The 54,914-nt window shown below is 69.4% G+C and carries 50 protein-coding genes and 10 pseudogenes (1 of these 60 running past the window's edge); 38 read left to right on the top strand and 22 right to left on the bottom strand.

Annotated features, from left to right (window positions below; all coding sequences use genetic code 11):
* Positions 1-561, top strand: the 3' portion of a protein-coding gene (locus tag ACWGKT_RS13100; RefSeq protein WP_453273633.1) for a TerD family protein. 24 nt of this gene lie to the left of the window's left edge; the window shows 561 of its 585 coding nt (coding positions 25-585); its start codon lies beyond the left edge, outside the window; the stop codon is at positions 559-561.
* Between the two features lie 206 nt (positions 562-767).
* Here ACWGKT_RS13100 and ACWGKT_RS13095 read toward each other — a convergent pair whose 3' ends face one another.
* Positions 768-1,028, bottom strand: a complete 261-nt coding sequence (locus ACWGKT_RS13095; protein WP_453273632.1) for a hypothetical protein — start codon at positions 1,026-1,028, stop codon at positions 768-770.
* 311 nt (positions 1,029-1,339) lie between these two features.
* On the opposite strand from ACWGKT_RS13095, the gene ACWGKT_RS13090 reads away from it, so the two are divergent.
* Positions 1,340-1,663: a hypothetical protein gene (locus tag ACWGKT_RS13090; RefSeq protein WP_453273631.1), complete on the top strand. Its 324-nt coding sequence runs from the start codon at positions 1,340-1,342 to the stop codon at positions 1,661-1,663.
* Between the two features lie 25 nt (positions 1,664-1,688).
* Here ACWGKT_RS13090 and ACWGKT_RS13085 read toward each other — a convergent pair whose 3' ends face one another.
* Complete coding sequence (locus tag ACWGKT_RS13085) at positions 1,689-3,200, bottom strand: glycoside hydrolase family 3 protein (protein ID WP_453273630.1); 1,512 nt, start codon at positions 3,198-3,200, stop codon at positions 1,689-1,691.
* Between the two features lie 281 nt (positions 3,201-3,481).
* On the opposite strand from ACWGKT_RS13085, the gene ACWGKT_RS13080 reads away from it, so the two are divergent.
* From ACWGKT_RS13080 to ACWGKT_RS13060, 5 genes are read left to right on the top strand one after another with little or no spacing between them, the layout of a single operon-like run.
* Positions 3,482-4,555: a phytanoyl-CoA dioxygenase family protein gene (locus ACWGKT_RS13080; RefSeq protein ID WP_453273629.1), complete on the top strand. Its 1,074-nt coding sequence runs from the start codon at positions 3,482-3,484 to the stop codon at positions 4,553-4,555.
* A complete protein-coding gene (locus tag ACWGKT_RS13075; RefSeq protein ID WP_453273628.1) occupies positions 4,537-5,856 on the top strand; it encodes a DUF6271 family protein in 1,320 nt (439 codons plus the stop codon). Before ACWGKT_RS13080 ends, ACWGKT_RS13075 begins: the two co-directional genes overlap by 19 nt.
* Before the next feature lie 8 nt (positions 5,857-5,864).
* Positions 5,865-7,043, top strand: coding sequence for a type III PLP-dependent enzyme (locus ACWGKT_RS13070; RefSeq protein WP_453273627.1), 1,179 nt, complete (start codon positions 5,865-5,867; stop codon positions 7,041-7,043).
* Positions 7,040-7,585 (top strand): GNAT family N-acetyltransferase, encoded by a 546-nt coding sequence (locus tag ACWGKT_RS13065; RefSeq protein WP_453273626.1) that lies wholly within the window; start codon positions 7,040-7,042, stop codon positions 7,583-7,585. Before ACWGKT_RS13070 ends, ACWGKT_RS13065 begins: the two co-directional genes overlap by 4 nt.
* A gap of 4 nt (positions 7,586-7,589) precedes the next feature.
* A complete protein-coding gene (locus ACWGKT_RS13060; protein WP_453273625.1) occupies positions 7,590-8,762 on the top strand; it encodes an MFS transporter in 1,173 nt (390 codons plus the stop codon).
* Here the strand turns inward: ACWGKT_RS13060 and ACWGKT_RS13055 are convergent.
* From ACWGKT_RS13055 to ACWGKT_RS13045, 3 genes and pseudogenes are all read right to left on the bottom strand, one after another.
* Complete coding sequence (locus tag ACWGKT_RS13055) at positions 8,759-9,274, bottom strand: N-acetyltransferase family protein (RefSeq protein WP_453273624.1); 516 nt, start codon at positions 9,272-9,274, stop codon at positions 8,759-8,761. The two genes, ACWGKT_RS13060 and ACWGKT_RS13055, sit on opposite strands and share 4 nt — an antisense overlap.
* 365 nt (positions 9,275-9,639) lie before the next feature.
* Positions 9,640-10,245, bottom strand: a complete 606-nt coding sequence (pcaG, locus tag ACWGKT_RS13050) for a protocatechuate 3,4-dioxygenase subunit alpha (protein WP_453273623.1) — start codon at positions 10,243-10,245, stop codon at positions 9,640-9,642.
* Between the two features lie 6 nt (positions 10,246-10,251).
* Positions 10,252-10,726, bottom strand: a pseudogene (locus tag ACWGKT_RS13045) (dioxygenase family protein); the annotation flags it as partial.
* Between the two features lie 127 nt (positions 10,727-10,853).
* On the opposite strand from ACWGKT_RS13045, the pseudogene ACWGKT_RS13040 reads away from it, so the two are divergent.
* Positions 10,854-11,069: pseudogene (locus ACWGKT_RS13040) on the top strand (helix-turn-helix domain-containing protein); the annotation flags it as partial.
* A gap of 253 nt (positions 11,070-11,322) precedes the next feature.
* Here the strand turns inward: ACWGKT_RS13040 and ACWGKT_RS13035 are convergent.
* On the bottom strand, positions 11,323-11,529 hold the full coding sequence (locus ACWGKT_RS13035; protein ID WP_402638377.1) for a hypothetical protein: 207 nt from the start codon (positions 11,527-11,529) through the stop codon (positions 11,323-11,325).
* A 240-nt stretch (positions 11,530-11,769) separates the two neighbouring features.
* Between ACWGKT_RS13035 and ACWGKT_RS13030 the strand changes: the two are divergent.
* Positions 11,770-12,333 (top strand): annotated as a pseudogene (locus ACWGKT_RS13030) (winged helix-turn-helix domain-containing protein); the annotation flags it as partial.
* A gap of 127 nt (positions 12,334-12,460) precedes the next feature.
* Here ACWGKT_RS13030 and ACWGKT_RS13025 read toward each other — a convergent pair.
* On the bottom strand, positions 12,461-13,315 hold the full coding sequence (locus ACWGKT_RS13025) for an ASCH domain-containing protein (protein WP_453273622.1): 855 nt from the start codon (positions 13,313-13,315) through the stop codon (positions 12,461-12,463).
* Between the two features lie 590 nt (positions 13,316-13,905).
* The gene (locus ACWGKT_RS13020; protein WP_453273621.1) at positions 13,906-14,235 is read right to left on the bottom strand and encodes a DUF5713 family protein; all 330 of its coding nucleotides are present in this window, start codon (positions 14,233-14,235) and stop codon (positions 13,906-13,908) included.
* A 606-nt stretch (positions 14,236-14,841) separates the two neighbouring features.
* Here ACWGKT_RS13020 and ACWGKT_RS13015 point away from each other — a divergent pair.
* The 3 genes from ACWGKT_RS13015 to ACWGKT_RS13005 all read left to right on the top strand — a co-directional run bounded on the left by ACWGKT_RS13015 (position 14,842) and on the right by ACWGKT_RS13005 (position 16,679).
* Positions 14,842-15,348 carry a hypothetical protein gene (locus tag ACWGKT_RS13015; protein ID WP_453273620.1) on the top strand — a complete coding sequence of 169 codons (507 nt, stop codon included), beginning with the start codon at positions 14,842-14,844 and terminating at the stop codon, positions 15,346-15,348.
* A gap of 243 nt (positions 15,349-15,591) precedes the next feature.
* Positions 15,592-16,368, top strand: a complete 777-nt coding sequence (locus ACWGKT_RS13010) for a heavy metal-responsive transcriptional regulator (protein ID WP_453273619.1) — start codon at positions 15,592-15,594, stop codon at positions 16,366-16,368.
* Positions 16,365-16,679, top strand: coding sequence for a hypothetical protein (locus ACWGKT_RS13005; protein WP_453273618.1), 315 nt, complete (start codon positions 16,365-16,367; stop codon positions 16,677-16,679). Before ACWGKT_RS13010 ends, ACWGKT_RS13005 begins: the two co-directional genes overlap by 4 nt.
* A gap of 139 nt (positions 16,680-16,818) precedes the next feature.
* On the opposite strand, the gene ACWGKT_RS13000 is transcribed toward ACWGKT_RS13005, so the two are convergent.
* Positions 16,819-17,466 carry a hypothetical protein gene (locus ACWGKT_RS13000; protein WP_453273617.1) on the bottom strand — a complete coding sequence of 216 codons (648 nt, stop codon included), beginning with the start codon at positions 17,464-17,466 and terminating at the stop codon, positions 16,819-16,821.
* Positions 17,467-17,604: 138 nt separating this feature from the next.
* Here ACWGKT_RS13000 and ACWGKT_RS12995 point away from each other — a divergent pair, with 138 nt between their 5' ends.
* The 3 genes and pseudogenes from ACWGKT_RS12995 to ACWGKT_RS12985 all read left to right on the top strand — a co-directional run.
* Positions 17,605-18,561 (top strand): GlxA family transcriptional regulator, encoded by a 957-nt coding sequence (locus tag ACWGKT_RS12995; protein WP_453273616.1) that lies wholly within the window; start codon positions 17,605-17,607, stop codon positions 18,559-18,561.
* A gap of 107 nt (positions 18,562-18,668) precedes the next feature.
* Positions 18,669-19,667, top strand: a complete 999-nt coding sequence (gene gap / locus ACWGKT_RS12990) for a type I glyceraldehyde-3-phosphate dehydrogenase (RefSeq protein WP_453273615.1) — start codon at positions 18,669-18,671, stop codon at positions 19,665-19,667.
* Between the two features lie 12 nt (positions 19,668-19,679).
* Positions 19,680-19,829 (top strand): annotated as a pseudogene (locus ACWGKT_RS12985) (DUF6308 family protein); the annotation flags it as partial.
* A 48-nt stretch (positions 19,830-19,877) separates the two neighbouring features.
* On the opposite strand, the gene ACWGKT_RS12980 reads toward ACWGKT_RS12985, so the two are convergent.
* Positions 19,878-20,846 carry an alpha/beta hydrolase gene (locus ACWGKT_RS12980; RefSeq protein WP_453273614.1) on the bottom strand — a complete coding sequence of 323 codons (969 nt, stop codon included), beginning with the start codon at positions 20,844-20,846 and terminating at the stop codon, positions 19,878-19,880.
* 253 nt (positions 20,847-21,099) lie between these two features.
* Between ACWGKT_RS12980 and ACWGKT_RS12975 the strand changes: the two are divergent.
* The 5 genes and pseudogenes from ACWGKT_RS12975 to ACWGKT_RS12955 form a co-directional block, all read left to right on the top strand.
* A pseudogene (locus tag ACWGKT_RS12975) lies at positions 21,100-21,433 on the top strand (hypothetical protein); the annotation flags it as partial.
* A gap of 323 nt (positions 21,434-21,756) precedes the next feature.
* Positions 21,757-21,894 carry a hypothetical protein gene (locus ACWGKT_RS12970; protein WP_453273613.1) on the top strand — a complete coding sequence of 46 codons (138 nt, stop codon included), beginning with the start codon at positions 21,757-21,759 and terminating at the stop codon, positions 21,892-21,894.
* 64 nt (positions 21,895-21,958) lie between these two features.
* A pseudogene (locus ACWGKT_RS12965) lies at positions 21,959-22,009 on the top strand (hypothetical protein); the annotation flags it as partial.
* 416 nt (positions 22,010-22,425) lie between these two features.
* A pseudogene (locus ACWGKT_RS12960) lies at positions 22,426-23,457 on the top strand (amidohydrolase family protein); the annotation flags it as partial.
* A 263-nt stretch (positions 23,458-23,720) separates the two neighbouring features.
* A complete protein-coding gene (locus ACWGKT_RS12955) occupies positions 23,721-24,101 on the top strand; it encodes a WhiB family transcriptional regulator (protein ID WP_453273612.1) in 381 nt (126 codons plus the stop codon).
* A gap of 256 nt (positions 24,102-24,357) precedes the next feature.
* Here ACWGKT_RS12955 and ACWGKT_RS12950 read toward each other — a convergent pair.
* The 4 genes and pseudogenes from ACWGKT_RS12950 to ACWGKT_RS12935 form a co-directional block, all read right to left on the bottom strand.
* A pseudogene (locus tag ACWGKT_RS12950) lies at positions 24,358-25,317 on the bottom strand (MFS transporter); the annotation flags it as partial.
* 5 nt (positions 25,318-25,322) lie between these two features.
* Positions 25,323-26,213, bottom strand: a complete 891-nt coding sequence (locus tag ACWGKT_RS12945; protein ID WP_453273611.1) for an alkaline phosphatase family protein — start codon at positions 26,211-26,213, stop codon at positions 25,323-25,325.
* A gap of 318 nt (positions 26,214-26,531) precedes the next feature.
* Positions 26,532-27,200 (bottom strand): TetR/AcrR family transcriptional regulator, encoded by a 669-nt coding sequence (locus ACWGKT_RS12940; protein WP_453273610.1) that lies wholly within the window; start codon positions 27,198-27,200, stop codon positions 26,532-26,534.
* On the bottom strand, positions 27,197-28,492 hold the full coding sequence (locus tag ACWGKT_RS12935; protein WP_453273609.1) for a PucR family transcriptional regulator: 1,296 nt from the start codon (positions 28,490-28,492) through the stop codon (positions 27,197-27,199). Before ACWGKT_RS12935 ends, ACWGKT_RS12940 begins: the two co-directional genes overlap by 4 nt.
* A gap of 186 nt (positions 28,493-28,678) precedes the next feature.
* On the opposite strand from ACWGKT_RS12935, the gene ACWGKT_RS12930 reads away from it, so the two are divergent.
* The 6 genes from ACWGKT_RS12930 to ACWGKT_RS12905 all read left to right on the top strand — a co-directional run bounded on the left by ACWGKT_RS12930 (position 28,679) and on the right by ACWGKT_RS12905 (position 34,343).
* On the top strand, positions 28,679-29,437 hold the full coding sequence (locus ACWGKT_RS12930) for an ABC transporter ATP-binding protein (RefSeq protein ID WP_453273608.1): 759 nt from the start codon (positions 28,679-28,681) through the stop codon (positions 29,435-29,437).
* Positions 29,434-30,240 (top strand): ABC transporter ATP-binding protein, encoded by an 807-nt coding sequence (locus ACWGKT_RS12925; protein WP_453273607.1) that lies wholly within the window; start codon positions 29,434-29,436, stop codon positions 30,238-30,240. The genes ACWGKT_RS12930 and ACWGKT_RS12925 overlap by 4 nt, the downstream gene beginning before the upstream one ends.
* Complete coding sequence (locus ACWGKT_RS12920) at positions 30,237-31,127, top strand: branched-chain amino acid ABC transporter permease (RefSeq protein WP_453273606.1); 891 nt, start codon at positions 30,237-30,239, stop codon at positions 31,125-31,127. The genes ACWGKT_RS12925 and ACWGKT_RS12920 overlap by 4 nt, the downstream gene beginning before the upstream one ends.
* On the top strand, positions 31,124-32,245 hold the full coding sequence (locus ACWGKT_RS12915) for a branched-chain amino acid ABC transporter permease (protein WP_453273605.1): 1,122 nt from the start codon (positions 31,124-31,126) through the stop codon (positions 32,243-32,245). Before ACWGKT_RS12920 ends, ACWGKT_RS12915 begins: the two co-directional genes overlap by 4 nt.
* 5 nt (positions 32,246-32,250) lie before the next feature.
* On the top strand, positions 32,251-33,528 hold the full coding sequence (locus ACWGKT_RS12910) for an ABC transporter substrate-binding protein (RefSeq protein WP_453273604.1): 1,278 nt from the start codon (positions 32,251-32,253) through the stop codon (positions 33,526-33,528).
* Positions 33,529-33,683: 155 nt separating this feature from the next.
* Positions 33,684-34,343, top strand: coding sequence for a TetR/AcrR family transcriptional regulator (locus ACWGKT_RS12905; protein WP_356152099.1), 660 nt, complete (start codon positions 33,684-33,686; stop codon positions 34,341-34,343).
* 71 nt (positions 34,344-34,414) lie between these two features.
* Here ACWGKT_RS12905 and ACWGKT_RS12900 read toward each other — a convergent pair whose 3' ends face one another.
* From ACWGKT_RS12900 to ACWGKT_RS12890, 3 genes are all read right to left on the bottom strand, one after another.
* Positions 34,415-35,218 (bottom strand): SDR family NAD(P)-dependent oxidoreductase, encoded by an 804-nt coding sequence (locus ACWGKT_RS12900; protein WP_453273603.1) that lies wholly within the window; start codon positions 35,216-35,218, stop codon positions 34,415-34,417.
* Positions 35,211-35,816 (bottom strand): carboxymuconolactone decarboxylase family protein, encoded by a 606-nt coding sequence (locus tag ACWGKT_RS12895; RefSeq protein ID WP_453273602.1) that lies wholly within the window; start codon positions 35,814-35,816, stop codon positions 35,211-35,213. Before ACWGKT_RS12895 ends, ACWGKT_RS12900 begins: the two co-directional genes overlap by 8 nt.
* Positions 35,817-36,172: 356 nt before the next feature.
* On the bottom strand, positions 36,173-36,427 hold the full coding sequence (locus tag ACWGKT_RS12890; RefSeq protein WP_453273601.1) for a DUF6332 family protein: 255 nt from the start codon (positions 36,425-36,427) through the stop codon (positions 36,173-36,175).
* 791 nt (positions 36,428-37,218) lie between these two features.
* Between ACWGKT_RS12890 and ACWGKT_RS12885 the strand changes: the two genes are divergently transcribed.
* Both ACWGKT_RS12885 and ACWGKT_RS12880 read left to right on the top strand, forming a co-directional pair.
* Positions 37,219-38,733: a MauE/DoxX family redox-associated membrane protein gene (locus ACWGKT_RS12885; RefSeq protein ID WP_453273600.1), complete on the top strand. Its 1,515-nt coding sequence runs from the start codon at positions 37,219-37,221 to the stop codon at positions 38,731-38,733.
* A 540-nt stretch (positions 38,734-39,273) separates the two neighbouring features.
* Positions 39,274-39,729 carry a hypothetical protein gene (locus ACWGKT_RS12880; protein WP_453273599.1) on the top strand — a complete coding sequence of 152 codons (456 nt, stop codon included), beginning with the start codon at positions 39,274-39,276 and terminating at the stop codon, positions 39,727-39,729.
* A gap of 1,177 nt (positions 39,730-40,906) precedes the next feature.
* Here the strand turns inward: ACWGKT_RS12880 and ACWGKT_RS12875 are convergent.
* Positions 40,907-42,148, bottom strand: coding sequence for a sensor histidine kinase (locus ACWGKT_RS12875; protein WP_453273598.1), 1,242 nt, complete (start codon positions 42,146-42,148; stop codon positions 40,907-40,909).
* A 153-nt stretch (positions 42,149-42,301) separates the two neighbouring features.
* Between ACWGKT_RS12875 and ACWGKT_RS12870 the strand changes: the two genes are divergently transcribed.
* The 6 genes and pseudogenes from ACWGKT_RS12870 to ACWGKT_RS12845 all read left to right on the top strand — a co-directional run bounded on the left by ACWGKT_RS12870 (position 42,302) and on the right by ACWGKT_RS12845 (position 47,776).
* Positions 42,302-42,721 carry a hypothetical protein gene (locus ACWGKT_RS12870; protein WP_453273597.1) on the top strand — a complete coding sequence of 140 codons (420 nt, stop codon included), beginning with the start codon at positions 42,302-42,304 and terminating at the stop codon, positions 42,719-42,721.
* Positions 42,722-42,726: 5 nt separating this feature from the next.
* A complete protein-coding gene (locus ACWGKT_RS12865; protein ID WP_453273596.1) occupies positions 42,727-42,936 on the top strand; it encodes a hypothetical protein in 210 nt (69 codons plus the stop codon).
* A gap of 5 nt (positions 42,937-42,941) precedes the next feature.
* Positions 42,942-43,676 (top strand): ABC transporter ATP-binding protein, encoded by a 735-nt coding sequence (locus ACWGKT_RS12860; RefSeq protein WP_453273595.1) that lies wholly within the window; start codon positions 42,942-42,944, stop codon positions 43,674-43,676.
* Positions 43,663-44,325 (top strand): ABC transporter ATP-binding protein, encoded by a 663-nt coding sequence (locus tag ACWGKT_RS12855; protein ID WP_453273728.1) that lies wholly within the window; start codon positions 43,663-43,665, stop codon positions 44,323-44,325. Before ACWGKT_RS12860 ends, ACWGKT_RS12855 begins: the two co-directional genes overlap by 14 nt.
* A complete protein-coding gene (locus tag ACWGKT_RS12850; protein WP_453273594.1) occupies positions 44,322-46,973 on the top strand; it encodes an FtsX-like permease family protein in 2,652 nt (883 codons plus the stop codon). The genes ACWGKT_RS12855 and ACWGKT_RS12850 overlap by 4 nt, the downstream gene beginning before the upstream one ends.
* Positions 46,974-47,029: 56 nt before the next feature.
* Positions 47,030-47,776 (top strand): annotated as a pseudogene (locus tag ACWGKT_RS12845) (response regulator transcription factor).
* A 315-nt stretch (positions 47,777-48,091) separates the two neighbouring features.
* On the opposite strand, the gene ACWGKT_RS12840 reads toward ACWGKT_RS12845, so the two are convergent.
* Positions 48,092-48,766: a lysylphosphatidylglycerol synthase domain-containing protein gene (locus ACWGKT_RS12840; protein WP_453273593.1), complete on the bottom strand. Its 675-nt coding sequence runs from the start codon at positions 48,764-48,766 to the stop codon at positions 48,092-48,094.
* Positions 48,767-48,771: 5 nt separating this feature from the next.
* The gene (locus tag ACWGKT_RS12835; RefSeq protein ID WP_453273592.1) at positions 48,772-50,259 is read right to left on the bottom strand and encodes a hypothetical protein; all 1,488 of its coding nucleotides are present in this window, start codon (positions 50,257-50,259) and stop codon (positions 48,772-48,774) included.
* 102 nt (positions 50,260-50,361) lie between these two features.
* On the opposite strand from ACWGKT_RS12835, the pseudogene ACWGKT_RS12830 reads away from it, so the two are divergent.
* Positions 50,362-50,553, top strand: a pseudogene (locus ACWGKT_RS12830) (ATP-binding protein); the annotation flags it as partial.
* A 5-nt stretch (positions 50,554-50,558) separates the two neighbouring features.
* Here the strand turns inward: ACWGKT_RS12830 and ACWGKT_RS12825 are convergent.
* Both ACWGKT_RS12825 and ACWGKT_RS12820 read right to left on the bottom strand, forming a co-directional pair.
* Entirely contained in the window at positions 50,559-51,416 is an 858-nt protein-coding gene (locus tag ACWGKT_RS12825; RefSeq protein WP_453273591.1) for a COG4705 family protein, read from the bottom strand.
* Positions 51,417-51,570: 154 nt separating this feature from the next.
* Positions 51,571-52,407 carry a COG4705 family protein gene (locus ACWGKT_RS12820; protein WP_453273590.1) on the bottom strand — a complete coding sequence of 279 codons (837 nt, stop codon included), beginning with the start codon at positions 52,405-52,407 and terminating at the stop codon, positions 51,571-51,573.
* 294 nt (positions 52,408-52,701) lie between these two features.
* Here ACWGKT_RS12820 and ACWGKT_RS12815 point away from each other — a divergent pair, with 294 nt between their 5' ends.
* Genes ACWGKT_RS12815 through ACWGKT_RS12805 form a run of 3 tightly spaced genes read left to right on the top strand, consistent with a single transcriptional unit; the run spans position 52,702 to position 54,515 of the window.
* Positions 52,702-52,938: a hypothetical protein gene (locus ACWGKT_RS12815; protein ID WP_453273589.1), complete on the top strand. Its 237-nt coding sequence runs from the start codon at positions 52,702-52,704 to the stop codon at positions 52,936-52,938.
* A 48-nt stretch (positions 52,939-52,986) separates the two neighbouring features.
* Positions 52,987-53,343, top strand: coding sequence for a hypothetical protein (locus ACWGKT_RS12810; protein ID WP_453273588.1), 357 nt, complete (start codon positions 52,987-52,989; stop codon positions 53,341-53,343).
* Complete coding sequence (locus ACWGKT_RS12805) at positions 53,343-54,515, top strand: YVTN family beta-propeller repeat protein (RefSeq protein ID WP_453273587.1); 1,173 nt, start codon at positions 53,343-53,345, stop codon at positions 54,513-54,515. The genes ACWGKT_RS12810 and ACWGKT_RS12805 overlap by 1 nt, the downstream gene beginning before the upstream one ends.
* The last annotated feature ends 399 nt before the right edge of the window (positions 54,516-54,914 follow it).

The following is a 54,914-nucleotide window of genomic DNA, read 5'->3' as shown; positions in this document are numbered from 1 at the left end:
GGCCCGGCGGATCTGGACGGAGTGACCCATCTGTCGATCGGCGTGTCCTGGGATCCGACGGGCGGCGCCAGCGGCGGAGTCATGGGCGTGCTCCGGCGCAAGGCCGGAACCGACCTGGACCTGATCGCCATCGCCATGCAGGGTTCGGACCCGGTGCGCCTGGCCGGCCTGGACTCTCTGGACCCCATGGGCAACGGCTCATTGGTGCACAGTGGCGACAACCAGACCGGCCGAGGGGACGGGGACGACGAGACGGTGACGGTGGCGTTCGCGCGCATCCCGCCCCACGTCACCTCGATCGTGTTCGTCGCTGCCGCCTTCAAGAAGGGCAGTTCCTTCCAGAAGGCGCGCAACATCAGCTTCAAGGTCTACGACGCGACCGGCGGAAGCTCTCAGCAGGTCGCCGACATCTGGCCCAGCCTGCTCACCCAGGACAACGGCTGCGCCGTGGCCAAGGCCATGCGAGTCGGCGAATCCTGGAAGCTCGAAGTGATCAACGTGACGGGGAAGATCAAGCAGGGCGACGAGCACGCCCTGATGCGTTTCGCGATCAGCAAGTAGTGCGTGCGCGTCTGTATGGGCAGATCTCGTCGGCGGTCCAGTCGGTGCCGTACGTGCGCCAGTAGCCGGCGTTCGGCGGCAGCCGCGTCGATGCCCGGCCACGCGACAGCGGCCGCCTGCGTGGTATGGGCATCTCCACGGTGTGTTTAGGGCCTCAGTGACCTGTGACGGCGAGCGTTGCTGGTTTGCCCTGGCGGAGGCTGTGGTCAGTGACCGCCGCTCGGGGGCTGGCAGTCGGTGCCGTCGGGGTAGCCGCCGAAGGCATCCGCCTTGGTGGATTCACTGCTCATCGTGCCCTCCACGCACCAGGGGGAGACGCCGATGTCGATGAGGAAGCCGACCCCGGCGGACCCGTCCTGGTACGCCTGCACCTTCCCGGCGGAGTAGCCGAGGCGGGTGAGTGCGTTGCGGACGCTGTCCGAGGTGAAGTCGCCGCGCCGGCGCAGCGGTTCGAGTGCCTTCTTCACGCGTCCGACGGCGGTGAGTCCGTCGCAGCGGTTCTGTCCGTGGAGCGGGATAGGAACTTGGAAGCCGTGGTTTTCGGCGTAGTGGTCGGTCGGCGGCACGGTTGAGGTGGGGGTGGTGGCAGCAGGGGGCGCCGTCGGCTTGGGGCTCTCGCCGGGACAGGTGAAGTCCGCCGGTGTACTCGGCGTCGATATGCCGGTCGGCGTTGGATGCGAGCGCCGGTACGCGTCGGCGGTATTCCCTGCCCGCTGCGTTCCACACCCCGCCGTCAGCAGGACCATCACCGCCAACGGCAGCATCCTGAGATGGGCTCTTGTCTTCCTTCGCGTCGTCATCCCCCGATCTTTCCCCGCCGCTCGCTGGGCGTCATGAGTACTTCTACTCATGGGCCACAACACCCCAGTCGGCCTTCGGTGTCACACGCTTCGGTCCCGCCGCGTACGGCATCCGCCTCGACGCATGGAACCACGCCAAGCCCGGCGTGGACCTGCCGCTGACCCTGAACGTGCGCCGCGCGAAGGGTGCCGCGCCCAGCACCCTGACGTCGACGCGAGCCTGGTACTCCCTCGACGGCGGACTGCACTGGATCCAGCTGGGCGTCCACCGACGCGGTCCCTCCACCGCCAGGGTGGCCTAGCCACCCGCCTCGCAACCTCCCAGAACTAAAGGGCACCCGCCAGCACCTCCGCGGCGGCCACCCCGCACGCGGCGGTAGCGCCGTGGGTGAAGATCTGGGCCGCTCCGGGGACCGGGGCGCTCGGCAGGCCCATCTCCACGACGATCGCGTCGGGGCGAGCCGCGAGGAGGGCGGCGAGAGCGCGTGCCATCCACGCGTGCCGAGAGGCGTCGCGGACGACCACGACCAGAGGCCGCCTCGCGGCGGGCGCCAGTGCGTAGATTTCCAGGGCGGTGGCCGTTGACCGCAGGTCCTCAAGCCGCACTCGGACGGAGGTCGTTCCGGGCAGCCGTTCGCCCAGCGGAGTGGCCACGCCCCAGGGGGTCTCCTTGCCGATGGCCAGGTTGGTGGTGGGCACGAGTTCCACGACGTGTGGTGCGTTGACCAGGGGCAGGACGTGCTGTACGGCTCCGTGCAGGCGGATGGCCCGGCGGGCGGCCGCGAAGCCGATGCCGCCGGTGTCCCAGTCGGCGGCATGGGTCGGGCGCAGGCTCGTCGACCAGGCCGCGAACTCCCGGATCCGGCGGCCCGCTTCGTCGAGCCGTTCCTCGGGAAGGGTCCCCGATACGACGGCGTCCGCGAGGGCGTCCACGAGCAGCCGGGCGGTGGCCGCCTCCGCGTTCTCGCCACCGACGCAGACGGCGTCGGCGCCGGCGGCGACGGCTCTGACCGTGGCCCCACCGATACCGTAGCGGTCGGCCACGGCGCCCATCTCGATGGCGTCGGTGACGATGATGCCGTCGAACCCGAGCTCCTGACGCAGCAGTTCGTCCAGGATGCGTCGGCTCAGGGTGGCGGGCAGGCCGGGGTCGTAGGCGGGGACGAGCAGGTGGCCGCTCATCACCGCACGGACGCCCGCGTCGAGGGCGGCGCGGAACGGCGGCAGAGCCTGTTCGGCGATTTGCGCGCGGTCGGCGTCGTAGACGGGCAGGCCGTGGTGGGAGTCGACGGCCACGTCGCCGTGGCCGGGGAAGTGCTTGGCGCAGGCGGCGACACCGCCCGACTGGAGGCCCCGGATCCAGGCGCCGGTGTGCCGCGACACCACCTTGGCGTCGACGCCGAAGGATCTGACCCCGATGATCGGGTTGTCCGGGTTGGAGTTGACGTCCGCGCTGGGCGCGTAGTCGAGGCTTACCCCGGCGGCGTGCAGCTGGCGTCCCAGGTCGGCGGCGACGGCCTCGGTCAGCTCGGTGTCGTCGACCGTTCCGAGAGCGAAGTTGCCCGGCCGGGTGGAGCCGGTCGCGGACTCGATCCGGGTGACGTCGCCGGCCTCCTCGTCGATCGCGATGATCAACTCGGGGTTCTCTGCGCGTAGTTGGTCGGTCAGTCGGGCGACCTGTTCGGGCCTGACGATGTTACGGGAGAAGAGCACCACCGATGCCAGCCCGTCGGCGATCTCGCGCAGCACCCAGTCGGGTGCCTTGGTGCCCACGAACCCCGGCTGCAGGACGGAGCGCGCCAGTCGCCGCAACTCTTCGCTGTGCTTGCTGGAGGCCATCGCATGCGCCCTTCTGTTGGTACAGACCAATGCGTCTCCGCTCAGGCTAGCCGATCTTGTCAAGTGGGGGCGAATTTCGCCGAGTTGGCGAAAACGTGCCCTCAACTGCGATGTTTGACATGCGAGTTGGTCTAGTCCAACTTAGTGATGCGCGAGTTCGAAGAGGGGCTGGTGTGGCCCGTGGTGCAGTGACCCTGCCGTATGGCCGCCGCCCCTCACTCCGCGCAGTTGGTGACCCGGCTGGGGTCGCCGGTACCTGAGATCGAGATGTGGAGCACCGTATGCCCACGACTGACCGTTATCTCCATCGAGCCCCTTCGAACATCCCCTACTTCAGCTCGGACGGCGAGGCCTATCTCGCCCAGACACCCCTGCGGGACCTGAAGAAGACCCGCCCGCTGCGAGTCCTCTCCGAGGAGGACTTCGCCTCGTGGCAGACCTACGGCTACGTCGTGGTGAAGCAGGCGATCCCCACCGCCCTGGCCCGGCGACTGCTGGCCTTCGCCTGGGAGTTCCAGGGACTCGACCCCGAGCGGCCGGAGACCTGGTACGAGGACCGCGCGTACCGCTCCGACCTGGACCGGGAACTGCACATCTATGGATTCGTCGAGGCCTATCACCACCAGCTCATCTGGGACAGCCGCCAGACGCAGCGGGTCTACGACGCGTTCGTCGACGTCTGGGACTGCGAGGAACTGTGGGTGACGCTCGACCGGCTCAACCTGAACCCGCCCAACATCAAGAACCGTGACCGGGCTCTGATCCCGCGCACGGACCAGGGCTTCGACATCGAACTCCACTGGGACGTCGACACCACACTCGGCGTACTGCCACAGCGGGTGCAGGGGATCATCGCCCTTAACGACACCAGGCCCGAACTCGGCGGCTTCCAGTGCTGCCCCGAGCTGTTCCGGCAGTTCGACCGATGGAAGGCACTCCAGCCGCTCGACCGCGACCCGATCCGGCCCAGGATCGACCGCGCGGAGTTCCCCGTGGTGCGACCGGAACTCGAGGCCGGTGACCTGCTGATCTTCAACGGCCTGCTCGCACACGGCGTGGCACCGAACACCTCCGACGGAGAAGTACGCGCGGTCCAGTACCTGTCGATGATGCCGGCGCTGGAGTCCCACCGGACCATGCGACGCTCCCGGATCGAGTCATGGCGCACGCTCAGCACGCCGGACTGGAACGCGACCCTGCTCGGCGACGCCACGCGACACGAGTCCCTGAGGTACGGGAGGGCCACTCTCGACGAACTCGGCGCCAAGCTGCTGGGCCTCACGTCCTGGACCGGAGCGGACCTCGACGAGGCGGAAGAGCCGGCCGGAGAAGAGACATGCGTCGAATTTGTCTGACCCTGCCGACCAACAGGCCCTGCACGGCGACCATCGCGGCCGTGGCCGAGGAAGCGGCCTATGCCGCCGAGCACTTCGACACCGAGGTGCACCTCCTGATCCTGGACTCATGCACCGCGCCTGCGTACACGGAGCACGCCGAGGCCGTGCACCGCATATCCGGAGACCCACGAATCGTCGTACACCATCTCGACGAGGCGCGGCAGCGGGACTTCCTGCGCCGGGTGATCGACCGGGCCCAAGCGGTGAAGCCCGACCTCCTGCTGGATCTGATGCTCCCGGACGGCGTGTCCTACGGCGCCTGCACCAACCGCGCCTTCCTCGTCGCCGCCGCGCTCGGCTGCGAGTCCGTCCACCGCAGGGACTCCGACAGCCGGTACCAGGTCGTGAACGGCCGGAGTGTCTTCCCTGTCCACCACGAGCTGATGTCTCTCGGCAGGCACGCGGCCGACGCCGCGCGTCATGTCACCGAGATCGCACTGGATGCGGAGCACATGGACCGAAAGGTCGTGATGGTCGGCAGCTCCTTCGTCGGTGAACTGTCCGTGGACATCGGCGAGATACTCCGGATCGACCCCGACGTCTACCACGACATGGTCGGTCTGTGGGCGCCCGTCCACTGGTCCGGCGAGCAGAAGAGGCGACTCGTCGACGAGTCCTTCCGGGGCGCGGGCACGGACGCCTTCGCCGGGGACCATTCCACGCTGACCGTGGTCGACCCCATGCGCGTGGACATGTGCAACATCGCCTTCCACGGCGTGCACGAACACGTGCCCCTGCCGCCCGCGACCGACACCATCGGCAGTGACTACTTCCTGACCCACCTGGTCCACGACGCCGCACTGCCGGGCGTCCTGCACAACCGGAACATCGTCAACTTCTACACCGGCGAACGCCGCACCGACTCTGGGTTCATGGCGTACCAGCTGCGCTTCGTCAAGTTCCTGCTGTCGATGCTGTACTTCAACTTCGTCTACGACCAGATGGGCCGGACCGGCGCGTCGCTGCTCGACGAACGAGGGCAGGTGCGCGCGTCGGCCGTAGCCCTGCTGGCCAGGGAGAGCGCAGGGCTCGACCGGAGTGAGAACGTCCACCGACTCGACGTCCTCGACGCTGCGTACCGCAAACTGGGCGGCAGATACGCGGAGTTCGCCGACTTCCTGTGGCAGCGGCGTGCCCGCCTCCTCGACGAAGCGCGCAGCGACATCGAGGACTTCGCTCTGCTGGTGGAGGCATGGGGGCCGCTGATGCGGGCGGCCGCACTCACCTCCGTGGCCCCGGCGCCCGGGTGGCAACGGTGAGAGCGGCCATGGCGCACGAGTCCGCACCATTGCTCGCCGCTCTGGCGCGCGCGACGGAGGACCGGATCGTCTTCGACCTCACCGGAATCGAAGACCGTTACGACACACTGCGGCGTCAACTGCCCGGCGTCGCCGTCCGATTCGCCATGAAGGCCTGCCCGGTGGACGAGGTGCTCGCCCATCTGGCCAGGAAGGGCGCCGGAGTCGACGGGGCAAGCCCCCGCGAACTGGAGCAGGCGCTGCGCGCGGGCGTGCCGGTCGAAAACATGCACTACGGCAACACCGTCAAGGCGGACCGCGACATCGCCGACGCCCACCGCCTCGGCGTCAGGGACTTCGCGACCGACAGCGCCGAGGACTTGGCGGCCATCGCGGCCCACGCCCCCGGAGCCCGCGTCTTCTGCAGGCTGGCGACCAGTGGTGAAGGGGCGCTGTGGGGTCTCAGCGGCAAGTTCGGCTGCGCACCCGCGGACGCGGTGCGCATCCTTCAGGCGGCGCCGGACAAGGGCCTGACACCCTCCGGTCTGTCCGTGCACGTCGGCTCCCAGCAGATGACGGCGGACGCCTGGCACAGCGCCGTCGAGTGCTTGGCGGACGTCCTGACCGCCCTGGGCCGGCGCGGGATAGTGCTGGACCACATCAACCTCGGCGGCGGTCTGCCGGCCCTCGGATACCTCGACCGGTGCGGCGCACCACTGGAGCCCCCGCTGGACAAGATATTCGCCGTCATCCGCGAGGGAATGCGCCATCTCAGGAAGGTCCACGGCGAGCATCTCGAATTCGTCATGGAGCCGGGGCGCTACCTCGTCGCCGACCACGGCGCCATCCGGGCCCACGTTGCCCGGCTGGCCGAGCGGCGTCGCCCCGACGGCGAGCGCCAGCACTGGCTCTACCTGAGCTGCGGCAAGTTCAACGGCCTCTACGAGATGGACGCGCTGCAGTACCCGCTCGTCTTCCCCACTCACCCTGATGCCGAGTACGTCCCCGCCGTCGTCGCGGGCCCCACCTGCGACAGCGACGACGCCTACCCCCAGGGACACGGCCTCGTGCACGTCCCCCGGAATCTGGCATCCGGCGATCCCGTCTGGGTGCTGGCCAGCGGCGCCTACGCGATCAGTTACACGACCCAGGGCTTCAACGGCTTCGCCCCGCTCCCGTACACCTGCACGGGGGGAGGACGCCCATGAGCGGCGACGGCGTATCCATTCGCCACATCGCCGACGCCGACTGGGACGCCATCGCGGCGATGGAATCCCGGACCTACGCGGAACTCGGCCTCTCGGAAGGGCGCGCGGCCCTGCAGTCGAGGGCATACGCCTCGCCGGACACCAGTTTCGTCCTGGACGTCGGTGCCCAGCCTGCCGGGTACCTGCTGGCCCTGCCGTATCCGCCCTTCAGATACCCGAGCCTCGATCGTGTGAAGGAGCCGGCGGTGCCCTCGCGGGCGGGGGAGCCGACGATGCCCTCGCGGACTGCGCGCAATCTGCACCTGCACGACATCGTTGTCGCGGAGCGCCTGCGCGGCGCGGGTCTGGGGCAGCGACTCCTGAACCACCTGACCCTGACGGCCGGTTCGAGCGGGTTCGAGCGGATCTCGCTGATCGCCGTCGGCCGCAGCGAGCCGTTCTGGTCGGCGCGCGGGTTCAGCGCGCACCCGGGGATCTCTCCGGGCGGTTACGGCGCGAACGCCGTCTACATGTCCAAGGCGATGACCGAGTCGACGAAGTGAGTTGATGCGTGTGTTCCGTGTCCATGATCCCTTCCACCGCGGCCAGTTGGCCATCGCCGCGCTGTTCTGTTCCCTCGGCTTCCAGTACGCCACCTGGGCCGCGCGCATCCCCGCCATCAAGGCGGACCTCGGGCTGACCGCGGCCGAGGTGGGGGTGCTGCTGATGGCGGCCGGTATCGGCGCGGTGGCGTCGTTTCCCCTGGTGCCGGTGCTCGTGCAGCGGCTGGGCTCCGCACGGCTGGCGCTGCTGTCGGCGCTCTGTCTGGCCCTGCTGCTTCTGGCACTCGCCGCGGCGCCGGACTATCCGGTCGCCCTGTTGGTCATGGTGGCCGACGGGGTGTGCGTGGGGTGTCTGAACGTGGCCATGAACGCACAGGGAACGGCACTGGAGACCCGGCACGAACGCAACGCCATGGCCCGGCTGCACGCGACCTTCAGCGCCGGCTCCCTGCTCGCGGCGCTGCTCGCCTCCGGTATGAACGCGGTGACCTCCTCCGTCGCGGCGCATTTCGGCGTGGCTGCCGTGGTTCTCGTCCTGCTGGTGGCTCTGGCGCGTCCCGGTCTTCTTGAAGACGAGGCTCGCGCGGAGGAGAGGCAGGGCAAGACCCGCACCGGTTGGAGCCTTCCGTCCCGGATGACGCTCTGGATGTGCTGTGCCATGGTGTTCGGCACGGTGACCGAGGGCGCCATGAACGACTGGTCCGCCCTCTACATGAGGGAAGTCGCCAAGGCCTCCGCGGAGTTGGCGCCGATGGGCATCGCCGTGGTGTCCGGCATGATGGTGGTGGCCCGGCTCTTCGCCGACGGCTGGCGCAGCCGCTGGGGCGACGGGCGCGTCGTCCTGCTCGGCAGTGCGGTGGCCGCCGCCGGGTTGGTCTTCGCCTTGGTGAGCGGGGGAGTGGTGGCGGCCCTGATCGGGTTCGCCTGCGTCGGACTGGGCTGCGCGGCCGTGACCCCTTGCGTCTACGTGGCTGCGGCGAAACAGGGCTCGCAGGCGCTGGCACTGGTCGCCGCGATGGGTACGACGGGTTTGCTGGCCGGGCCGCCGCTCATCGGTTTCGTGGCGAATTCGAGCAGCCTGGTGTGGGGTCTGGCGGTGGTCGCGGCTGCGGCGGCCGTGGTCTCCCTGTGCAGTACGCAGATCCGGTGGACGCCGGTGAGCGGCATGAAGGTCTAGAGCAGGATGCGGAGGTCGAGCACGGGCCCCGTGGTTTCGACCGGCGTCGCGTCCAGTTTCCCCAGGACGTGGAGCATCGTCTTGTTGCTCGCCGCCACCGTCGCGGCCAGCGCGTGGTGTCCCTCGCGGCGGGCAACGGTCGCCGCATGTTCGGCCAGCGCGGTGCCGAGCCCCCTGGCCTGCCACGCGTCCTCGACCAGGATCGCGAGTCCCCCCACCCCTTGTTGATCGGTACGCATGACGTTCGTCATGGCGATGATGTATTCCGTACGTTCGGCCGGAGCGGTCACCAGCGTGGTGCCGCGCTCTGGGCTGGACAGCCGACGCCATTCGGCAGGGGAGATCCCGGACTTGCCCACGTGGTATCGCAGGGCTCGGCTGCCCAGCGAGCAACGGCGGTGCAGTTCCTGGACCGGCACCAGGTCGACGGGGGCCGCCTCCCGGGTGCGGGTGGCGGTTCCGTCGGTCAGCGTGATCGGGTGTGCGTCGTCTCGACGGCCGGCGTCGGGCATCGACGTTCTCCTCACATGGCGATCGTGACTACCGTGCCGCGTCCCGGGACGCGAGCGGGGCCTTGCCGAGCAGTCTTTTGCCGCCTCCAGGTCGACTCAAGAGGACTTCGCGTCAGGTCGATTGCGCTGCGCTTATGTTCAACCACGAAGAGGAGCGAAAATCTCAAGGAGTAGTGGTCGTCGTCGACGCCGATGCTGCCTATTGCTCACGACATCGCCCAAGGATTTACACGGAGGGCGGCCCGGCCCTCGTCACGATGAACGTTGGTGCTTGGCGCAAACGAGCCACTTCTCGGCGCTGAGGGCGATCGCGGTGAGCGCGGGTACGGTGCGCGGCCTGATGTTCGCCCCGGAGCCGTTGGGGTTCACTGGAACTCCAGGAACACCGTCTCGCCTTGGCCCTGAAGGCGGATGTCGAACCGGTACGTTCCCCGACCCTCGTCGGCGGCGATCAGCGTGCCGCGTCGCTCCTCGTCCAGTCGGGCGAGCAGCGGGTCGGCGGTGAGCGTCGCCTCGTCACCTGGCAGATAGATCCGGGTGAAGAGATGAACGAGCAGACCGTGCGCGAAGACGCAGGCGCTGAGGTAGGGCGCGTTGCGGCCGAGCGCGCCGGGCCGCAGCGTGCGCGTGTACCAGTGCCCGTTGGCGTCCGTCTGGATGCGGCCCCAGCCGGTGAACTCCACGCTGTTGCGCCCGAGATGGCCGCCGGTCGCCGGGTCGCGCCGCATCGACCCGTCGACCCGCGGCACCTGGCCGTCGGGATCGGGGCCCCAGAGCTCCACGAAGGCGTCCGGCAGTGGGTTGCCCTCACCGTCGTACACATACCCCTGGACGGTGATCGTGTCGGGATGCCCGAGTGGGGCGATGTCACCGCCACTCGGGAACGTCAGCGCGTACCCGTAGAACGGGGCGACCGTGTGCGAGGGGCTGGCCAGTACGCTCTGAGGCCTGCTGGGGTCGATCTTCGTCATGGCGAGTCAGAGTCCTTCCTCGATCCAGGTGGCGGCGGGGCCGTCCAGCACGATGTCCCAGGGGTAGCCGAGCGAGAACTCCGGCATCGACAGGCTGTGGTCGTACGTCGCGGCCAGCCGCTGCCGGGCCGCGTCGTCCGTGACCGACTGCAGGATCGGGTCGTACGGGAAGAGCGGGTCGTTCGGGAAGTACATCTGCGTCACCAGCCGCTGGGTGAACGCCGAACCGAACCGCGAGAAGTGGATGCGCCGGACGCCAGGCATTGAGGTGGTTGCGCCAGGGGTACGGGCCGGGCTGGATGGTGGTGAAGCGGTAGAAGCCGTCGGTGTCGGTGAGGGTGCGGCCGACACCGGTGAAGTTCGGGTCCAGCGGGGCGTTGTGCTGCTCATGCCGGTGGGCGTAGCGCCCGGCCGAGTTGGCCTGCCAGATCTCGATCAGCTGACCACGCAGGGGGTGGCCGGCGCGGTCCAGCAGACGGCCTACCCTGCGGAGCAGGCCACTGCCGCTTCCACAGTTTCACCCCGCTGATCATGCACCACTAGAGATCTTTAACGGTGCGGGTTACGTCGGGTTGTGGCGACTCCCGTGGGATGCGCTATGCCGGGAAGTGAGGTATGCCGATGGCGGTGGGCTGACGGCCGAGGACCGGGCTCGGCGTGAGCAAGCGCGGTTCGAAGCCGCTGATCTGGTCGAGGCCGGGGCCAGTGACCGGGAGGTGGCCCGGAGGTTCAGGCCGACCCGGATGTCGGCGAACCGGTGGCGGCGCGCGTTGGCCTCGGGCGGTCGGCAGGCTTTGGCCTCCAGGGGTCCTGGCGGGGCGCGCGGGAGGGCGACTTGGAACAGGCGCTCGTCATGGGCGAGCGCGCCCTCGAAGGCGAGCGTCAGCCCGTCCCTTCGCTCATCATGACGAGCCGCGAGCCGGCAGCCGAGATGAGGAGTTCCCACCCGCCACGTGCTTCTGGGCCGACTCGGACCCAGCGTGCCCGACGGGTCGGCACGGTCCCTGCCACTCTCCTGGCTACGCTCGGGCGGGAGCGCCCCGCAGCGCGTGGCTGCGAGGCGTCTCCTGGTGGGGTCTAGTCGACCGTCTGCCCGTCTTTCGTACCGCCCCTGCAGGTCCCGGTTCCGGGCACGGTCGGGTTGCTCCAATCGACCGTTCCGCCGGCCTGCGTGCACTCACCCGGGGTGAGGCTCTCGGCGGTGGCGGTGGTGGCGCCTGTGAGGCCGAGTCCGGCGAGGGCTGCCGTGGCGATGACGGCAGCGAGGATTCGTCGAATGCGCATTTGGTTCCCCTTTCACGGATTGTCTCAATTGGGCCACTAGTCAGCTTGATCTTCACCCATGTGGGTGGCACGCCATGTTGCGCCATTCGGGTGACCTTGCTGGCGGGTGCGGGGTCGGTGACGCGACCCGTCAGACAGGCCCTAGGAGATCTCTAACGGTGCGGGTTACGTCGGGTCGTGACGGCTCCCGTGGGATGCGCTATGTCGGGAAGGTGAGGTAGGTATCCCGATGGCGGTGGGCTGACGGCCGAGGACCGGGCTTGGCGTGAGCAGTGCGGTTCGAAGCCGCTGATCTGGTCGAGGCCGGGGCCAGTGACCGGGAGGTGGCCCGGAGGTTCAGGCTGCCCCGGATGTCGGCGAACCGGTGGCGGCGTGCATTGGCTTCGGGTGGTCGGCAGGCTTTGGCCTCCAAGGGTCCCGGCGGGGCCCGCTGCAAGCTGGACACGGGACGACTCCGGGTGCTGGAGGCGGTGCTGGACGCCGGTCCTGTCCCCTCCGGCTGGAGTGACCAGTGCTGGACGCTGGCCCGGATCGCTGAGATCGTGCGCCGCCGGCTAGGCGCCGAGTACACCTTGGCCGGGCTGGACCTGCTGCTGCACCGCATCGGCTGAAGCGTGCAGGTGCCCTCCCGCAAGGCCGCCGAGTGCAACGAGGCGAAGATCGCCGCCTGGCGGACTTGGGCGCCTGGCCGGCTTCGAGGACGAAGCCGGCCAGGGCCTGAGGCCGCCCAAAGGCCGCACCTGGGGCCACCGGGGCCACACACCGGTCGTGCGGGTCACCACCCAGGGCACCAAACGCTTCTCTAGAAGCTGTGTCTGAGCCTTGCATGACAAAAATGAGCGGGCCTCGGACAGGTTCTGATTTATGAAATCTGTGCGGTCAGGGGCTTGTCGTCACCTTGCGGCCCAGTTGTCGCTGGTGCCTCCGCGGTTTAAGCGGCGCCTGTCTTGTCGTTGATCTGGAAGGTGATTACGTCGACTTCGTCGGTTCCCGCCAGATCTGGGTAGTGGCCCTTGAGGCCTTCCCGGAGTTCGGTTGCGGTCGTCAGCCCCTCGGCTTGGGCGTCCTGGTTGGTGAGGTCGCTGACCAGGCAGTGCCTGATGCCGGTCACCTCTGCCGGCAGGACGACTTCGGGGTCGCTCTCGAACACCAGCCGTGCCGGCCCGAGCTGGGCCGGGTCCCGGTAGCGGGTGGTCTTGGTCTTGGCGCCGGAGCGGACGTCTTCGAGGTAGCGGGGGTTGAACCGGATGATCGGGGGACCGGCCGTCTCGGGGTCGTGGTAGAGCGATGGGTCGAGGCCGTTCATGCCTTCCGGGGTCCATCGCTGAGTCAGCGGCATCAGGTCGGCGGCGAGAATGGACCTGGGCCCCGCGGGCGTGGGCACGATGACGCGCATGGTGGGGTAGTAGTCCACGAAGACCTGCCGATCGCGCCCGCACGGGCCGATGACCCCACGCCCGTGGTTTCCCACGGCAACGATGCAGCGCATCTGGCGGGCGCCCTGGGCTCGTGCGGCTCCCAGAGCCACGAGTTCGGCGCAGGGTCCGCCGGTGAAGTGGTAGAGGTTCACGCCGGCGAACATCCGGTAGTCGGCGGCCATGACCGCGGCGCCCATCGTGTGGATCCCGTCTTCGTCGGGCCCGGCGTCGGTATGCGCGTCTATGGTGCGGCGTGCCAGCTCCACGAGCTCACGCTCGTCATCATCGAGAGCTCGTGCAGATGGCGGTACGTACACGTTTTCAGCCTTCCCTTCCGTGAGCAGTCGTCGAAGAGCATTCCACGCCACGCAGGTGGGCTCCACGGGATTTCGGCTTGCCTTGACCGGGCCCCTCTGGTGGTCCCGTGGGCAGGGATGGAGCGCCCTGGCTGAGGCTGGTCGTGATCACGGACGACGATCCCGGGCCGCGGCTCTGCCGTGGCTGTGGTGGCCCATTGATGCCGACGGTGAAGGCGGCCGCGGTGTTCTGCACGTCGGTGTGCCGTTCGCGGCACTGGCGGCGGGCAGGCGCGAGGGCCCGTGCGGTGCAAGGTGCCAGGGCTGCCACCTGCCCGGAGTGTGGGGTGTCCTGGACCGTTGGTGTCGAACGTGCTTCCTCGGCAACGTGCTGTTCTCCCGCCTGTCGCGAACGGGCCTGGCATAGACGGCGCACGCAGCAGCGCGGGATGTGAGACCGCGCATGCTGGGGCCATAGGGCCGCTTCTCGCGCCGGGGCCGCACGCCCTTTCGGACGGCCGGCGGGCGTCAGATGGTGCGAAGTGATGGGCTTTCAGGGCGAGTTGGCGGCATGGAATAGTGTCGCGCCCGAGCCCGTGGGGGTGGTGTCCGGACGCCCGAGATGATCGGCAGTGTGAGCCGGGATCGCTACGACGAGCTGGTCAAGCTGGGGCGCGATTGGGTGGCCACCATGAGCAGCGCCCAGTGGCGCCTCGGGGATGCCGCCATGGAGAGATCCACTCACGCGCAACCGTCTCGATCCCGCTCCCGGCCGCCACGAACTCTTTGTCCAGTAGGTTGAACTCCTCCGTCGCGGCCTGGGTGAGCGCATACAAGGCTTCCAGATCCGACGGCTGCTCGGCCTCAATTCGCTCGCACAGTCGCAGCAAGATCGCCCTGCCCCCGTCGACTGCACGATCAGGGAAGTACGAGTCGTCGTACATCTGCCGCAGGAATGTGTGTCCCGTCACCTGCTGGTTTGTGATCGGCATGGCACTTCCCCCTCTCCGTGAAGAGCTGACGCGCCGATCATGCATGGCACTACTGACAGCGACGCCACCTACGTTTGTCAGACCCCTCGTGAGCAGGACTTTCACAACAGGCCCAGAACGCTCAGGGCCAGCTACAACGCTCGGTCACAAATGCCGTGAGCACAGTTGGCTGCCGCCCCGGCTCGGTGCCTCGTCTCGCCCGAAGCTGCTCGCGGCTGGTGATCTTGGCTGGTGAACGCACTGCTGAATGCGGTCTCCAGCGGGTCGGTTGCCACTTCGGCGAACAGCCCACGAGGGCGCCCGTGATGTGGGCCGTCTATGCGTACCTTCGACAGGGCGTTTGTAGGTCACCCCGTGCGGCACGGAGGCCAACTGGTTTGATTTATACGTCTTTACTCTTGCCGTAGCTGATGCAGTGACTTCAAAGTCGTATCTCACGACCTTGGGGGTGGCCGCTTGCGGCCTACGCGCGCTCGTTGGTTATTGGTCTCCGTCACGGGCGCGTGCGCCTTGCTCGCTCTGTCGGCCTGCGGCGGCGACACAGGAGGAGCCGCTCAATCATCACCCTCCACAGCGGCATCGCGCACGTACACAAGCCAGTCCTTCATGGTGCCGCTCACGATCACCGTCCCCACCTCCCTGGGGATCCGGCCGGTGTCGGACACCCGCACGTTCCTGACGTGGGTGAAGTCCGGCGACAAAGTCCGATTCCTGCTGCCCGCGGTGGTGTACGGGCCAGGAGGCAACGGACGACCGGAGACGCCGCCCGCCACCTACAAGGATTACGTGGCATACCTGCATGAGCAGGCCGGATACCACGCCAACTGGCGGGACGAGAAGACCACGACCGTCGGTGGCCGGGGCGCCACGCTGCTGACTGGCACCACGAATGAGCCGATGGACGGATCATTCGGCTGTCCGACAGCCAAAGCGGACCCCGACAAGGACTGCTTCGGGCTCCAGCCGGACTACGATTTCCGAGTAGCCGTCATCGACGCCGCCGGCAGGCCGCTCGTGGCATGGACCCTGAACGACGTCACTCAGGTCCAGAACCCTTCGGCCGCCGCCTTCATACGGTTCGAAGAGATGCTCAAGACCCTCAAGTTCCGATAACCCGGCAGGAACCATTCCGGCAACCAAATCCCGGTCACCCGTCGCAGGATCAACCACGGAGCGTCGTGCGGCAAGCGTCCTGAGCAATGCTGATGGCAAGTGTGGCGGACTGAAACACTCAATGCCGGGTCGCCTGCCTGGTGTGCAGGCCAGGCGGTGGCGAGACCGTCCCGGTGCGCCGGCCGCGCTGGGGTGAGAGTGCGCTTGACCTTCGAGTCGAGTCGAAGGTTTACCGTCGGCGGTGTGACGACCTACCGCATTTCGCAGCTGGCCGAGCGCTCCGGCGTTCCGGCCACGACGTTGCGCTTCTATGAGGACGCCGGGCTGCTCCCCGCCGAACGGACCCCCTCCGGGTACCGGGTGTACGGCGAGGACGCGGTGGAGCGCCTGGCCTTCATCTCTTCGGCCAAGCTCCTGGGCCTGGCGTTGGAGGAGATCCGCGAACTCCTGGAGGTCCGCGAGCAAGGAGTGTGTGCCTCGGTTCGGGCGCGGATGCTTCCGCTGATCGCGGGCCGGATCACGGAGACCGACGGCCGAATCGCCGAGCTTCGCGCTCTCTCCGCCCACCTGGCTGGTGTCCACGCCCACCTGTCCGGCCCGGCGCCCGCAGGCACGTGCGGCCCCGACTGCGGCTGCACCACGAGCAGCCCGGCGCCGGCGGCCGGGCCCGTGCCGATCACGCTGTCGCCGACCCGCTTCTCCCCGGATGCCGAGCCGTGGCGGGACGCCCCGGTGGCCTGCACCCTCGGCGGCGCCGAGCTGGGCGAGCGCACCGCGCAGTGGCAGCAACTGGTCGGCAAGGCCGAAGAACACGAGAAGATCCCGGACGGCCTACGCCTGACCTTCCCCGCCGGCGCCGAGCTGGCCGGGGAGCTCGCGACCCTCGCTGCGGCGGAGCAGGGCTGCTGCGCGTTCTTCGACTTCACCCTGCACCTGACCCCGACCGCGCTCCAGCTGGAGGTGCGGGCGCCCGAGCCCGCCGCCGGGATGCTGACAGACCTCTTCGGAGTGAGCGCATGATCGCTTCCTCTCCACGTCCGTCCCGGCCCTGGGGCATGCTCGGCGCCGGCGCGGCCGCGCTCGCCGCCTGCGCGGTGTGCTGCGCGGGCCCGATCCTGGCCGTCCTCGGCGGCATCGGCGTCACCTCCGCGATCGGGGCGCTCTGGATGCCTGTCCTGGCGGTCCTGTCCGTGGCCGCCGGGCTCGGCGCCCTGGTCGTACGGCATCGCCGCCGCACGACGTCCTGCCACACGGCACCGCCCCCGGCCGACCTCGGCATGCCCACCCTGGGCCCGCCACCCGAGACGGACCGCAGCCACGCCGCTCGCTGAGGGGGAGCCGCACGCCAGGCTGAGCACGGCCGGCCTGTGAGGATGAAGGCGCGCGGTGTTGTGACGGTGCACGATAGTTGGTCCGTAGAGCGAGGTCCGTGCTCAGCCAAGGGTGAGATGCCGCGGGCGTCCCGACGGGTCAGGGCGTAGGCGAGGCCTCGGTGAGTGCCATCCAGTCCCGGACTGTCTCCTCGTGCGAACTGCTCGCCGTGCTCGCAGCCACGGCTTCGGCCTCCTCGACGGAGCACGGCGTCCCTGCTCGGGTGAGCAGGGCGAGTGGCCACGCAGGGCCCGCACCGGCGGGCTTCCCATCGAAGGCGGTCCAGTGCCAGGGTCCGTCGAACCGCCATGCCCGGCCGACGATGTCGGCGACTTCGTCGCCCACCTGGAGAGACGCGTATGGACGCATCAGCAGTTCGAAGGTGAAGGGGATCCCGTCGCCAGGATGGATGGTGTACCCCGGGCCATCGAGATGGCTGTCGTCTGGGAACTCGCGATAGGACAGGCCTCGGCGCGGCACGGTCACGGTCTGGGTGGGATGCGGCAGCCAGGCCGTCTCCAGCGGGGGATCGTGGCGGTCGACGGCCGTTACATGCACCACGGTGGGCGGCACGCCGACCCGGCAGACGCCTCCGGCCTGCAGCTGTTCGGGCGGAGGGTCCGTTCGGAACAGCTCGGCGGTCACCTCAGGCGCGGCGCTTCCACCGCTGCCCACGCCGAGGGCGACGATCCCGTTCCAGCGCGCGAACTCGTTGTCGTTGTCGATTTCCCACCACGGCCATCGCACCGACACGTGGTCCCACGTGACACCCCGCTCGACCCGGGTAGTGAAGGTCCGCCGGGAGTGACAACCGGGACGCTCAGAAGTGACAGGTCGCCCGCTCATTTGCCAGGTAGGACGCTCAGTCGCACGTAGCCTTTTCCTGTGCCCGTCTCCCGCCTGCATCGCGTCGCCGTCCTTGTGCTCGATGGCGCGAAGCCGCTCGACGTCGGAATTCCCGCGCAGGTTTTCACGACCCGCGCGAGCATGCCGTACGAGGTGCGGGTGTGCGGGGCGACACCCGGTTTCGTGACCGGCGGCGATGGCCTCTCCTACTACGTCGCCCACGGCCTCGACGCCCTTGCGTGGGCCGACATCGTCTTCGTCCCCGGCTACCGGTTCCCGGACCGCGACGACCCGCCGCGGGCCGTCGTCGACGCACTGATCGCCGCCCACGACCGGGGCGCGCGGCTCGCCGCCATCTCGACGGGTGCCTTCGCACTCGCCGCCACGGGCCTGCTCGACGGCAGGCGCGCCACGACGCACTGGCACTACACGCGGGCACTCGTGGCCAAGCATCCGCTCGTCCAGGTCGACGAGAACGTGCTGTTCGTCGATGAGGGCAGCGTGCTCACCTCGGCCGGCGCCGCCTCCGGCATCGACCTGTGCCTGCACATCCTGCGCGGCGACCTCGGAGTCGCCGCGTCCAACCACGCGGCCCGGCGTCTGGTTGCGGCCCCCTACCGCAGCGGCGGCCAAGCCCAGTACGTGCCACGCAGCGTCCCCGAGCCCCGAGGCGAGCGGTTTGCCGCCACCCGCGAGTGGGCGCTGCACCGGCTCGGCGAGCCGCTCACCCTCGACATACTGGCGCGGCAGGCGGGGGTCTCGCCGCGCACGTTCTCCCGGCGCTTTGTCGAGGAGACCGGCTACACGCCGATGCAGTGGGTGATGCGCGCCCGCATCGACGTGGCCCGTGAACTGCTGGAGCGGTCGCAGCGGAGCGTCGAACAGATCGCCGCCGATGTCGGTCTCGGCACCGGCGCGAATCTGCGGCTGCACTTCCAGCGCATCCTCGGCACCACCCCGAGCGAGTACCGGCGCACCTTCACCCTGGGCGAGTAACCCGTCCGGCACCGCGTGGCGGGATCCTTTTGAACCGTGGCGATCCCGCCACTGTCAGCGGCGCCGGCCGCGGGCGAGCCTTGTGGCGAAGAGAAGGGACATCACTCATGACTCGCATCGCCATCAACGGATTCGGCCGCATCGGACGCAATGTGCTGCGCGCACTGCTCGAACGAGACAGCGACCTTGAGATCGTCGCCGTCAACGACCTGTCGGAGCCCGCCACTCTCGCCCGGCTGCTCGCCTACGACAGCACGGCCGGTCGGCTCGGGCGCCCGGTGACCGTCGACGGGAACGCTCTCGTCGTTGATGGCCGTCGGATCATGGCGCTGGCCGAGCGCGAACCGGCGCAGCTGCCGTGGGCCGAACTCGGCGTCGACATCGTCCTGGAAGCCACCGGCCGCTTCACCTCGGCCAAGGCAGCCCGCGCCCACCTCGACGCGGGCGCGAAGAGGGTACTTGTCAGCGCGCCGTCGGACGGTGCCGACGTCACGGTCGCGTTCGGGGTCAACACCGACGCCTACGACCCGGCCGTGCACACGATCGTCTCGAACGCCTCATGCACCACCAACGCGCTCGCGCCGCTGGCCGCGGTCCTCGACGAACTCGCCGGTATCGAGCACGGGTTCATGACGACGGTGCACGCCTACACGCAGGAGCAGAACCTGCAGGACGGTCCGCACCGCGACGCCCGTCGTGCCCGGGCCGCCGGCGTCAACATCGTGCCGACCACGACCGGTGCCGCCAAGGCTATCGGCCTGGTGCTGCCGAACCTGGACGGCAAGCTGTCGGGCGACTCGATCCGCGTACCGGTGCCGGTGGGTTCGATCGTCGAACTCAACACGACCGTCGCCCGCGACGTGACGCGCGACGACGTGCTGGCGGCGTACCGCGCCGCAGCGGAGGGGCCGCTCGCCGGCATCCTTGAGTACTCGGACGACCCGCTCGTGTCGTCCGACATCACGGGCAATCCGGCCTCTTCCATTTTCGACTCGGCACTCACCCGCGTCGACGGCCGCCACGTCAAGGTGGTCGCCTGGTACGACAACGAGTGGGGCTTCTCGAACCGCATGATCGACACGCTCGAGTTCCTCGCCACGCGCTGACCGGACGCCGGGGTGGCACCGCGCCTCACCGGCGCGCGTTTTGAGCAACTGGACGGTGGCGGAGACTTGCCGGGCGCGGCTGACGCGGTCACGGCGGCGGAGCTGGTCGCCGTACAGACCTTGTGCGTCACCGTTCCCGCCCGCATCACCCTGATAATTCTGGAGGGTTCCCTCGGCGCGCAGCTGTCCGAGCACCTGCGCGCCGTCCCTCTACGCTTGGCCGGTGCCGAGGGCGTTGCGCAGGAACAAGGTGGCCTGGTCGATGGCTCCACGGGCGGCTTTGGACTGACTGAGCGAGTTGAGCAGCATGAAGTCGTGGACCGTGCCGTCGTAGCGCACTGTGGTTACCGGAACGCCGGCTGCTCGGAGCTTCGCGGCGTACGCCTCACCCTCGTCGCGCAGTACGTCGGCCTCGTCGACGAGCAGCAGAGCGGGTGGCAGGCCGGAGAGCTGTTCGAGGTTGGCGTTGTTGGGAGACGCGGTGATCTCAGCGCGCTGGTTCGGGTCGGTCGTGTAGGCGTCCCAGAACCACTCCATCAGCTTGCGGCTCAGGTAGTAGCCGGTGGCGAACTGGTCGTAGGAACCGGTGTTCATGGCCGCGTCCGTGACCGGGTAGTACATGGACTGCTGTACGAACTTGACGTCACCGCGTTCCTTGGCCATGAGGGCGAGTGCGGCGGTCATGTTTCCGCCGACCGATTCCCCGGCCACTGCCATGCGTTGTGCGTCCAGCCCCTTGGACGCTCCCTCGCGGATGATCCACTGCGCTGCGGCGTAGCCCTGCTCGATGGCCACGGGGTAGTGGGCCTCGGGCGACGGCGTGTACTCCACGAAGGCCACTGCCGCACGTGCCCCGACCGCCAATTCGCGCACCAGGCGGTCGTGGGTGCCGGAGTTGCCCAGCACCCAGCCACCGCCGTGCATGTACAACACGACGGGCAGCGTTCCGGTGGCGCCCTGCGGTTTGACAATGCGTAGCCGTACGTCGCCCACGGTGGCCGGTACGGTGACCCACTCCTCGTCGACCGGCAGCTTGTCGACCGGTGCGGCCTGGAGGTCGTCGAGGACTTTACGCGCTGCGGTCGGATCCAGCTCGTACAGGAACGGATGTTGCGAGGTTGCGTCGGCGAGTTCCTGTGCCTCGGGCTCAAGAACGATTGAGGCGGTCTGAGCAGCCATGGGAATACTCCCTGGAAAGTCCGGCAAGCGCATGGTGACGAGCGCAGGCGGCTGACGAGCATCGCGGCGCGCTCGGGGTGTGGGGCGGCGAATGGGGCCAGCGCCCTGGTTCAAGCCCCCGATGGGGCTGGATCCAGCATAGTCACGCATTCTCCGTCGCTGCATTCCCAGGATCTGCCTTCGCAGTCCCGCACGCTGGGTGCGCGGCTCGGTGACGACTTGGCCTCCTTGCCGCCAGCACGGATGAGAACGAGTGGGAGTCCGCCAGTTTCGATCGACAGGTCTGGTCACGGTGCCGATCAATGTGGTCAGCGCGACGGAGGACCACAGCATCCACTTCCACCTGGAGGACATGGGCCGGGTTCGGGTGCGCAAGGTGTGCGAGCTGGAGGACCGCAACGTCAGAATGCCTCGGGTTGCTGAGTGTGAGGGAGGGAGCGTTGGTGCCGCACGCCGTGCGCTGGCCGGACAAGATCCGCTCCCCGCAGGAGCTGTACCTGCCGGTCGATGTCGACGAGCAGGAGATCGAGGGCGCGCTCGCCCTCATGGACACCCTGGCCCGCGACGACCTCGAAGGCGAAGAGTTCCGCGGCGAGTCCCGGTCGCCTTGGCCGAGCGCAAGAGGGCCCGGCATGCGTCACGATGCCGTAGCTCAGGGCGGCCGCGTAGGCGGGCCTGCGTACAAGTAGCTGTGATGGGCCGTCCGTATCAAGGGTCGATGGACTTGATGGGCGTGCGCTCCGGTACTGCGCCAGCACCGCCAGCGCCAGCCGGTACCCACCGCCCACATCCGCGTTCAGCATCGCCACCGTCGCCCCGTCCCGTATGGTGCCGCGCCCCCGGTGCCGCTCGTACGGTCCAGGCCGGCAGCCGGCTGGCCCCGCCCGCGCCGCCGACTGCCTGCGCGAGGGTGGGATTCACGCCGTCGCTGAGCAAGGTCGCGGCGTTGTGGGCCGACACGCCGGTGACAGTGCGGCTGGACGACCTGGACAAGATCTGCGCGGCACCGGCTGCATGGTGGCTGATCTGCGGAAGGCAGAGCCGGTGAGCGCTGCGGTGAGCCCGGAGGAGCAGGATCCAGTGACGATCTCGGCTTCTGGGCCTACGGGGAGTTCAAGGGCGACGAACTGCAACACGCGGGCTGCGTCATGAAGCTGGGTTGACCCGCCAACCGGCAGATGCCGTGTCGCAAGAACAACGACCGGCCCCCTCCACGCACGTGCAGCCCACAGACGACCGGCTCCAAGACCGCGCACCGCGCCCGTACCCGTCCTGATCCTGGGTGCGCGACACCTGGGGAAAACGGCGGCCTGGTTGCCGTAGCCGGGGCGACCGAGGCTGAAAGCCGAGCAGTACCGGCACCCCCTCTCCGACGTACGGAAAGAAGCCTACGCATGAACGTCAGCGACACCACCAGCGCCGCCGTTCTCGAACAGCTTCGGCGCCGCCCCGCAGAGGGACGGCGCATCCTGTTCACCGGCGCGACCATCGTCACCATGGACCCCGGCCTCGGCGTCATCGACCGCGGCGACCTGACACCATCACCGCCGTCGGTCCCGGCCTCAGCGCCGGTGACGCCGTGGTCGTCGACGCAGCCGGCACCATCCTCAGCCCCGGCTTCGTCGACACCCACCGGCACGCCTGGGAGGCTCAGCTGCGCCGGATCATGCCGGACGTCGACGACCTCGGCGGCTACGTCATGTCCACCCTGGCCGGCTACGCCACGGTCTACCGGCCCGCGGACATGTACATCGGTACGAGGCTGGCCGCCCTCACCGCCATCGACAGCGGCATTACGGCCATGCTCGACTTCTCCCACAACTCCCGTACCCGAGAGCACTCCGACGCCGCCATCGAGGCCCTGCGTGACACCGGTATCCGCGGTGTGCACGCTTCCATGGGCCCGCACTTCGGCGACTGGGAACGGCAGTGGCCCGGCGACCTGACGCGCATCAAGGAGCAATACTTCAGCAGCGACGACCAGCTGCTGACCCTGCGTCTGGCGACGCTCGCCACCGACGAGATCGCTGGACCGGCGCTGGCATATGGTCCTGAACTCGCTTGCGTCGCAAAGGACTTGGGTATCGGAGTGAGCGTGGACGCCGTCTTCGGCGCGTCCTCCTCCGAGGCGGTCCTGCGCTGGGCGAAGGACGGCGTCCTCAACCCCGACATCACCCTTATCCACGCCACCGGACTGACCCCGGAGGCATGGAAGGTGATGGGGGAGACCGGTACCACCGTGGCGCTCGCCCCCCACGTCCGACGCACAGATCGGCCTGGAGAGCGCGATCCCCGCCGTCGACGGGGCACTGTCCGTCGGCGTCCGCCCGGACTGAGTATCGACGTCGAAGTCGCCCTGGCCAGCGACATGTTCACGCAGCTGCGGGCCCTGCACGCCATCCAGCGAATGCGCGCCGTGAACGCCGCCTACGGCACCGGCCAGCGGCCCCACCGCATCACCACCCGAGACGTCCTGGACTTCGCCACCCTCCAGGGCTCTCGCACCAACAGCCTGGCCGCCGTCACCGGCTCACTCACCCTGGGCAAGAAGGCCGACCTGCTGGTCATCCAGGCCGAGGACCTCAATAACATGCCCCTCAACGACCCGATCGGCACCGTCGTGCTGGGCTCCGATGCCCGCAACATCAGCGCCGTGCTCATCAACGGCGAGCCCCGCAAATCGAACGGCCACGTCCTCGACGTCGACCTGTCCGCACTGCGCCGCGAGGTCGGCGCCTCGCGCGAGTACGTGCTGAACACCCGACTGCGTGAGCATCCCCCTTCATCGTCCCCGGCCCTGGGACTGTCCCCCGAGGGGATGGTTGCCGGGGTGACGAGGTTCCCTGTGCGGGGGTGGTTGTCGTACGGTCTCGAATGCGTGTCCCGCACGTGGGGGAGCGGGTCGGGCCGGTTCGGGGAGAGGACGGCACAGGGGTGGGCACGGATGGGGAGTGGAGCGAGCGCGCGGCCTGCCGCGCGGCTGATCCGGAGGAGCTGTTCGTCGAGGGCGCTGCGCAGAGCAGGGCGAAGGCCGTCTGCACCGGGTGCGTGGTGCGGACCGAGTGCCTTGCTCATGCCCTCGACAATCGGATCGAGCACGGTGTGTGGGGCGGTATGACCGAGCGGGAGCGGCGAGCCCTTCTGCGGCGCCGGCCGACGGTGACCTCCTGGCGCACCCTGCTGGAAGCGGCACGCACAGAACATGCCCGACAGTCACGCCCGGGCGGCGACGAGCGCTCGGCCGCAACGGGCTGAACCGCGGATGTCGGGGGCCGGTCTTTCTGCGAGCGAGTAGGGCTGTGGGCAGGGGCTGGTTGGCGGACCGCCGGCCTGCTCGCCCGTCAGCGTGTCCACGCGCTCGTCACCCTCGCCACGCCTTCCTCGCGCAGGCCCGGTCTGGTGGCGCTCTGCTCAACGTCTCCTCGACACTCGTCTACGCCCCGGTGTCCCCCCTCGGCGTCTACAGCGCGACCAAGGCGATCGTCACGTCCTTCTCCGGGGCCCTGTCGCGCCAGGGACTGAGCACCAGGCCGTAGCCGAGCAGCAGGACCCCGTGCGCGGCCAGGAAGAGCCGGCGGCGGCTGATGCGGTCGGCGAGTGCGCCGAGCGGAACGGCGAGCATCAGGAAGACAGCGGCGGTGCCCAGCGGTAGCAACGGGAACAGGTGGGCCGGCAGGGGCTCTTCGCGCTGGAGCGGCAGATAGAGGAAGGCGTCGCTGACCGTGGTCAGGCCGAGCAGGGCCGCGCACACGGTGAGCCGGCGCAGTTGCGGGCGGCGCAGCAGCCCGAGGGCATCGCGCAGCGTCGGCCGCTCTGGCTCGGGCGGCTGTGCGGGACCGGCGGCGGTGATGTGGCGGGGCACGAAGAGCACCAGTACCAAGACCCCGAGCACGGCGACACAGCCGCTGACCGCGAAGACCGCCTCGTAGCCGTCGACAGTGGCACGTAGCACGGCGAAGGCGACGAGCGGGCCGAGCAGCGCGCCGGTGGTGTCCATGGCGCGGTGCACGCCGAGCGCTCTTCCCCGGTGCTCGGGTTCAGTCGCCAGCGAGATCATCGCGTTCCGGGGAGCGGTGCGCAGCCTTTGCCGTTGCGGTCGGCCGCGAGCACGGCGCCGATCACGGGGAGGGTGTGAGCGAGCAGCAGTAGCGGCTTGCACAGCGCCGCCAGGCCATAGCCGACGCCTGCCAAGCGGCGGCCTCCCCGGTCGGCGAGGTGGCCGCCGGCCGGCCGGACCAGGGCCCCGACGCCATTGTTGATGCCGTCGAGGAGGCCGAATCCGAGGGGGGCAGGCCGAGGCCCGCCACCACATAGAGCGCCAGGAAGACCGTGATCATCTCCGAGGAGATGTCCGTGATCAGGCTGACCGCACCCAGGGCAGTACGGTGCCGGGCACGGTGGCCGGCCGTCGCCCCGTACGGGTGTCCGGGGCGACGGCGGGCTTGGTGCTGCGGGAGTCCGCGAGATGCACGGGCGTCAGTTCCAGATGCCGGTGATGTCGGATGCCGAGGCGGCGTTGCCCGCGTGCGTGGTCAGACCGGCCAGGTCCTCGACGGTGCGCAGCACGTTGTAGTGGTTGTAGGCGGTGGAGCTGGAGCTTCCGGGCGCGACGTGCTGTCCGTAGAGGACGGTGGGGATGCGGTTGCCGGACAGCTTGTTGTCCTCGTCGAAGGTGACGGCGAGGATGCTGTTGTGGCTCTGGGCCCAAGTGGCGTAGGCACCCAGGTTGTTCTTGATCCAGGTGTCACCCGTGGAGACCGAGCAGTCGTGCATGTCACTGCACAGGTTCGGTACCACGAAGGAGACCTTCGGCAGTGTCGTGTAGTCGGTCGGGAACTGCGCCATGGTCATGGCGGTGTTGGTGGGCACGTTGGAGAAGCCGAACCACGGGTTGTGCTTCTGCGCGTACTTGCCGCTGCTGCACACCGTCGAACCCTGGCTGGGCAGCGACTCGTTGTAGCTCTTCCAGGTCTGCCCGGCGGCGATCAGCTCGGAGGCGAGGTTGGGCGCGGAGATGGAACCCACCGGGACGCAACTGTCGTCGGTGCGGCCCTGGTTGGAGCCCGAGAAGAGCATGTAGTAGTTCGGCTCGCTGGGGTGGGTGAGGCCGTAGGACTGGGTGAGGTTGGCGCCCCCCGCCTTGAGGGTGGTGTTGATGTACGGGGCGCTGGAGCCGCCGATGACCTGCGAGTAGGCGTGGTTTTCCATCACCACGACCACCACGTGGTCGGGGGCCGGGAGGGCGGCGGCCTGAGCGGGGGAGGTCGTGGCGGCCCACAGACCGATCGACGTGGCGGTCAGGGCGACAGCCCCGGCGAGTGCGGCGTGCGGGCGACTGGTGCGCTTGGGAGCCTTGACGGCGGTCATGACTGTCCTCCGGACAGAGGTGACGGTCGTGTGGGGAGCGGCGCGGCAACCCTAGAAGTCCCAAGCACGCTCTGCGTGAAGGGCAGACGAACGGTGGACTCCGCCAAGCAAAGGTCACGCACAAGTCACGCAAAGCAAAGGCTTGCCGAGCAGGCGTCACGCCACGACGGGCACAGCGTTCGATTCCCTGCTGGCCCTTGTTCGAGCCGGTCTTGAGTGCCCGGCGTGCCAACGGACCGGGCCCGGCGCAACAGCCCGGGTGGGACACGAACGCCACAAGAGCGGCGTGCAGGCGGTGCTCACCGTCCGCGTCGCGGTTCAGCCGGGCGGAGTCGACAGGTGGGTGAGGATGCCGCACACCTCGTCCACGATCTCCCGGGCCTCTGTCTCGTCCGCGCAGTCGCCCAGCTCGCGCGCCGCCCCTCCGATGACCGTGGTCAGCACGATCACCCTGACCCGGCCTGCGCGGTGCCGCTCGTCGACCTGTAGCAGTCGGGCGTTGCGCCGTACCCATGCCCGGTCCCATTGGCGGCGCAGCGCGTCGAAGCCGGCTGGACCGTCGTCCTCGGCGAGGAGCCTGCCGAGTGGCCGGTTGTTCCAGATACCGTCCAGGTAGGCCCGTGCGCCCGCGGTGAAGACGGCGACGGGGTCGTCCACTCCGCGGCCGCGCGCCGCGGCCAGCGCTGCCGCGGTCCGGCGTTCTTGCTCCTCCCGGAACTCCTCCCACAGCGCCAGGTACAGCCCGCGCTTGCCTCCGTAGTGCTGGAAGAGGCTGCCCACGGGGATGCCGGAGTGTGCCGCGATCTCGGCGAGGCCGGCGTCGGCGTAGCCGCGCTCGGTGAAGACCTTCAATGCCGCGTCCAGGAGCGCGCGTCGGAGGGGGAGGTCCGGCTCGCGGGGTTCCTCCGGCAAGCGGGATGTCCCGTGCTCGTCGGGCCGATGACGTGCCGCCACCTCGGTCCCAGCAGGCTCCACGAAGCCGCTCATCGGCAATCCCCACCTTCCCCGGCCTCGTCGCGGATGGCGAGGGCGACCAGCAGTTCCAGGAGGTCTGCGATCCGGCGTGGATTGCATCCGGTGCGTTCCTCGATGCGGCGCAAGCGGTAGTGCGCCGTGTTGTGATGCACCCGCAGTCGGTCGGCGGCCAGTCGCAGGTTCAGGTCTGCCTCCGCGAACGCCCGAATGGTGGCCGCCAGCGTGCCACCCCGTCTGCGGTCCTCGTCCAGTAGCGCACGCACTCGGGGATCGACGAGCTGGCGGGCGAGGTCGTCGGCGCGCAGCGCCAGGTAGTCGAAGGGGGACAGCCGCGGCAGCGCCGCCACCCCGCCACCATTGGGCACCAGGTCGAGGGCGGCCCTCGCCTCCTGGTAGGCGCGCGGCAGTTCGGCTGCGCCCCGGGCCACTGTGCTGATGCCCATGGACAGCACGGTCCCCTTGCGGCCGAGCCGCTGCTGCACGCCTTCGAAGTGGCTGCACATGTCCTCTTCGTCCATGCCGGCGCGCATCACGGGTACGGCCACCACCTCGCCTTGGCGCACGACGACGAGTGTCCTGCTGGCCCAGACGCCGGCGACGCTGATTGCCGCGCTCGTGGCGTAGCCGCTTTCGGCGGAGGCCAGGTCCCCGCTGGAATTTTCGCTGTCGCAGACCGCCACCACCACCATCATCGGCGAATGCGGCCCGATGCCGTACGCCTGTGCTGCGGCCAGCAGCGGACCACGCGTCGGTGCCACGCCCGCCAGGAGCTGCTCCAGCAGGTCCCGGCGCTCGCGGTCCGCGTCCGCGACGACGTGCTGTTGGTACTCCACATAGGCCTGCGCCGCGTGCGTGCTGGCGTAGTCCACGTACCGCATCATGGGTGTGACGAGGGACAGCGCGGCCTGATGCGCCGCTTCCGAGGCGCCCACGCCGGCCACCACCGCGTCCCAGAAGACCTGCCGGCCGATCCGGAAGGCGCTCATCCAGTCCTCCAGGGCGAACCCCGCTCGTGCTCTGCGCATGGCCGCCGCGCGGCTGAAGGCCAGGTCCTCCGGGGCGATTTCCCGGTCGTCGGCCAGTGCTGCCAGCTTGATGCGGTAGTGCGTGAGGACCTGGTCGCGTACGTCGTCGAAGAACGGCTCGTTCTGGAGGGCGTACGAGGGGATCTCGGTACGCATCACGGCAACTGCGGTCTCCACCACGTCCTCGACCCGCTCCTCGACGGCGTGCAGGATCCGCCGCCGCTCCTGGAGCAGTGGTTCGGACAGACCTGGGGTGCCCAGGGTGAGACCGCGAGGCATGCGCAGATCGTCGTCGTCTCCTCGTGTCCCGTCAACAGGTGCGGTGGGGGAGATGTCGGCGGCATTGTGCGCCGCGCACAGGTCGGCGGACCCGAAGTTGGGTGCTCGCACCCAATGTGCGCCGGGAAGGCCCCCACCTACTGTGACGCTCGCCCACATCCCAGCACGTCGGAAGGGGCGTCACTCATGCTCACGGTCGACGGTATCACCGTGCGTTTCGGCGGAATCACGGCACTGGACGGTGTCGCGTTCACCGTCGAGCCGGGCACCGCCGTGGGGCTTATCGGGCCGAACGGAGCCGGCAAGACCACGTTGTTCAACTGCCTCACCAGGCGCTGTACCCCCGATGCGGGGACGGTGTCGTTCGAAGGTGAGGACCTGCTCGCCCTGGCGCCGTACGCCGTGGCCGAGTGCGGCATCGCCCGCACCTTCCAGAACCTGGGCCTGTTCCCGCGGTTGACGGTCCGGGAGAACGTCATGGTCGGCGCCCACAGCCGGGGGCGTACCGGACACCTCGCGGCGGCGCTCCGGCTGCCCCGCGTCCGGCGGGAGGAGGCGGAACTGCGTGATCGGGCGGACGATCTGCTGCGGCGGCTGGACCTGGAGGACGTCGCCGACCATCCCGCATCCGGGCTGCCGTTCGGCACGCTCAAACGCGTCGAACTGGCCAGGGCCCTCGCGGTTCGGCCCCGGCTGCTGCTGCTCGACGAGCCCGTCAACGGCCTCAGCCACGGTGAGGTCGGACAATTCGCGGATCTGGTCCGGTCGGTGCGCCGGGACTTCGACGTCACGCTCGTGGTGGTCGAGCACCACATGGGGTTCGTGATGGGTCTGTGCGACAAGGTGGTGTGCCTCGATTTCGGGCGCAAGATCGCTGAGGGCCCGCCGGAGGAGATCCAGCGCGATCCGGTCGTCATCGAGGCGTACCTGGGGGTGGCGGCGTGAGTGGGCCTCCCATCGACGGCACCGAGGCGGGGGAGAGCGCGGAGCGGGACTTCTTGAAGGTCTCCGGCCTGCATGCCGGATACGGCCAGGCCCGAGTGCTCCACGGACTGGATTTCTCCGTCGCACGGGGCGAGGTGTGCGCCGTCCTCGGACCCAACGGCGCGGGCAAGACCACAACCCTGCGGGCCCTGTGCGGCATGATCCGCGGCCGCGGATCGGTGACCCTGAACGGTGCCGAGTTGCTGGGCCGTTCCCCGGAGCATGCCGCAAGGTTCGGTGTGGCACATGTGCCCGAGGGTCGTGGCACCTTCAACGAGCTGACCGTCGAGGAAAACCTGCGTATCGGCGCGCACCTGCGCACCCGGGGCCCGTGGCGCGGCCGCGGCGAGCGTGCGGCCGTGGTGGTGGACCTGGAACGGATCTACGAGTACTTCCCCAAGCTGCGCCAGCGGTCCCGGCAGGCCGCGGGCAGTCTGAGCGGCGGCGAGCAGCAGATGCTCGCCATCGGCAGGGCGCTGATGCTGCGGCCTGCGCTGCTGCTGCTGGACGAGCCTTCCCTGGGGCTCGCGCCCTTGGTCACGCGTGAGCTGTTCGAGATCGTCCGCACCGTCAACCAGGAGGAGGGCACCACCGTGGTCGTCGTCGAGCAGAACGCTCAACTTGCGCTGGACATTGCGCATCAGGCCCACGTGCTGGAGGCCGGCCGCCTGGTGCTGTCGGGACCGGCCGCGCAGATCCGCCAGGACGGGCAGGTCGCCGAGGTCTATCTCGGAGTTCCGGCACGCTCCGGGCTGGGCGGGTGAGCACCTTGACAGATCTGCTCCAGCAAGTGGTGGAAGGGGTCGGCTCCGGAGCGGTGTACGCCAGCCTGGCACTGGCCCTGGTGCTGATCCACCGGTTCACGGGGATCGTCAACTTTGCGCAAGGCGAACTCGCGATGCTCTCCACCTACGTGGCCTGGCAACTGGTGGCTTCCGGAATGCCGTTCTGGCTGGCGCTGCCGGTCACGCTGGCGGTGTCCTTCGTCGGCGGCATGCTGGTGGAGCGTCTCGTCATCCGCCCTGTGCAGGATGCGCCCGAACTGACGGTGGTCATCGTCACCGTGGGCCTGTTCATCTTCGTCAACGCGACGGCCGGTCTGATCTGGTCGTTCACCGTCAAGGACTTCCCGCAGCCGTTCCCCGACGGTGGGATCGACCTGGCAGGGGTGCGCGTGGACTGGTCCACCCTCGGGATCATCGGCGTGGTGGCCGCGGTGATGAGCCTGCTGTACCTGCTCTTCCAGCACACCTCGATCGGCCTGGTGATGCGGGCGGTCGCCTGCAACCCCGCGTCCGCCCGGCTGTCGGGCATCCGCGTGAGCCGTGTGCTGATGCTGGGCTGGGGGCTGGCCGCGACGGTCGGTGCGGTGTCGGGCGTGCTGGTCGCTCCGGTGCTGTTCCTGGAGCCGAACATGATGGGCGGGGTGCTCATCTACGCGTTCGCCGCGGCCACCCTCGGGGGCTTCGACAGTCCGGTGGGCGCGGTCGTCGGCGGCCTGTTCGTGGGAGTGGCCGAGACGCTGGCGGGCGCGTATGTGGACGTCATCGGCCCCGATCTGAAAGTCGGTGTACCCCTCGTGATCATCCTTGCGGTGCTGCTGGTGCGCCCCCAGGGCCTGTTCGGGCGGGCGGCGGTGGAACGGGCATGAGATCGATGACCGCGGTCCTCGACCGCACCAGGCACGCGCGGTTCGCGCTCGCCGCGCTGCTCGCGGCGGCCGTCGCCATGGTGGTGCCCTTCTACTTCGCCCCCTTCCAGGTCTTCCAGTTGACCATGGTGCTGGTATACGCCGTGGCGCTGGCCGGACTGAACCTGCTCGTCGGATTCGGCGGACAGATCTCGCTCGGCCACGGTGCGTTCTTCGCGGCCGGCGCCTACACCGCGGCGATCATGCTCGACCGGTTCGACACCGGCCACCTGGCCACCCTGCCGGTCGCGGCCGCAGCATGCTTCCTGCTGGGACTCGGCTTCGGGGTGCCCGCACTGCGGCTGCGCGGGCTGTACCTGGCGCTGGTGACCCTCTCCTTGGCTGTGTTCCTGCCGCCGCTGCTCAAGCGGCTGGAGGCCGTCACGGGCGGCTCCATGGGCCTGACGGTGGGAAAGCCGCAGCCGCCGGCCTGGAGCGGACTGGCGGAGGACCAGTGGACGTACTTCCTCGTCCTCGCCGTCGCGGCGGTGGCGCTCCTTCTGGCCCGCAACCTGCTGCGCTCCCGGGTCGGGCGCGCGCTGCTCGCGGTGCGGGACAACGAGAGCGCGGCCGAGGTCATGGGCGTGCGGTTGTCGCTGCACAAGACTTTCGCCTTCGCCTGGAGCGCGATGTTCGCGGGTGTCGCCGGGTGCCTGTACACCTGGGTGATCGGCTTCGTCTCGCCGGACTCGTTCAGCTTCGTCCTGTCCATCACGCTGCTGGCCGGCCTGGTGGTCGGAGGGCTCGCATCGCTGTACGGACCGCTGCTCGGCGCGGCGTTCGTGATGTACGTGCCGAGCGTGGCCCAGGACCTCAGCGAGGCGGCACCCGGTGTGGTGTTCGGCCTGCTGATCATCGCGGTGATGTCCGTGGCTCCGACCGGGCTGGCCGGTCTGGCGAGCCGGGCTGGGGCTGCCGTCGCCCGTCGCCGCGCCGGCGCAGCCGCATCCGAACTATCGCCGGTGGCGGAGCCTCCGCCCGAGTCCACGTCCGAACCGTCCGCGCCCCCCACCCCTGCGGATCCCGAATCTGTCGAGGCCGAACCCGTGGGCGCACCGCCCCGCACGGAAAAGGAATGAATCACATGCGAAACATCACCGCTCTGCGGGCAGCCGCGGCAGCGACCGCCGCGCTGCTCACCGCGACGGCCTGCAGCACCCAGCGAGGGCAGGACGACCAGGGCACCGTCGCCGGCGGCGCGTGCAAGGGCCAGCAGACCACGGGTATCACCGACAAGACCATCAAGCTGGGCGGGATATACCCGCTGTCCGGGCCGGCGTCCGCGTACGGCACGATCAGCAAGGGCATCGCCGCCTACTTCAAGTACGTCAACGACCACGGCGGCATCGGCGGCCGTAAGGTGGAGTTCGTCGTCCGCGACGACGGCTACCAGCCGCCCAAGGCGGTGGAGGAGGCCCGCCGGCTGGTCGAGAGGGAGAAGGTATTCGCCGTCTTCCAGACCCTGGGCACTCCCTCCACGGCGGCCGTGTGGGACTACCTCAACCAGCAGAAGGTTCCGCAGCCCTTCGTCGCCACGGGCGCCTCCGTCTGGGGCACGGACACCGAGCACCCGTGGACCATCGGCTGGCAGCCCAACTACGTTGCCGAGGCACGGATGTACGCCAAGTACCTCAAGGACGAGAAGCCGAAGGCGAAGGTCGCCGTCCTCTACCAGAACGACGACTTCGGCAAGGACCTGCTCGGCGGGTTCAAGAAGGCCGTCGCAGGCAGCGGCGTCAAGGTGGTCGCGGAGGAGAGCTACGAGGTCACCGACCCGTCGGTCTCGGCGCAGATGACGAGCCTCGCCCGCGCCAAGGCGGACGTGCTGCTGGACGTCACCACGCCCAAGTTCGGCAGCCAGGCCCTTGCCGCCGATGCCAAGAACACCCGGTGGAATCCGCTGCACATTGTGAACAACGTGTCCTCGTCGGCCGCGGTGCTCAAGCCGGTCGGCTTCAAGAACGTCCAAGGGGTGGTGTCCGCCACGTACTTCAAGGACCCTGCCGACCCGCGGTGGGCGCAGGACCCGGAGGTGAAGACGTATCAGGACGCGATGCACAAGTACGCACCTGATGCCGACCCGGCCAACCAGTTCAATGCCTACGGCTGGGCCGTCGCCTCGAGCCTGCACAAGGCCCTGGACGCGATGAAGTGCCCGACCCGCGAAGGGCTGCGGGACGCGGTGCGCAATCTCAGGGACGTCAAGGTGGGCATGCTGCTGCCCGGGGTCACCCTGTCCACCGGGCCGGACGACGCCTTCCCGATCGAGACACTGCAGCTGATGCGATTCAAGGGCGAACGGTGGCAACTCTTCGGCAAGCCCGTGGACACTCGCAAGGAGTTCGGTCCGCTCACTGATTGAGCGCGGCAGGGTCCGGGGGCGGATTTGGCCGCCCCCGGACGCCCGTGACATACCGACTGGTTAGTATCTCGGTACCGCATGTTGCATGTTGCAACGGCCCGCTCCTGCCCCACGGGCACAGGGAGCCCAGCCGTCGATGGCATACTGCTGCTGCGATGAGCGAACCAACTGCGGCGGCCCGACGCCCCCCGACCAAGCGCGACGACCAGCGGGAGGCCTCACGGCGCAGGCTCTTGGACGCGGCGTTGGAGATTCTCGCGGAGCAGGGCTACCGCGGGCTGACGGTGGCGAAGGTCGGCGACCGTGCGGGAGTCAGCCGTGGCATGGTCAACTACCACTTCACGTCCAAGGCCGGGCTCGTCGAGGACGTGGTCGCCGACATCCGTGAGACGTTCATCGACCTGCTCCGGGCACGGCCCGAGTACGCCCGGATGAGCGGACTGGAGGCTGTGCTGGCCAAGCTCGACCAGCTCTTCGCCCGTCTGGCGGAGCCTGAGCCGGGCGTACGGGCGAGGGCATTGCTGGTGCTGCTCGTCGAGGCGGTCGGCAGCGATGACGGGGTCAAGGGTTTGATGGCCGACCACCTCAGTCTCGTGCGGAGCGGCATCGAGGAGGACATCCGAAGGGGCATCGCGGACGGGAGCATCCGCCCGGACGTGGACGTGGTCGCGCAGGCGTTTCTGGCGGAGAGCATCGCTCGCGGTGTGCTCCTGCAGTACCAACTGGACTCTGCACGAACCCGCCTGGCGGACATCGGACGGGCCGCCCACGAGATGCTGGTGCTCGGGCTTTCGCCGACGCGAGGCGACGACTGAGCCGCCTGTCGGCCGCCGCGTCGCAACGTGCGGCGGTCGACGGGGGACGCAGGGGACGGGGACAACGCGCGTCACACGGCGCTGAGCCCGCCGTCGACCACCAGGCTCTGGCCTGTAACGTACGAGGCACGGTCGGAGAGCAGAAACGTGACGGCCTCCGCGACTTCCCAAGCGCTGCCCTGGCGGCCCAGGGGGATGCGCTCGAACGAGGAAGTCCGGGAGACCCGCTTGGTGGAGGCCTGTCGTCCCATCGGGGTGTCGATCAGGCCGGGGACGACCAGGTTGGCGCGGATACGGCGTGCCGCCCCCTCCTTGGCGACATGGCGGGTGAGCCCGTAAAGACCCGCCTTGGAACTGTCGTAGGCCGGCGAGTTGGTGGCCGCACGCAATCCGGCGACCGACCCGATGAAGACGACGGCGCCTCCCTCAGCCATCGCGGGAAGCCCGTGCCGGGCGGCCAGGAAAGGTGCACGCAGGTTCAGTGAGAGCACACGGTCCCACTCCTCGGGCGACGAGCCCTCCAGCCCGGAGCCGAGACCCACGCCCACGTTGACCACGATCGAATCCAGACCGCCCAGTCCGCGGACCGCCTCGGCGACCATGGCGGCCGACTGTTCGGCATCCGTGGCGTCACCCGCCACGGCGATCCCCAGCGTCCCTTCGGCGCCGACCAGTTCGGCAGTCGCGGCCGCGGCCGTAACGGACACGTCGGCGCAGGCCACGTCGGCGCCCTCCCGGGCGGCGAGGACAGCGATCGCGCGGCCGTTGCCGACGGGTGCGTGCGGGTCGTCGTCGGGACGGGTGCCGGCGCCGACCACCAGTACCTTGCGGCCGGCCAGGCGACGGGCCGCCCGCTTGAGGTCCCTTTCACCCATGGGTCCGGCCTCCTTCCGCAAAGCCTGTGCTGTCGAAACCGGGGTCCAGTTCCACGCCGATGGTGTTCAGGAAGAACGCCACCATGTGGTATTGCCCGACCAGCATGACGATCTCGATCAGTTCGGCGTCGGTGAAGTGCTCGGCCAGAACCTCCCACGTGGCGTCGGACAGCCTTGCGTGGCCGTTCAGTTCGTCCGCCGCCCGGACCAGGTGCCTTTCGAGTTCCGTCCAGCCGTGGGCTTCGGGCCCCTCGGCGAGGCGGTCGATGTCCGCGTCCGTGACGCCCGCGGCTTTGGCGAGAGGAAAGTGTCGTCCCCACTCGTACCGGGCCCCGGTGTTGCGGGAGGTACGCAGGATCAGCAGCTCGCGGAGCCTGCCCGGCAGGCGCCCGCTACGGAGCAACTGACCCCCGAACGGCATGAACTGCTCGTAGAGGTCGGGATGGCGTACGAGCGTGGTGAAGATGTTCGGGATCCGGCCCCCAAAGTCGCGAGCCGCGGTGGCCAGCAGCGTCCGGGTTCGTGTGTCCCAGTGCTCCTCGGGGAGCGGCATCACCCGCGGTTGGGTCTGCTCGGCGGATTCGTGGGGCTGTGACATCGAGACCTCCAACGTGAGGCACCCACGATAGGAGACTGGCTGAACGCTTAGCAAGTGAACTCCCGCGAGATTTGAATCTGGCTCTGTCCGCGGTTCCTGTCGCCATGAGGTTCTCGTACTCGCGGGGGGCCTCGCGCTGTGCCGGGACCGCCGGGGTGCCCTGTGTGCCGTCGAGGAGCTGGCGGCGGGCGAGGAGTTGGCGGTGGACCGCGAGCGAGGCGGTGACGCGCAGCGTGTAGCCCTGGCCGCGCCGTACCGTCACGCCGTGACTGAGCGCGGCCCGCCCGGCGTTGTCCAGCTCGGTGTCGCGGGCATGCGGCGAGAGGCGTTCGGGTGTGAGTGAGATCGACCTGGGGTCAACGCCCTCGATGCCGACGCGCATCGAAGCGGAGCAGCACCCGCACCACACGCCACACCGCAGCAAGGGCAGCTAGCACGATCCCCACCACGAGCAGGCTTTTGCCCGCAGGCTCCGAGACACCGACGACCAGTGCTGGGACCAATAGCGCGCCGAACACGGCTGCGGCCAGGACGGCAGCCGTCACCAGGGCGAACATGATCTCCACCGTCATCGCGTCCTTCTCCCACCGCGACTCCCGCCCCATGTCCATGCTGCAAGTTTCACACAGACCGTCAGGCCCTCGTATTCGAAATCCCGCTCAGTTCATTCCTCACCGGTCTCGTCCTCGTACCGTTCGGTCGCGTCCGGGGCCCGCAGCGGGTGCAGGCCCCGGTCGCACTGCGCCGGACGGCACTGAGTCGATGGCCGGTGCGGACAGCGCCGTACTGATGCGCGAGCGTGTGGATCCTTCGTCTCTACGCTTCGGACCGAGATACGCGGGTGCGGAGGGCGGCGATCGAGGGGCTCGGCCTCTTCTTGGACGACGCCGACAGGGCGGTGGCGATACGGCGGGACTGCAACCGCGCCCCGGTCGAACGCGGTTCGCCCATGTGAAGACCGTTAACGTCACACTGCGGCCTCCACCTTCCAGGACCTCAGAGATGACCTCACGCCAGCCTTCCCGCGCATGTCCAGCGTCCGCAGGTGCCGAGTCAGCCCGGCGTCGGGGTGGAAGTTGGCGACAGCCACGGGGAGTACGCCGGCGACCTCTACGTACGCTGAAGCGCTCCCGATCCGGCAGAGGCCGTTGTGCGGGCAGTGGCAGAAAGGCAGGGCCCCGCAGCGCCGGAGTGGAAGCGCTACGCAATCAGCCGAGGACCTTCAACGGACGCCATCGATGTCGATCGGCCGCCGGGCTCACGGCCGTCTGGGTGAGTCTGACCTGTGGAGTGTTGTTCGCGGCCTCGCAAGGCGGTACGAGTCGACCGGAGAGCCGTGGTACGTGTGCGTGATGCCCGCGCTCCGTCCGGAGGGCGTCCAGAACGTTTGGAGTGAGCGGGTATGGTCCTGGCGGCACGGCTGGTGTTGGCTGCGGTCTTCGGGGTCGCGGGGATCGCCAAACTCATGGACCACAAGAGACTGCCTCGCGCCATCGTAAGCTTCGGCCTCCCGGCTCGAACCGGAATGCCGCTTGGATACCTTCTCATCTCCTACGAGTTCGCTACAGCCCTGGCCCTTATCGTCAACCCGTGGGCAAGAATCGGTGCGCTTGGAGCGCTCGGACTGTTGCTGACGTTCTGTTTGGCCATCATGGTGAGCATGGCACGCGGCCGGACCCCGGATTGCCACTGCTTCGGCGGGCTACGCGCCACACCGGTTGGGTGGGGCACGCTCGCACGCAACGCGCTCCTCGTAGTCACGGCGGGATTCGTCGCAACCGATGGACGTGTCCCATGGTTCTTCACGGGCCTGGGGACCATCGCAGCGGCGTGCTGGGTGGTGTTGGGACTCAAGCGATCCAGGAAAGTGCGACCCGGCATGGTCACACCGGGCTTTTCACTGCCGGACACAACGGGACAAGAATGGACTCTCGCCAAACTGTTTGCCGCCGCGCATCAGCCACTCCTGCTTCTCTTCACTGATCACGCGTGCAGCGCGTGCGACGCACTGTTGCCACAGGTGGCCCGGTGGCAACAGGCCCATGCAGACCGGCTGACCATCGCAATCGTGAACGGCGGTTCCTCCGCGGACGGCGCTGCCGTCTCACGTGAGTACGGGCTGCGGAACCTACTCGTGGACGAAGACCGAATGCTGCTCGCCACGTACGGTCTGACCGGCACGCCCAGCGCACTGCTGATCGACACCGACCAGGTCCTCGCCGCCGCGCCGGCAGTCGGGTCAGCAGAGATCGCCGACCTGGTGACCAGGGCACTCCAACCGCGAGGTAGATCAACGGTCGCACGACGCGCGCTGTTGTTCGCCTCGGCCCTGGTGGTGCCCGCCGTCTTCGCCCCCCGCGCGACGGCCCGCGGCCTTACCTGGGCGAACTGGCGACCAAAGCAAGTGAAGTTCGCTGGGGGATGGCTCTGCAAACAGCGCTACGCGCTGTGTACCAAAGCCGCCTGCAAACCCTCGCCGAGCGACCCGAACATCCTCATCTGCCGCTGCGTGGTGGAATACGGTTATTCCTACGGCTATACCTCGTGTGCAGAACGGGCGCCAGTCGACAGGAGATTGGTATCCACGTTCTCGACGCAAAACACCAACCACCATACCCGCACCATGTCCTGCACATCCCGAGCGCAATGGGCAAACTGTCTGGACGTGGAGTGCGAAATCGACCCGTACAACCCGAGAAACGCAGTGTGCCGCTGCAAGTCCGTGGAGAGCGGCGACTTTTTCACATTCGGGGGAAACTGCGACACCAGTACCTGTACCTCCGTGATTTGGTCAGCGGCAACCCCTCCCGGTGTCCCCTTCCAAGCCGCGATGGAGAGCATCGGCCTATCAGTCACACTCCCCGAAGCATGCCCGACAGGCACGGACAACGATGACCTTCCCGTCTACTGGCCCTAACAGAAGTGGTTGATCATGTGACCTCGGGCTTGTCCGTTCGTCGGTCTGGTCGTGGGGGTGACGTCAGTCGCGGCCGTGGATCGTGTCGGTTGAACTGTGGTTGCTCATTGAGCCGTTGCTGCCCGTGCCGGCTCCGAGCAGCCAGCACCAGGTCATCACCGACGGGCAGGGCATCGAGACGTTTCCCGGCACGGCGGATGCGCACGGTCGTGCACATCATCGGCCAAGGCGACCTGGAGCGGGTGGCGCTCGAGGGGGGTACTCCCGCTTCCCGGTCACCGTCCCGAAGGGCGCCATGCTGGGTTCTCTGCACATCAAGGACACCCGCGGCATCACCGAACGGGACCGAAGGACGCGGGCGGTGACGCGTGACTGCGCTCGCGTCACAGAGCGCAGGTCGGCTGAATCATCGGCATGCGCATAGAGGTTTGATTCCGTTCACCCACTCACGGATCGTTGTGGCCCCTTTTGGGTTATGTCGAGTGTGTCGTCCCTTGTCCAGGGGATTTGTTCTCCCGGACACCCTGGGGGAGGCCCTGCATGTCCAGCGCTGTCAACACCGGCCGACACGCGGCCCGCAGCGGTGTGCGCGGTACGCTGCTGGTGGCCTTACTGGCATTCCTGATCACGACGTTCACTCCCGCCTTCGCTGATGTGCCGCCGTCTGCTACCGGCGACAGCGCTGTCCTGCACCATCCGCAGGCGTTGACGCCAACGTCCGACGAGCATGACACCTGCGAGACCCTGCAGGTGTCATCGTCGTCGGACGGCGGCCTCGACGTGGTGCGCGACGCACCCCATCACGGCGGAGGCCACCGGGCGTCCATCGTCTCGCGCTGCCGCCACCGCTCCCGCCTGGTGGTACTCGGCTGGCATCGGGTCGTGTGCGACGCCCTCGCCAGGGTCACTGCCCTTGGCGCCCAAGGACGGGCACCAGCCTCGGCTCATCGCCGGGCCGCAGACCAACTCTCTCGGTACGACGTCCTGCGCTGCTGACCGGCCCGGCCGCGTCGCTCCCCCTTGCCCGGCTCGGGCGCGGGGGCAGCAACGGCCAGTCCGCGCTGCCAGCAACCGGTCCACACCGCAGGAGATTCACCATGTCTCGCGACATCTACGCCGTCATCGCCGCTTGGGTTCGCGCAGAAGCCACCCGGCAGCCCGTCCCCCCAACGTCAACGGCCGAACCGGCCTCCCTGCCCGCGCCGGCCACCCCGGCCGACGACGCCCCAAGTGCCCTCGGGCCGTCCCCAGCAGGCGGCAGTATGACGCGTCGCTGTTGGCCCGTTCGCCTGGTGAATGGCGTGACATCAGCCTCCGCCGAGGCGCCGCGGCCGTCACCGCGACATGGCGCCGGAAATGCTGACCCCTCTGCCCCGACGGCCCCCCATCCGACGATCTGCGCCAGAGATGAGCCCTGCCCATATCGACGGGCAGTTGGCGCTACTCGTGCAGCGCGACGACCAGACGGGGGAGTGGTCGCTCCCGATCACCGCTGTCCTGGCGGTCACCGCGGTGCCCTTGACGTTTCTGGGTGTTACTCGCGGATTGGTCGAAGTCCCTATGCACAGGTGATTGTTGCCCGACATCTGGTGCCCGATATCGGCTGATGGCATGCCGACGTTTGGTGATGGTCACCCGTCGTCCAGCATCAGCTGGGATCCGGCACGTCGTGCGGGACCAGGGCGCGACCGCGTGGGATTCAAGGAACGACCTGTGTTGGGTCCACGTGAACTCAGGCCAGCTGGCATCCCTGCCGCCATCTGCCAAGGGTCTGCGGCGGCACCGATCCTGCTGGGCACAGCGTCATTGGCGGCTGATCGCTCGGGTCATGCCCGCGACGACTGCAGTGGCCAGTATCCAACCGGTGATCGGTGGACCTCAGCAAGACGTTCACCAACAACTTCGCCCTTCGAGCAAACAAGACCGAAGGCTTCAAGACCACCACCACCACGGCAGGACCGACCGGCTGGTCCCCACCCGGCACGGGGCCGCTCAGATGACAGCCCCCTGGAGGCCCCGCACCGCGATCTGCGTTCCGGCGGCACGGCCGTACTCTTCGTCGGCCCGCCTCACTTCGCTGTACGCGGCCCGTCTCACCCCGGTGTCCCTGCCCCATGTGTCCCATCCTGGTCGACGGGAAGGAGCAGGGTGAACGTAGCCGGGTGTCGGTTGGTCAGCGAGAGCCTGCCACCGAGCGAGACGGCCAGGTCACGGGCAAGGGCCAGGCCGATGCCCGTTCCAGCCCGTCGCCGGTGCGCCCGCGGTCGAAGAGCCGGGACGGCTCGCCCGTCACGGCGCCCTCGTCGCTCACGTCGAAGGCGAGGGCATCCTCCAGATCCCGCACCGCCACCCGGACCGTGCCGCGCCCGTGCACCCGGGCGTTGTCCAGCAGGATCCCCAGTACCTCCGAGACGGACGCGCCCTGAACCCGGATGTCGGCCGGTGTCTCCTCGGTGGCGCACTCCAGACGTCTTCCGTCCTGGGCGAAGAGCCCGTGCCACCGTTCCTCCGTCTCCGGCAGCAGCTGTCGTACGGCGACCGTCCCGGCGGTGAGGCGAGCCATCTCTTCGGAGCGGGACAGGCGCAGCACTTCCTCCACCGTGTGGTGCAGGCGTTGCGTGGTGGCCAGCGCCTCGGCCAGCACGGGCCGCAACCGGGCGTCGTCGTCCTGGGCGAGGCCCGCCTCCAGGGCGAGTTGCAGGCCGGTGAGCGGGGTGCGCAGCTGGTGGGAGGCGTTCGCGGTGAAGTCACGTTCGCGGCGTAGGAGCTCTGAAAGGCTGTGCAGCATCTCGTTGTGGGTGCGGGCGACCTGGTCGATCTCGGCGACGCTGCTCGGGGCGGCCCGTACGGTCAGGTCGCCTTCGGTCACCGCCCGGCACTGGCGGGAGAGGTCCTCCAGCGGCGCGGCCAGCACCCGGGCCTGACGGCGGGCGACGAGGACGGCGACGGTCAGCGCGAGCGCTGCCACGCCGAGCAGCAGCAGCCAGGCGACAGCGACCCGATTCCGTACGGCAACGGCGGGAGACGAGGCCCGCACGACGCCGATCACCTTCTCGGCATGGGAGACGGGTACGGCCACCACCAGGTCCGGGCCCGCCCGGCGCCGTACCACCTCACCGCCAAGGCTTTGCCGGAGCGGGGCATCGCCGGACCGGGGGCCGCTGCCCGCGCGCAGTCGCAATCGAAGGTCGTACAGGCCCAGACGGCCGCCAGATGGGGGCGCGGGCAGTTCCACCGGGTCGCCTCTCACGAAGTCCGGGCTCACATGTACGGCCGCGGCGAGGGCCGACCGTTCCAGGGTGTCGCGCTGGTCGGCGTACAGGGAGGACCTGATCGCCAGGGCCAGCGGGACGGCCAGGAGGACGACGGCGACCAGAGCGGCGGTCAGGGCGACTCGCACCACGCGCTGTCTCATGCCCTCATCATGCGGGCCGTTCACCTGGGCGGATGCGCTGCGCCACACGGTTTTGCCGTCGTCTAACCCTCAGCAAGCGGGGCGTTAACCGGCCTCCTCCTAGCGTCCGTGCCATGACCGTCCGGTCCGAGGACTCCCCTGGAGGGCCTGACCATGGCAGCACGCACAAGGACGTACGCGGTCGTCGGGCTCACCCTCGCGGCGGCGGTGACCGCCGGCTGTTCCGGTTCTGGGTCACACGCCGGCTCCGGCGGCCCTGCGTCCGGTTCGGCCACCGTCAGCGGACGGAACCAACCGGCACCCACCGAGTCCAACCCGCCCGGTGACATCCCCGACAACCAGGTGTACGTCGCCTACCGGCCGACCGGCGGTTCCTACACCGGCTTCACCCTGAAGGTGCCCGAGGGCTGGGCCCGCACAAGCCAGGGTGACACCACCGCGTTCACCGACAAGCTCAACACTGTGAAGATCACCGCGGCTTCCGCCTCCGGTGCGCCCACGTCCGGCTCGGTCACGAAGCGGTCGTACCTCAACTCCGTTCCCAGGTGCAGAAGTTCTCCTCACCCAAGGTGAGTGAGGTGACCCGGCACGCCGGCCCGGTGGTCCTGCTGACCTATCAAGGCGACTCGGCGAAGGACCCGGTCACCGGAAAGGTGGTGCGGGACGCTTTCGAGAGGTACGCGTTCTACCGCGCGGGGCACGAGGTGGACCTGACCCTGTCCGGACCGGTCAAGGCCGACAACGTCGACCCGTGGCGCATCGTCAGCGACTCCTTCACCTGGCGGTGAGCACCATGTCCGACGGCACACAGACCGGCGGCGGCGCCCGCGACGTCCTCACGGCCCGCGAGCTGTACCGCTTCTACCGGGCCGGCGAGGAGGAGACACTCGCGCTGCGCGGGGTGTCGCTGAGGGTGCGGCGTGGCGAGACGGTCGCGGTCGTGGGCCCGTCCGGGGCCGGCAAGTCGACCCTGCTGGCATGCCTGGCCGGACTCGACGAGCCCTCCGGCGGCGAGGTCCACATCGACGGCGTACGGATCAGCCATCGGCCCGAGACCGAGCGAGCCCGGCTGCGGGCCCGGCACATCGGTGTCCTGCTGCAGACCCGCAACCTGCTGCCGCACCTCAGCGTGCGGGACAACGTCCGCCTGCCGCAGCGGGCACAGGGCCGCAGGGCCGCCGTCCCGGCCGGGGAACTGCTGGGCCGGGTAGGGCTCGCCGACCGATCGCACGTCCTGCCGCGCCAACTGTCCGGCGGAGAGCTGGCGCGGGCCGGACTCGCCGTCGCGCTGGCCAACTCGCCCGCCGTCCTGCTCGCCGACGAACCGACCGGTGAACTCGACGGCGAGACAGAGCAGTTGGTCCTGGCAATGCTGCGGGAGCGGGCCGCGCAGGGGTGCGCGGTGTTGATCGTCACGCACAGCCGAGAAGCAGTCCGCATCGCGGACCGGGTGATCACCCTGACAGACGGGATGGCCACCGATGCCCGGCGGCAGGACCACGAGGAGGCACATGATGCCGTCGGATGAGGTGCTTGTCAGCTGCGCGGACGCGGCCCTGACCTTCGGCCGGGGGCCTCGGGCGGTCGTGGCCGTGCACGGGGCCGACCTGGAGATCCGGGCCGGGGACCGGCTCGCGGTCGTCGGCCCCTCGGGGTCGGGCAAGAGCTCGCTGCTGCACCTGCTCGCCGGGCTGGAACAACCCACCAGCGGCACCGTCACCCGGGCTGCCTCGCTCGGGCCGTACGACATCGGTCTGGTCTTCCAGGGCGACAGCCTGATACCCGCCCTGAACGTGGCGGAGAACACCGCTCTGCCCCTGGTCCTCACCGATCGTCCGGAGGGCGAGGCGCGACTGTGCGCGCTCGCGGCACTCGCCCTGGTGGACGCCGCCGACCTGGCCGACCGGCTCCCCGAGGAGATCTCCGGCGGCCAGGCCCAGCGAGTGGCCGCCGCCCGGGTCCTGGCCCAGGCGCCGCGCCTGATCCTTGCCGACGAACCCACCGGGCGCCTCGACCACGCCACCGGCACCCGCGTCCTGGACGCCCTGCTCACGGCCGCCGGCCACACCGGCGCGGCCCTCGTCGTCACAACCCACGACCCCACCGTCGCCGCCCGGCTCACCGTCCGCCGGAGCATGCGCGACGGACGACTGCTCACACCCGAGGAGGTGTCGTGATCACCGCATGGGCGAGCGGACTGGCCCGCCACCGTGCCGGACGGCTGCTGGCCGCCCTGACCGGCATCGCGCTCGCGGTCGCCCTGGTCGCCGCGCTCGGCTCCTTCCTCACCGCGTCGAAAGCGACCATGACCCAGCGTGCCGTGCGCTCGGTCTCCGTGGACTGGCAGGTCCAGGTGCAGCCCGGCGCCGGCCCGCGTACGGTCCTGTCCCTGGTGGACAGGACCCCGGGCACCCGCACCGCTGTGCCCGTCGGCTTCGCGCACACCAGCGGCTTCACCGCTCGCGTGCGGGGAAGCACCCAGGCCACCGGCCCCGGCATGGCCCTTGGCCTGCCCGACGGCTACCGCGCCCGCTTCCCCGACGCCGTCCGCACGCTCTCCGGCTCGTCCACCGGTGTCCTGCTGGCCCAGCAGACCGCCTCCAACCTGCACGCGGCCCCCGGCGACACCATCGGCATCCAGTTTCCCGGCGCCGGTCTGCGCCAGGTGAAGGTGGACGGTGTGGTCGACCTGCCGCAGGCCGACTCCCTCTTCCAGACCGTCGGGGCCCCGAGCCAGTCCCAGCCGACCGCTCCTCCGGACAACGTCGTCCTCCTGCCCGCCACCCGGTTCGCCGCCCTCACCCGCGGCGCCACCGGTGTCACCACCCAGATCCACGCCGCTCGCGACAACGCTCGGCTGCCCTCCGACCCGGCCTCCGCGTACTCCGCCGTCACCGGTGCCGCCCACAACCTCGAAGCCCGCTCCGCCGGCACGGCCCTGGTCGGCAACAACGTCGGCGCAGCGCTCGACTCGGCCCGCCAGGACGCCCTGTACGCCCAGATCCTCTTCCTTTTCCTCGGCGTGCCCGGCGCGGTGCTGGCCGCCACGCTGACGGCGGCGGTCGCCACGGCCGGCGGCGAACGGCGCCGTCAGGAACAGGGGCTGCTGCGGCTGCGCGGTCTGCGGCCCCGTCAGATCACCGCACTCGCCGGTCTGGAGGCCGCCCTGATCGGCCTCGCTGGAGGCCTGGCGGGGCTGGGCATCGCCGCCCTTACCGGCCGGCTCGCCTTCGGCACGGCCTCGTTCGGCGCGAGCGCGGGAACCTGGTCCGTCTGGTACGCCGTCGCCTTCGTGCTCGGGGTCGCGGTGGCCGCCGGTGCGGTCCTCGTCCCTGCCCTGCGGGACCTGCGCACGGTCACCGTCGCCGACACCCGCAAGCAGGAGAACGTACGACGCACCCGATCACCCTGGTGGATGCGCTACGGCCTGGACTTCGCCCTGCTGATCGTCTCGTGGCTCGTCTTCCGCGCCTCCTCCGGCAACCAGTACGCACTCGTCCTCGCCCCCGAGGGCGTCCCCAGCATCTCCGTGTCGTACTGGGCCTTCCTCGGCCCCGCCCTGCTGTGGATCGGAGCGGCCCTGCTGCTGTGGCGCCTGACCCTGCTCGCCCTCACCCACGGCCGCCCCGGCCTGGCCCGGCTGGTCCGGCCGCTGACCGCGACCCTGGCGGGTACCACCGCCGCCGTCCTGGCCCGGCGCCGCCGCCCGTTCGCCCGGTCGGTGGTCCTGCTCGCCCTCGCCGTCTCCTTCGCGATCTCCACCGCCGTCTTCAACGCCACGTACCACCAGCAGGCCGAGGTCGACGCCCGGCTGACCAACGGCGCCGACATCACCGTCACCGAACCACCGGGCGCCCAGGTCCCGCCCACAGCCGGAGCAGCGCTGACGATCTCCGGCGTACGGCACGTCGAACCCCTCCAGCACCGCTTCGCCTACGTCGGCTCCGACCTGCAGGACCTCTACGGCGTCCGACCGGACAGCGTCGCCGAGGCCACCTCGCTCCAGGACGCCTACTTCGCGGGCGGCACCGCCGACCAGCTGATGCGCCGGCTCGCCCAGCGCCCGGACAACCTCCTCGTCAGCGTCGAGACCGTCAACGACTTCCAGCTCTCCCCGGGCGACACCGTCAACCTGCGCATCCAGGACGCCCGCACCAAGTCCCTGCGCACGGTCCCCTTCCACTACGCCGGCATCGCCAAGGAGTTCCCCACCGCCCCCAAGGACAGCTTCTTCGTCGCCAACGCCTCCTACATCGCCAAGGCCACCGGCGACGACTCGGTCGGTGCCTTCCTCCTCGACACCGGGGGCACGAACCAGCAGCGGATCGCCGCCCATCTGCGGGGGCAGCTCGGTACCCGGGCCACCGTCACCGACCTCACCCAGACCCGCGGCACCGTCGGCACCAGCCTGACCTCCGTCGACCTGGCCGGCCTCACCCGCATCGAGCTAGCCTTCGCCGTCCTGCTCGCCGCCGGTGCCGGCGGCCTGGTCCTCGCTCTCGGACTCGCGGAACGGCGCCGCACCTTCGCCATCGCCACCGTCCTCGGCGCCCGACCACGCCACCTGCGCGGCATGGTCCTGTCCGAGGCCCTGTTGCTGGCCGTCGGCGGCCTGGCCGGAGGCGCCCTCATCGGCTGGGCCCTGTCGGAGATGCTGGTCAAGGTCCTGACCGGCGTCTTCGATCCGCCACCTGCGGCTCTTTCGATCCCCGGTGCCTACCTGGCACTCACCGGGGCAGCCGCCGTCGCCGCCGTCCTGGCCGCGGCCCTCAACGGCATCCGCGGCAGCCACCGACCCGCCGTGGAAGAGCTCCGCGACCTGTGAACGCGGCGTGCACCCACGACGGGCCCCTCGCCCCGGCGACTCCTAGGCTGTCGACCATGCGCACGCCCGCAGCACCGGACCGCAGCCGACTGCGTGTCCTCGTCGTCGAGGACGACGACACCATCGGCCGCCACCTGGAAACCGGCCTGCGCGGCCACGACTACGCCCCGACGTGATGTCGCACCGGAGCGGGCGCACTGGCGGAGGCCGAGCAGGCGCCTTACGAGGTACTGCTGCTGGACCTGGGGCTGCCGGACATGGACGGCCTGGACGTCGCCCGGCAGCTGCGCGCCCGGCTCCCCGACCTGCTGATCGTCGTGCTGACGGCACGGACCGACGACATCGACATCATCGCCGGGCTGGACGCCGGGGCCGACGACTACCTGGTCAAGCCGTTCAGCCTGACCGTGCTGCTCGCCCGGCTGCGGGCTCACCTCAGACGGCACGTGGTAGCCATGCCGGCCCGGGAGCCGGTGCAGGTGGGCGATCTGGTCGTCGACGTAACAGCCCGTCGCTGCGCACTGCTCGGCAAGGACGTCCCGCTGCGGGCCAAGGAGTTCGACCTGCTCGCGGTGCTGTCCGAGCGGGTCGGCGAAGCGGTCTCGCGCGAGACACTGATGGCCGAGGTGTGGGACGAGAACTGGTTCGGCTCCACCAAGACCCTCGACGTGACGTTGGCAAGTCTGCGCCGCAGACTCACCGAGGCGGCACGGTCGGAGGGGCGACCGGCCCGGCTGCCCCGGATCACCACGCTGCGGGGGCACGGGTACCGGCTGGAACGGCAACCGGACCCGCAGGACTGAGCAGGTGCGCGCGGCGTCCGCACGACGGCGAGCAAGCACCTCGCCGGTTCACGATGCCGAGCGGCGGGCCGGCAGCGCCAGGACCAGCAGCCCTGGGGCCATCGGCAGTCATCCGGTCAGCAGGCGGTAGCCGAGCACCGCCGAGACCGCCGCCGCTCCCGGCGCGCCGGCCGCAGCGAGCGCGAAGCCCAGCGCAGCATCCAGCGACCCCAGTCCGCCCGGCGTGGGCAGCAGCGCCGCCGCCGGCGACCAGGCAGGCCACGGCCACGCGGCTCGCGGGCAGGCCGAGACCGATCGCGTGGACCACGGCAACGATCACCCCGGCATGCAGCAGGGCGAACGCGACCGAACCGCCCCACAGAGCACAGGCCCGCGCCCGGTGCCGGTGCACGTCCCGCACGTCCCGTACGTCGGCCAAGGCCCGGGCACCAGTTGTCCGAGGCGGCCGCTGATCGCGGCCGCCAGGACGGCGGTTCCGGCCGCCACCGGCAGCAGGACCAGCACATGCGGGACCCGCGCAGAGAGATGGACCGTGCAGGGCGAGGCGACCAGCAGGGCCGCCACCAGCGCGCACCGGACCATCCCGCCGACGTACGCCTTCACCGCCGGCGTGGTCGCCGCGCGCGGGGTGGACAGCCCGCATCGTGTCAGGAACCGCGGGTTGACCACTGCCGCTCCGACACCTGCCGGAAGGAGGTGATTGGCGGCGCCGACCGCGAACTTTGCCGCCACCAGCCGTCCCCTGGGCAGCCGTTCGGCCACCGCCCCCTGCTGGGCCAGGGCCGCGCACACCCATGTGGCCGCGGCGGCGACGCAGGCGAGCACCAGCCACTCCCCGTCGGCGGCGGCAAGCCGGTCGGTGCCACTGTCCAGAGTGGTCCGGTGCGTGGCAAGCATCCCGCCGGCAGCGGCGAGCGCAATCAGGGTGATTCCCAGCTGGACGTACAGGCCCCTGCCCACGGTGGTCGGCAGGCTCTCGGTCGCGGTCACGACGCTCACCTCCCCTGCCGTGCATCGGGTGCCACGTACGCCCGAAGACCGCCGACCTCTTCCTCGGGCCAGGTGCGCGCGTACGCGGGCGGATGGCCCCCAGGCGGAGCGAGGACAACGAAAGATGTGCGGTGAGCGGCACGCGTCAGCTCGGCCACGGTGGTGCTGGCGTCATGCCCCGCCGTCTGTGCGGAGCCGCAGCCGCTGTGGAAGGCGATCGGCACGGCGTCGTAGCCGCTGAGCAGGCAGGGCTGCCGTACACCAAGTTTGTGGAGGGCGGCGGCGGTGCGGGACCAGTCGGCGCGGGAGGCCGCGGAGCTGTACACGGTGTGCTCCAGGACGACGCACTGCACGACCAGGTGACCCGCCACACCGATCGCCACCAGGCTGATGCCGACGGTGCGCGCGATCCGACCGGTCGGGGCCGTGACCAAGTGGGCCAGGCCGTGGGCGACAGGGAGGGCGAGCAGGGCGTAGGCGGGCAACAGGAAGCGGGGGGCCGCGTAGCCGATGAGGAACAGATAGGGGACTGCAGCCGTGACGGCGCAGGCCAGCGGAAGCAGGATGGGCCGCGCGCGCCGGGCGCGGACGGCGACCACAGCGCCCAGGGCGGCGAGGAGCGGCAGCGCGAACCACCACAGGGTCACCAACGGGCTGGGGGCTGACCCGGTGCAGGGCCGGCACAGGGTACGTCCGCCGAGACTGCGCAGCTGGTCGACCACCGCGAGGTGCCAGCCGAGCCCGCCCTGGACGGCGGAGGCAGCAGACAGGCGCTGCGCGAGGCCGCCGTAGCTCGCATACGCCTCGATCACCCACTCGCCGGCACCCGCCACCAGCCCCACGACCAGCACGACGAGAAAACGCGGGCGACGCGCGGAAAGAGCGAGCAGGGGCAGCACGACGTAGACCGCGTCCATGGGGCGCATCCCCGCCATCAGCGTCGCGCCCGCGAAGAGACCCCACCAGGCCGGCCGGTCCCGCGCGTTCGCGCAGGCGCGCAGGAAGCAGCCGACGCAGGCCAGGGCGCCGATGGCGACCCAGTAGTTGGGCATGGCCTGGGGGCCGTAGAACAGCGTCACCCACAACGAGGCGAACAGGGCACCGGCCAAGGCCAGGACGCCGGGCCCGAGGAGACCTCGCCATGCCCGCAGGGCGAAGTAGAGGGCCAGGCCGGAGAGGACGGCCAGGTAGATCCGGAGCAGGGCGGTGGAGTCGGACCACGATGCGATCGGCGCAACGAGGAGTGAGATACCGCGGGAGCGGGGCGCGCTGAAGTAGGCAGCGGGAACGTGACCACTGACCTGGCTGACGTAGACCGTCTCGTCCCAGCCGAGACCGAGATCCGGCCGTACGAGGACGAGCTGGGCGAGCATGAAGGCGGCTGCGACCGCCCCGAGCCGGGGCTCGCCCCGCGCGCCCCGAGTCCGGATGGCCTGCGAGGGGCGGCCAGCGCGGGGGACAGCGGTCCTCGTGGCGTTCGAGCCATCGGTCATCTTGCACCTTTCGTCGTCGCACGCCACGGAATCGGACCCTCTACAGCTCGTAGGAGGACACCCCACACTACGGCTTGTAGGGTTAGAGGCGGGTGAGAAGACGGGGTACCGGAGGAGCACCCGGGCGAGCTCTTCCAGCCCGGCCGCCGCACCGATCGCGAGGACGGGCACGACGGCGCGGGCCTCGGACTGCCGCCCGCGCGGCGCCTTGCCCGTGCCGTCGGCGGCAAGGTGCCCCACGACCCCGGACGAAGTCCTGGGGCGCGCTTCCTGGCCCATCTGCCCATGGGCTGAGCGGGCTACGTCCGCTCGCTCCGGGTCCTGCCTTCCTGGACGTGCGCGTAGGCCATGAGGCCGAGCAGAACGGCCAGCAGGACCGCTGAGGAACCGGGGGTTCCGAGGTCGAGACCGCCCTTGGCGACCGGTTTGGTCAGGAAGTCGCCCGCGGTGGCACCGAGCGGGCGCGTGAGGACGAACGCGATCCAGAACAGCAGGACGTTCGGCACCACCGGCACCCTCATCAGGGCCACCAGGACGGCGAGCAGCCCGGTCACCAGCAGCGCGCCGCCGGCGTAGCCGAGCCCGGAGCTGTCGGACAGGAAGTCGCCCATGGAGGTGCCGAGGGTGTTGGAAACGAGGATCGCCGACCAGAACAGTGCCTCGCCGCGGAAGGTGACGATGTCACGGATCTGGAAGGTCATCCCGCTCAGCCGCCAGACCGCGAAGATGACCATCAGGATCGAGACGAGGATCGCCGCGCCGGCCGGGTAGCCGAGGCCGAGGCCCTGTGGTCCCCAGCCGAGTGAAGTGGCGCCGTTGGAGAGGTACTTGGTGCTGGCGTCGCGGTTCATGAAGTCGGACATGGTGGTGCCGGCCATGCTGGTCGACAGGATGACCGTCCAGTAGAAGAACGGGTTGTAGCGACGGGACCTGAGCTGAACGACGAGCGTCACCACGAAGATCAGGAACAGGACGATCGTGGTGAGGAAGTAACCCAGTTTCAGGGTCTGGGAGAAGAGGTCTCCGGCAGTCTCACCCAGTGTCGTCGCCGCGATCTTCATGATCCAGAAGGCGAGGGTGACTTCGGGCAGTTTCTTCATCACCGACGTCGGCATGCTCGCGACGTCGAGGTCGGTGAGGTCTTTCGGCTGCTGCAAGGTGGGGGGCTCCTTGTGTGGTCGTACGGCAGGGCGCTCGCCCAGCAATGGGAGCGAGCGCCCTGCCGGATGGGCGATCGCGGCGAGGCGATCGCGATCAACGACCTTCGCAGCGTCGGCCTGAACACCTCCTGAACGCCTGCCCCGCCCCTGTTCAGGCGGCGTGGCGCGCGGTTTGCTGCGGCTGCGCGACGTCCGTCCGGGTCACCGCCAGATACACCACCAGGCCGAGAACGACACTGAGGAACGCCGCGCTCGTGACGACGACGCCCAGACCCACTCCGCCGTCAACGGTCGGGTGCGAGAGGTAATCGCCGACGGACGCGCCGAGGGGGCGGGAGAGGACGTAGACGATCCAGAAGCTCCACACCGCGTCCAGGTCAAGCGCGAAGTGCGCGAGGGCGACCGCGGCGATGACCAGGCCGAAGAGGACCGCGGACAGCCAATAGCCGAAGTCCATCCGTTCGGAGACCAGGTCGCCGGCGGCCGTGCCGAGGGCGAACGTGAACAGGACGGCGAGCCAGTAGAAGGACTCACGGCCCGTGGTGTCGATGCTGCGGATGGACAACGTCCGCTCGCGGCTGTACCAGACCACGAAGACGACCGCGAGGATGATCGCGAAGGCGGTGGTGCTGGTCGCCAGGGGCACGCCCATGTTCTCGGTGAGGTTGTCGCTGATCAGCGTGCCGACGACGCTGATCAGTGCGACGACCGGCCAGTACACGCCGGCACGGTAGGCAGTGGTGCGGAACTGCACGACCAGAACGACCGCCAGCAGGGCGCTCGTCAGTATCGACACACCGGTCAGGCCGAGCCCGGCCTTCTCGTTGAGCAGGTCGGCAGCGGACTCGCCGACCGTCGTACAGAGCACTTTGATGATCCAGAAGTAGACGGTGACCTTGGGCACCTTGTTCCGGCGCAACCGGCGGCCCGAGGACGCCACGGCGTCGACCGATGAGGCCGCCGTGGTCTCTGATGTCTCGTATGCCATGAGACCCGACCGTGCCACGGACTACCTGAACTCATCCTGACTACCGTGCGGCATCCGCCGCCCCGCCGTGCACCATCCACCTGCCTCCCACCCACCCCTTGACCAAGCGACAGAATGGCTGCATCGGAGGCTCGGCCAGGCCGTCGTACTGTTCTACGCCTCCGCACTCCTCCTGCCCGGCCCAGGACTGTGGCTGCGCCGGGACCACACCCTCCTCCACCTTCAGCTGAACTCACCGCCGATGCCGCTCTCGCTCGTGCTCTTCGGGTCCCCGTCCGCTACCTGGGCCGCCTGTTGCGCGCCCCCACCACCCTGCTGCTGGCGGGGCTCGCCCTGCACCTGGCAATCCCCCGTGTGCCGCGCCCCGTCACGGACGGCCGCAGTGGCCTGATCACCACGATGAATCTGATCGTCACGATGCCCGTCGCCATCGGAGCCACGGCCTGGACGGGCAGGGGAGACGGCGACGGCGATCACGGCGGGCCTTCGTCAAGCCCGTCACCCGTCCTCGCGACCCGGCACACTCCCTAAACGGTGAAATGATCTATTTTCCGATCGAACCGCCCTTAAATGGTCGAGGTGAGCACTCCCGTCCCGCATCCCTCCCACGCCGTCGTACCGCGCGACGGACAGCGCGAGTACGGTGCCCGACCGTCGCTGGGCATTGCACGCGGGATCGGCCGCGGCTGGTGCGTTCGCCGCCCGCTTGCCCTCCAGGCGGCTCCATCGCCCACCCGGCACTCCCGACCCGCATCGCGGGCGGCCTGCCACGTCGCCCCTGCCGCCAGGCGCAAGGCCATCGGCGAGATCCGCAACGAATCTGTGGTGAACATGCACTTCGGGCACGCGGACACGGCCGCCGCCCCACCCGGCTTCCTCCACCGACTCGACCGACGCGGTTTGCGCGCGGTGACCACCAGGGAGTTGCTGAGCTGATGCATCCCACGACCATCGTCCGCCTACTGATCACCGGTGTCGCCCTCGCCGCGCTCGCCGACTGCAGCAGCGCAATCCCCCACAAGGACGAGGCCCTCGCCTCCAAGACCCCCCTCGCCCCCGCTGAGCAACAGAGGATCCGGGGCCTGAGGGGCATGCCGCCCGTGCTCGACCCGAACGACCTCTACGCGGCCGACCGCCCGAACCAGCTCGCGCCGGCGGTCAAGGACTTCCCGTCCCGCGTGTACATCCCCAACACCAACTCCGACACTGTGTCGGTGATCGACCCGAAGACGTACAAGGTCATCGAGACGATCCCGGTCGGCAGGCAGCCGCAGCACGTCGTGCCGTCCTGGGACCTGAAGACGCTGTGGGTCAACAACGACCTGGGCAACTCGCTCACCCCCATTGACGCGAGGACTGGCGAGGCGGGCAAGCCGGTCGCCGTGCATGATCCGTACAACCTGTACTTCACGCCGGACGGCAAGTACGCGGTCGTGATGGCCTCCAACGACCGACAGTTGGTCTTCCGCGACGCCCACACCATGAAGGTGGTCAAGGCCGTCCCGGTCAGCTGCCGCGGCGTCAACCATGCCGACTTCTCCATGGACGGCCGGTACTTCATCGTGTCCTGTGAGTTCAGCGGCGAGATGCTGAAGGTCGACACCGAGAAGATGGCGGTGATCGGCCAGCAGAAGCTGCCCCTCAAGGGTGCCATGCCGCAGGACGTGAAGATCTCTCCGGACGGCAAGAAGTTCTACATCGCCGACATGATGGCCCACGGCCTTTGGGTCCTGGACGGCGACACCTTCTCCAAGCCATCCCTCATGCCCACCGGAAAGGGCGCGCACGGCCTCTACATCAGCCGTGACTCCCGCGAGATGTACATCTCCAACCGGGGCGAGGGCACCATCTCCGTGTTCGACTTCAAGGAGGGCCGGCTGACCAAGAAGTGGCGCCTACCGAACGGCGGCAGCCCCGACATGGGCGGCGTCTCCACGGACGGCAAGGTCCTGTGGCTGTCCGGCCGCTACAACTCCGAGGTGTACGCCATCGACACCACCACCGGTGATCAGCTCGCCCGCATCAGGGTGGGCAGCGGCCCGCACGGCCTCGCGGTCTATCCGCAGCCGGGCCGCTACTCGCTGGGTCACACAGGCATCTTCCGCTGATGCAAGGGCGCTGATCCGGGGCTGCCTCCAGACGCACCAGGCGCTGTGGCCGTGCCCGGCGGGGACAGGTGACAGGCTTCCCCCGCGGCGAGGCGGTGCATTACCACGGGTACGCGCCAAAACGAGGCGTGCCGCATGGAGGCGGTGCTGGTGGAGCAGACGGCGAACACCGGGCAGAACGTCGGGGACGCGCAGCAGCGCGGGCATCACCTGGGCGAAGGTGGGTGCGTCGGCGACCACGGCGTCACGGATCCCGTGCCCCGAGAGAGCGTGATCGGCGGGCCCGACCCCGCCGTCGCCCCCCAAACGGTGCCGACCGGCAGTAGATTGTGTGGGGGGGTTTGTTTGGTAGCAGTCAGTGGGAGCGGCCAAGGCGGGGTTGGGTGGTGGATAGCGAAT

The sequence above is a fragment of the Streptomyces sp. NPDC054794 genome, from assembly GCF_053611585.1.
This window is presented reverse-complemented; position numbering and strand designations above follow the sequence as displayed.

What these genes read in the sequence shown, in the direction of transcription:
- ACWGKT_RS13085 (WP_453273630.1), bottom strand. Translation starts at nt 3,200, where the DNA reads ATGGCCTCCAGCAAGCACAGCGAAGAGTTGCGGCGACTGGCGCGCTCC.
- ACWGKT_RS13080 (WP_453273629.1), top strand. Translation starts at nt 3,482, where the DNA reads ATGCCCACGACTGACCGTTATCTCCATCGAGCCCCTTCGAACATCCCC.
- ACWGKT_RS13075 (WP_453273628.1), top strand. Translation starts at nt 4,537, where the DNA reads ATGCGTCGAATTTGTCTGACCCTGCCGACCAACAGGCCCTGCACGGCG.
- ACWGKT_RS13070 (WP_453273627.1), top strand. Translation starts at nt 5,865, where the DNA reads ATGGCGCACGAGTCCGCACCATTGCTCGCCGCTCTGGCGCGCGCGACG.
- ACWGKT_RS13065 (WP_453273626.1), top strand. Translation starts at nt 7,040, where the DNA reads ATGAGCGGCGACGGCGTATCCATTCGCCACATCGCCGACGCCGACTGG.
- ACWGKT_RS13060 (WP_453273625.1), top strand. Translation starts at nt 7,590, where the DNA reads ATGCGTGTGTTCCGTGTCCATGATCCCTTCCACCGCGGCCAGTTGGCC.
- ACWGKT_RS13055 (WP_453273624.1), bottom strand. Translation starts at nt 9,274, where the DNA reads ATGCCCGACGCCGGCCGTCGAGACGACGCACACCCGATCACGCTGACC.
- pcaG (WP_453273623.1), bottom strand. Translation starts at nt 10,245, where the DNA reads ATGACGAAGATCGACCCCAGCAGGCCTCAGAGCGTACTGGCCAGCCCC.
- ACWGKT_RS13035 (WP_402638377.1), bottom strand. Translation starts at nt 11,529, where the DNA reads ATGCGCATTCGACGAATCCTCGCTGCCGTCATCGCCACGGCAGCCCTC.
- ACWGKT_RS13020 (WP_453273621.1), bottom strand. Translation starts at nt 14,235, where the DNA reads ATGCCGATCACAAACCAGCAGGTGACGGGACACACATTCCTGCGGCAG.
- ACWGKT_RS13015 (WP_453273620.1), top strand. Translation starts at nt 14,842, where the DNA reads ATGGTGCCGCTCACGATCACCGTCCCCACCTCCCTGGGGATCCGGCCG.
- ACWGKT_RS13005 (WP_453273618.1), top strand. Translation starts at nt 16,365, where the DNA reads ATGATCGCTTCCTCTCCACGTCCGTCCCGGCCCTGGGGCATGCTCGGC.
- gap (WP_453273615.1), top strand. Translation starts at nt 18,669, where the DNA reads ATGACTCGCATCGCCATCAACGGATTCGGCCGCATCGGACGCAATGTG.
- ACWGKT_RS12980 (WP_453273614.1), bottom strand. Translation starts at nt 20,846, where the DNA reads ATGGCTGCTCAGACCGCCTCAATCGTTCTTGAGCCCGAGGCACAGGAA.
- ACWGKT_RS12955 (WP_453273612.1), top strand. Translation starts at nt 23,721, where the DNA reads ATGCGTGTCCCGCACGTGGGGGAGCGGGTCGGGCCGGTTCGGGGAGAG.
- ACWGKT_RS12945 (WP_453273611.1), bottom strand. Translation starts at nt 26,213, where the DNA reads ATGACCGCCGTCAAGGCTCCCAAGCGCACCAGTCGCCCGCACGCCGCA.
- ACWGKT_RS12940 (WP_453273610.1), bottom strand. Translation starts at nt 27,200, where the DNA reads ATGAGCGGCTTCGTGGAGCCTGCTGGGACCGAGGTGGCGGCACGTCAT.
- ACWGKT_RS12935 (WP_453273609.1), bottom strand. Translation starts at nt 28,492, where the DNA reads ATGCCTCGCGGTCTCACCCTGGGCACCCCAGGTCTGTCCGAACCACTG.
- ACWGKT_RS12930 (WP_453273608.1), top strand. Translation starts at nt 28,679, where the DNA reads ATGCTCACGGTCGACGGTATCACCGTGCGTTTCGGCGGAATCACGGCA.
- ACWGKT_RS12915 (WP_453273605.1), top strand. Translation starts at nt 31,124, where the DNA reads ATGAGATCGATGACCGCGGTCCTCGACCGCACCAGGCACGCGCGGTTC.
- ACWGKT_RS12910 (WP_453273604.1), top strand. Translation starts at nt 32,251, where the DNA reads ATGCGAAACATCACCGCTCTGCGGGCAGCCGCGGCAGCGACCGCCGCG.
- ACWGKT_RS12905 (WP_356152099.1), top strand. Translation starts at nt 33,684, where the DNA reads ATGAGCGAACCAACTGCGGCGGCCCGACGCCCCCCGACCAAGCGCGAC.
- ACWGKT_RS12900 (WP_453273603.1), bottom strand. Translation starts at nt 35,218, where the DNA reads ATGGGTGAAAGGGACCTCAAGCGGGCGGCCCGTCGCCTGGCCGGCCGC.
- ACWGKT_RS12895 (WP_453273602.1), bottom strand. Translation starts at nt 35,816, where the DNA reads ATGTCACAGCCCCACGAATCCGCCGAGCAGACCCAACCGCGGGTGATG.
- ACWGKT_RS12890 (WP_453273601.1), bottom strand. Translation starts at nt 36,427, where the DNA reads ATGGACATGGGGCGGGAGTCGCGGTGGGAGAAGGACGCGATGACGGTG.
- ACWGKT_RS12885 (WP_453273600.1), top strand. Translation starts at nt 37,219, where the DNA reads ATGGTCCTGGCGGCACGGCTGGTGTTGGCTGCGGTCTTCGGGGTCGCG.
- ACWGKT_RS12880 (WP_453273599.1), top strand. Translation starts at nt 39,274, where the DNA reads ATGTCCAGCGCTGTCAACACCGGCCGACACGCGGCCCGCAGCGGTGTG.
- ACWGKT_RS12875 (WP_453273598.1), bottom strand. Translation starts at nt 42,148, where the DNA reads ATGAGACAGCGCGTGGTGCGAGTCGCCCTGACCGCCGCTCTGGTCGCC.
- ACWGKT_RS12870 (WP_453273597.1), top strand. Translation starts at nt 42,302, where the DNA reads ATGGCAGCACGCACAAGGACGTACGCGGTCGTCGGGCTCACCCTCGCG.
- ACWGKT_RS12860 (WP_453273595.1), top strand. Translation starts at nt 42,942, where the DNA reads ATGTCCGACGGCACACAGACCGGCGGCGGCGCCCGCGACGTCCTCACG.
- ACWGKT_RS12855 (WP_453273728.1), top strand. Translation starts at nt 43,663, where the DNA reads ATGCCGTCGGATGAGGTGCTTGTCAGCTGCGCGGACGCGGCCCTGACC.
- ACWGKT_RS12835 (WP_453273592.1), bottom strand. Translation starts at nt 50,259, where the DNA reads ATGACCGATGGCTCGAACGCCACGAGGACCGCTGTCCCCCGCGCTGGC.
- ACWGKT_RS12820 (WP_453273590.1), bottom strand. Translation starts at nt 52,407, where the DNA reads ATGGCATACGAGACATCAGAGACCACGGCGGCCTCATCGGTCGACGCC.
- ACWGKT_RS12805 (WP_453273587.1), top strand. Translation starts at nt 53,343, where the DNA reads ATGCATCCCACGACCATCGTCCGCCTACTGATCACCGGTGTCGCCCTC.